General features: G+C 45.8%; 51 protein-coding genes, 1 tRNA gene and 3 rRNA genes (1 of these 55 running past the window's edge). 49 read left to right on the plus strand and 6 right to left on the minus strand.

The window, feature by feature from the left end; all coding sequences use genetic code 11:
• Positions 1-166: 166 nt before the first annotated feature.
• On the minus strand, positions 167-1468 hold the full coding sequence (locus OCV59_RS00005) for an IS4 family transposase (RefSeq protein WP_262583964.1): 1302 nt from the start codon (positions 1466-1468) through the stop codon (positions 167-169).
• A gap of 190 nt (positions 1469-1658) precedes the next feature.
• Here OCV59_RS00005 and OCV59_RS00010 point away from each other — a divergent pair, with 190 nt between their 5' ends.
• The 19 genes from OCV59_RS00010 (at position 1659) to rrf (ending at position 21836) form a co-directional block, all read left to right on the plus strand.
• Positions 1659-2189 carry a cation:proton antiporter gene (locus OCV59_RS00010; RefSeq protein ID WP_262583965.1) on the plus strand — a complete coding sequence of 177 codons (531 nt, stop codon included), beginning with the start codon at positions 1659-1661 and terminating at the stop codon, positions 2187-2189.
• Between the two features lie 12 nt (positions 2190-2201).
• Positions 2202-3119 carry a glycyl-radical enzyme activating protein gene (locus OCV59_RS00015; protein WP_147592281.1) on the plus strand — a complete coding sequence of 306 codons (918 nt, stop codon included), beginning with the start codon at positions 2202-2204 and terminating at the stop codon, positions 3117-3119.
• 275 nt (positions 3120-3394) lie between these two features.
• Complete coding sequence (locus OCV59_RS00020) at positions 3395-4717, plus strand: aspartate aminotransferase family protein (protein WP_147592282.1); 1323 nt, start codon at positions 3395-3397, stop codon at positions 4715-4717.
• Between the two features lie 108 nt (positions 4718-4825).
• On the plus strand, positions 4826-6283 hold the full coding sequence (locus OCV59_RS00025; RefSeq protein WP_147592283.1) for an amino acid permease: 1458 nt from the start codon (positions 4826-4828) through the stop codon (positions 6281-6283).
• Positions 6284-6302: 19 nt separating this feature from the next.
• Positions 6303-7547 carry a metal-dependent hydrolase family protein gene (locus tag OCV59_RS00030; protein ID WP_147592284.1) on the plus strand — a complete coding sequence of 415 codons (1245 nt, stop codon included), beginning with the start codon at positions 6303-6305 and terminating at the stop codon, positions 7545-7547.
• A 150-nt stretch (positions 7548-7697) separates the two neighbouring features.
• Positions 7698-8291, plus strand: coding sequence for a response regulator transcription factor (locus OCV59_RS00035; RefSeq protein WP_262583966.1), 594 nt, complete (start codon positions 7698-7700; stop codon positions 8289-8291).
• Positions 8288-9340 (plus strand): sensor histidine kinase, encoded by a 1053-nt coding sequence (locus OCV59_RS00040; protein WP_147592286.1) that lies wholly within the window; start codon positions 8288-8290, stop codon positions 9338-9340. The genes OCV59_RS00035 and OCV59_RS00040 overlap by 4 nt, the downstream gene beginning before the upstream one ends.
• 420 nt (positions 9341-9760) lie before the next feature.
• Positions 9761-10675: a lipoate--protein ligase family protein gene (locus OCV59_RS00045; protein WP_147592287.1), complete on the plus strand. Its 915-nt coding sequence runs from the start codon at positions 9761-9763 to the stop codon at positions 10673-10675.
• 10 nt (positions 10676-10685) lie between these two features.
• Positions 10686-12032, plus strand: coding sequence for an MATE family efflux transporter (locus OCV59_RS00050; protein WP_262583968.1), 1347 nt, complete (start codon positions 10686-10688; stop codon positions 12030-12032).
• Between the two features lie 124 nt (positions 12033-12156).
• Positions 12157-13389, plus strand: a complete 1233-nt coding sequence (locus OCV59_RS00055) for an ATP-binding protein (RefSeq protein ID WP_147592288.1) — start codon at positions 12157-12159, stop codon at positions 13387-13389.
• Positions 13390-13752: 363 nt separating this feature from the next.
• Complete coding sequence (locus OCV59_RS00060; RefSeq protein WP_147592289.1) at positions 13753-14202, plus strand: 8-oxo-dGTP diphosphatase; 450 nt, start codon at positions 13753-13755, stop codon at positions 14200-14202.
• A 162-nt stretch (positions 14203-14364) separates the two neighbouring features.
• The gene (locus OCV59_RS00065) at positions 14365-15006 is read left to right on the plus strand and encodes an ABC transporter ATP-binding protein (protein ID WP_147592290.1); all 642 of its coding nucleotides are present in this window, start codon (positions 14365-14367) and stop codon (positions 15004-15006) included.
• 143 nt (positions 15007-15149) lie between these two features.
• Positions 15150-15515, plus strand: a complete 366-nt coding sequence (locus tag OCV59_RS00070) for a YccF domain-containing protein (RefSeq protein ID WP_147592291.1) — start codon at positions 15150-15152, stop codon at positions 15513-15515.
• 62 nt (positions 15516-15577) lie between these two features.
• Complete coding sequence (locus OCV59_RS00075) at positions 15578-16360, plus strand: PhzF family phenazine biosynthesis protein (RefSeq protein ID WP_147592292.1); 783 nt, start codon at positions 15578-15580, stop codon at positions 16358-16360.
• Positions 16361-16391: 31 nt separating this feature from the next.
• Complete coding sequence (locus OCV59_RS00080) at positions 16392-16577, plus strand: hypothetical protein (protein ID WP_147592293.1); 186 nt, start codon at positions 16392-16394, stop codon at positions 16575-16577.
• Positions 16578-16879: 302 nt separating this feature from the next.
• A 16S ribosomal RNA gene (locus OCV59_RS00085) occupies positions 16880-18394 on the plus strand.
• A 39-nt stretch (positions 18395-18433) separates the two neighbouring features.
• Positions 18434-18509, plus strand: a tRNA-Ala gene (locus OCV59_RS00090).
• 251 nt (positions 18510-18760) lie between these two features.
• Positions 18761-21653: ribosomal RNA gene (locus OCV59_RS00095) — 23S ribosomal RNA — on the plus strand.
• A gap of 66 nt (positions 21654-21719) precedes the next feature.
• Positions 21720-21836: ribosomal RNA gene (gene rrf, locus OCV59_RS00100) — 5S ribosomal RNA — on the plus strand.
• Together the 16S, 23S and 5S rRNA genes with 1 tRNA gene alongside form the textbook arrangement of a ribosomal RNA operon.
• A 249-nt stretch (positions 21837-22085) precedes the next feature.
• On the opposite strand, the gene OCV59_RS00105 is transcribed toward rrf, so the two are convergent.
• Complete coding sequence (locus OCV59_RS00105) at positions 22086-22976, minus strand: 3-hydroxyacyl-CoA dehydrogenase family protein (protein ID WP_147592294.1); 891 nt, start codon at positions 22974-22976, stop codon at positions 22086-22088.
• A 363-nt stretch (positions 22977-23339) separates the two neighbouring features.
• On the opposite strand from OCV59_RS00105, the gene OCV59_RS00110 reads away from it, so the two are divergent.
• The 9 genes from OCV59_RS00110 (at position 23340) to OCV59_RS00150 (ending at position 30872) form a co-directional block, all read left to right on the plus strand.
• On the plus strand, positions 23340-24023 hold the full coding sequence (locus OCV59_RS00110; RefSeq protein WP_147592295.1) for a response regulator transcription factor: 684 nt from the start codon (positions 23340-23342) through the stop codon (positions 24021-24023).
• A gap of 21 nt (positions 24024-24044) precedes the next feature.
• Positions 24045-25976, plus strand: a complete 1932-nt coding sequence (locus tag OCV59_RS00115) for a sensor histidine kinase (RefSeq protein ID WP_147592296.1) — start codon at positions 24045-24047, stop codon at positions 25974-25976.
• Positions 25977-26035: 59 nt separating this feature from the next.
• Positions 26036-26539 carry a hypothetical protein gene (locus tag OCV59_RS00120; RefSeq protein WP_147592297.1) on the plus strand — a complete coding sequence of 168 codons (504 nt, stop codon included), beginning with the start codon at positions 26036-26038 and terminating at the stop codon, positions 26537-26539.
• A 25-nt stretch (positions 26540-26564) separates the two neighbouring features.
• Positions 26565-26759: a helix-turn-helix transcriptional regulator gene (locus tag OCV59_RS00125; RefSeq protein WP_147592298.1), complete on the plus strand. Its 195-nt coding sequence runs from the start codon at positions 26565-26567 to the stop codon at positions 26757-26759.
• A gap of 287 nt (positions 26760-27046) precedes the next feature.
• Positions 27047-27613 carry a hypothetical protein gene (locus OCV59_RS00130; protein WP_147592299.1) on the plus strand — a complete coding sequence of 189 codons (567 nt, stop codon included), beginning with the start codon at positions 27047-27049 and terminating at the stop codon, positions 27611-27613.
• Positions 27610-28254 (plus strand): dTMP kinase, encoded by a 645-nt coding sequence (gene tmk / locus OCV59_RS00135; RefSeq protein ID WP_147592300.1) that lies wholly within the window; start codon positions 27610-27612, stop codon positions 28252-28254. The genes OCV59_RS00130 and tmk overlap by 4 nt, the downstream gene beginning before the upstream one ends.
• A gap of 1 nt (position 28255) precedes the next feature.
• Positions 28256-29068 (plus strand): hypothetical protein, encoded by an 813-nt coding sequence (locus OCV59_RS00140; protein WP_147592301.1) that lies wholly within the window; start codon positions 28256-28258, stop codon positions 29066-29068.
• A gap of 3 nt (positions 29069-29071) precedes the next feature.
• Positions 29072-30133: a PSP1 domain-containing protein gene (gene ricT / locus OCV59_RS00145; protein ID WP_147592302.1), complete on the plus strand. Its 1062-nt coding sequence runs from the start codon at positions 29072-29074 to the stop codon at positions 30131-30133.
• 10 nt (positions 30134-30143) lie between these two features.
• Positions 30144-30872 (plus strand): tRNA1(Val) (adenine(37)-N6)-methyltransferase, encoded by a 729-nt coding sequence (locus OCV59_RS00150; protein WP_147592303.1) that lies wholly within the window; start codon positions 30144-30146, stop codon positions 30870-30872.
• Positions 30873-30923: 51 nt separating this feature from the next.
• Here the strand turns inward: OCV59_RS00150 and OCV59_RS00155 are convergent, their stop codons facing one another.
• Both OCV59_RS00155 and OCV59_RS00160 read right to left on the minus strand, forming a co-directional pair.
• Positions 30924-31451 carry a spore maturation protein gene (locus OCV59_RS00155; RefSeq protein WP_147592304.1) on the minus strand — a complete coding sequence of 176 codons (528 nt, stop codon included), beginning with the start codon at positions 31449-31451 and terminating at the stop codon, positions 30924-30926.
• Positions 31444-32025, minus strand: a complete 582-nt coding sequence (locus OCV59_RS00160; protein WP_147592305.1) for a nucleoside recognition domain-containing protein — start codon at positions 32023-32025, stop codon at positions 31444-31446. The genes OCV59_RS00155 and OCV59_RS00160 overlap by 8 nt, the downstream gene beginning before the upstream one ends.
• Positions 32026-32192: 167 nt before the next feature.
• Here OCV59_RS00160 and OCV59_RS00165 point away from each other — a divergent pair, with 167 nt between their 5' ends.
• The 7 genes from OCV59_RS00165 (at position 32193) to OCV59_RS00195 (ending at position 37814) form a co-directional block, all read left to right on the plus strand.
• Positions 32193-32516 carry a hypothetical protein gene (locus OCV59_RS00165; protein WP_147592306.1) on the plus strand — a complete coding sequence of 108 codons (324 nt, stop codon included), beginning with the start codon at positions 32193-32195 and terminating at the stop codon, positions 32514-32516.
• Positions 32517-32588: 72 nt separating this feature from the next.
• Positions 32589-32831 carry an AbrB/MazE/SpoVT family DNA-binding domain-containing protein gene (locus OCV59_RS00170; protein WP_147592307.1) on the plus strand — a complete coding sequence of 81 codons (243 nt, stop codon included), beginning with the start codon at positions 32589-32591 and terminating at the stop codon, positions 32829-32831.
• A gap of 225 nt (positions 32832-33056) precedes the next feature.
• The gene (gene murA, locus OCV59_RS00175; RefSeq protein ID WP_262583970.1) at positions 33057-34328 is read left to right on the plus strand and encodes a UDP-N-acetylglucosamine 1-carboxyvinyltransferase; all 1272 of its coding nucleotides are present in this window, start codon (positions 33057-33059) and stop codon (positions 34326-34328) included.
• Positions 34329-34495: 167 nt separating this feature from the next.
• On the plus strand, positions 34496-35032 hold the full coding sequence (rbr, locus tag OCV59_RS00180; protein WP_147592309.1) for a rubrerythrin: 537 nt from the start codon (positions 34496-34498) through the stop codon (positions 35030-35032).
• A gap of 254 nt (positions 35033-35286) precedes the next feature.
• Positions 35287-35505 carry a FeoA family protein gene (locus OCV59_RS00185; RefSeq protein WP_147592310.1) on the plus strand — a complete coding sequence of 73 codons (219 nt, stop codon included), beginning with the start codon at positions 35287-35289 and terminating at the stop codon, positions 35503-35505.
• A gap of 108 nt (positions 35506-35613) precedes the next feature.
• The gene (feoB, locus tag OCV59_RS00190) at positions 35614-37632 is read left to right on the plus strand and encodes a ferrous iron transporter B (protein ID WP_147592311.1); all 2019 of its coding nucleotides are present in this window, start codon (positions 35614-35616) and stop codon (positions 37630-37632) included.
• The gene (locus OCV59_RS00195) at positions 37632-37814 is read left to right on the plus strand and encodes a FeoB-associated Cys-rich membrane protein (protein WP_147592312.1); all 183 of its coding nucleotides are present in this window, start codon (positions 37632-37634) and stop codon (positions 37812-37814) included. Before feoB ends, OCV59_RS00195 begins: the two co-directional genes overlap by 1 nt.
• An 87-nt stretch (positions 37815-37901) precedes the next feature.
• Here the strand turns inward: OCV59_RS00195 and spoIID are convergent, their stop codons facing one another.
• A complete protein-coding gene (gene spoIID / locus OCV59_RS00200; RefSeq protein ID WP_147592313.1) occupies positions 37902-38984 on the minus strand; it encodes a stage II sporulation protein D in 1083 nt (360 codons plus the stop codon).
• 165 nt (positions 38985-39149) lie between these two features.
• Between spoIID and OCV59_RS00205 the strand changes: the two genes are divergently transcribed.
• From OCV59_RS00205 to metA, 5 genes are read left to right on the plus strand one after another with little or no spacing between them, the layout of a single operon-like run.
• On the plus strand, positions 39150-39719 hold the full coding sequence (locus OCV59_RS00205; protein WP_147592314.1) for an NAD(P)H-dependent oxidoreductase: 570 nt from the start codon (positions 39150-39152) through the stop codon (positions 39717-39719).
• 32 nt (positions 39720-39751) lie between these two features.
• Complete coding sequence (locus OCV59_RS00210; RefSeq protein WP_147592523.1) at positions 39752-40594, plus strand: fumarate hydratase; 843 nt, start codon at positions 39752-39754, stop codon at positions 40592-40594.
• A gap of 41 nt (positions 40595-40635) precedes the next feature.
• The gene (locus tag OCV59_RS00215; protein ID WP_262583972.1) at positions 40636-41247 is read left to right on the plus strand and encodes a Fe-S-containing hydro-lyase; all 612 of its coding nucleotides are present in this window, start codon (positions 40636-40638) and stop codon (positions 41245-41247) included.
• Positions 41248-41296: 49 nt separating this feature from the next.
• Positions 41297-42565, plus strand: a complete 1269-nt coding sequence (locus OCV59_RS00220) for an O-acetylhomoserine aminocarboxypropyltransferase/cysteine synthase family protein (protein WP_262583974.1) — start codon at positions 41297-41299, stop codon at positions 42563-42565.
• Positions 42566-42605: 40 nt separating this feature from the next.
• On the plus strand, positions 42606-43532 hold the full coding sequence (gene metA, locus OCV59_RS00225; protein ID WP_147592317.1) for a homoserine O-acetyltransferase MetA: 927 nt from the start codon (positions 42606-42608) through the stop codon (positions 43530-43532).
• Between the two features lie 158 nt (positions 43533-43690).
• Here metA and OCV59_RS00230 read toward each other — a convergent pair whose 3' ends face one another.
• A complete protein-coding gene (locus OCV59_RS00230) occupies positions 43691-44473 on the minus strand; it encodes a helix-turn-helix transcriptional regulator (RefSeq protein ID WP_147592318.1) in 783 nt (260 codons plus the stop codon).
• A 280-nt stretch (positions 44474-44753) separates the two neighbouring features.
• On the opposite strand from OCV59_RS00230, the gene OCV59_RS00235 reads away from it, so the two are divergent.
• The 9 genes from OCV59_RS00235 to OCV59_RS00275 all read left to right on the plus strand — a co-directional run.
• A complete protein-coding gene (locus tag OCV59_RS00235) occupies positions 44754-45020 on the plus strand; it encodes a hypothetical protein (protein WP_147592319.1) in 267 nt (88 codons plus the stop codon).
• The gene (locus tag OCV59_RS00240) at positions 45017-46498 is read left to right on the plus strand and encodes a sodium:solute symporter family protein (RefSeq protein WP_147592320.1); all 1482 of its coding nucleotides are present in this window, start codon (positions 45017-45019) and stop codon (positions 46496-46498) included. The genes OCV59_RS00235 and OCV59_RS00240 overlap by 4 nt, the downstream gene beginning before the upstream one ends.
• A 95-nt stretch (positions 46499-46593) precedes the next feature.
• Positions 46594-48126 (plus strand): amidohydrolase, encoded by a 1533-nt coding sequence (locus OCV59_RS00245; RefSeq protein ID WP_147592321.1) that lies wholly within the window; start codon positions 46594-46596, stop codon positions 48124-48126.
• A gap of 97 nt (positions 48127-48223) precedes the next feature.
• Positions 48224-50272, plus strand: a complete 2049-nt coding sequence (locus tag OCV59_RS00250) for a hydantoinase/oxoprolinase family protein (protein WP_147592322.1) — start codon at positions 48224-48226, stop codon at positions 50270-50272.
• A complete protein-coding gene (locus tag OCV59_RS00255) occupies positions 50272-51984 on the plus strand; it encodes a hydantoinase B/oxoprolinase family protein (protein ID WP_147592323.1) in 1713 nt (570 codons plus the stop codon). Before OCV59_RS00250 ends, OCV59_RS00255 begins: the two co-directional genes overlap by 1 nt.
• A 503-nt stretch (positions 51985-52487) precedes the next feature.
• Complete coding sequence (locus OCV59_RS00260) at positions 52488-54434, plus strand: fructose-1,6-bisphosphatase (protein WP_147592324.1); 1947 nt, start codon at positions 52488-52490, stop codon at positions 54432-54434.
• 231 nt (positions 54435-54665) lie between these two features.
• Positions 54666-55808, plus strand: a complete 1143-nt coding sequence (locus OCV59_RS00265) for an acyl-CoA dehydrogenase (protein WP_147592325.1) — start codon at positions 54666-54668, stop codon at positions 55806-55808.
• Between the two features lie 20 nt (positions 55809-55828).
• On the plus strand, positions 55829-56626 hold the full coding sequence (etfB, locus tag OCV59_RS00270) for an electron transfer flavoprotein subunit beta (RefSeq protein WP_147592326.1): 798 nt from the start codon (positions 55829-55831) through the stop codon (positions 56624-56626).
• A gap of 15 nt (positions 56627-56641) precedes the next feature.
• Positions 56642-57671, plus strand: the 5' portion of a protein-coding gene (locus tag OCV59_RS00275) for an electron transfer flavoprotein subunit alpha/FixB family protein (RefSeq protein ID WP_147592327.1). Its footprint extends 80 nt past the window's final position; 1030 of the gene's 1110 nt are visible here — the first part of the coding sequence; it begins with the start codon at positions 56642-56644; its stop codon lies beyond the right edge, outside the window.

Here is a 57671-nt window from a genome sequence, read left to right on the forward strand (position 1 = left end):
TGTCATTAAGTTAAGCGACATTGGACCGGGCGTTTCTTAAAACAACAAGACAGAGTATATCTCAAAAAGGTATGCTCTGTTGTTTTCGTTCATAAATTGAATTTTGAGCATCACAAATAATTCGCCAGAAAATTACTGCCTGATTCTATTTGTATTCATTTACTTTTTATGCTAATCTGTAATTGAAGCCTATGCCTACTGCTGTTGCGGCTTTTCTTTGGTAGGAGCGGCCGCGTCTTACGGGTAAGACAAATTGCAGTATAAGTGCTTCAATATCTGGCGGCGAGATATCCGCCGCCAGTCTGAAGAAATACATACAAATTTTTAACGCCTGCGTATAATTGATTTGTACCGGGTGTTTTCTTTTTTTCTGCTCCGGCTGAAGACCTGCAGCGATGTACATACTAAAATTGTACATAATTAATTGCGCATAAATTTCCTGCATAATGCATTCAAGTTTCTTAGAGTGTACAGCCTCCAGTCCCAATACATGTTTTTCCCAGCGATAAGATGTTTCAATTCCCCAACGCAGCCGGTAAATTTCCTTCAGCATCTCTACAGGCATATCTTCTGCAGTAAGACTGGTGGCTAATGCGTAATATTTATCTGGAGCAACTCGAAATCTTACAAATCGTATTGTCAGCTCGTAATCAGGGGCATTTAAATCCGTTATGTAATCGAACCTTGTCTTTTGGGAAAGCAGTTTGTAAGTTTTTCGATTAATCAATGCGGGACCGGTAGAGTGTCTGGTAAGAATCACCCGTCTTTCAACATCAAATTCATCTTCATCAGGCAATTCTATGCCGGAAAGCATTCCATTGCTTTCTCTGTCCTTAATTCGAATCACATAGTCAAACAGTCGTTCCTCAGCATGAGCAAACAGATTGTAATTTTCATATCCTCGGTCTGCAACAAGAATAACAGGGTTCTTATCTGAAATCCTTTCTATCATTTCAACAGCAGCACCCGGTTCACCTGCTTTGGTTTCAGGATTAATTTCCGCATCAACATAATATTTGCTGCACAAATCGTACAAGGTATTAAGATGCAGTGCATTGTAATGGTCTTTGGGATGGCATGCGGCTTCATCCCGCGCATTGTAGGGAAATATTGCCTTTGATCCATCTGCCGCTAAAAGCTGATAACCATGGAACAGCTTTGGCTTTGGTGCTGCAGACGCATGGAATGCCCGAAACAAATATTGAAATGCCTCTGGAAGAATTTTTGTTCTCTGTTGAACAAATGCAGGGGTTGTTGGAAAATTTTCATAAGAGAAGAAGCGAAATATCTCCGACGAGATTGTGCTGCTTCCCAAAGAAAGAATAAACTTCAGCATAGTTGGGAAATCAAATACTCGTTTTCTTGAAAAGTCTCTTCCAGGTCTTTTTACAAAAGTCTCGATATGGTTGGACATCTCATCAATCGTTGAAATTAACGCATTCTTAACAAAATCAGGGTGTTCGTTCATTTTGCTTACCTCCTTCATCTAAGAGGCTGCGCCGCATATGAGCCCGATTTTGTCAAGTGTATTTCAGAAAAAAGTGTAAAAAAAAACAACAGAGCATACCTTTTTGAGATATACTCTGTCTTGTTGTTTTAAGAAACGCCCGGTCCAATGTCGCTTAACTTAATGACATTGGAAAGAAACGACTTCCATTTTGTTATTGATTGTTTCTGTTTTATTCACGGCGGCAATCGCGGAAAAAGCAGGAGTCCATTCTTTATTCGCGGTATTCTTGCTTGGGATCGCCATTGGAAATTGTATGCGATTTACCAATGCCGGAACCATCCGGCATATCCATTGGCTGGCAATGGAATTTTTCGCGCCTCTTTATTTTATTTCAATAGGCTTAAAGACAAATTTTCTGCAAGCCTTTGACTTGTCCCTGACAGCGGGAATCTTAGCGATCGCCTGTGTTGGCAAAATCGCGGGCGCCGGTTTAGGCGCGGCTGCCGGAGGCATGAAGTGGAGAGCGGCGGTGTGTGTGGGTTTTGGACTAAATTCAAGAGGCGCGATTGGAATTATGATTTCGCAAGCCGCGTGGCAGCTTAATATTATAGATGAAAAAGTTTTTGTGGCATTGATCGCGATGTCGATCATCACTTCTTTAATAAGCGGACCGGCGATGAAAAAGATATTGGAAGGAAAGACTGTGGCTCTGACGAAAACAGCAGAAGAACCACTATAGAAGGAGAGAATTATGGTACAAATTAATCATGAAAAGGGAATGGTTTTTAACATTCAAAAGTACTCCATCCACGACGGAAGGGGGATCAGAACTCTCGTATTTATGAAAGGCTGTCCGCTTCGCTGCAGATGGTGCAGCAATCCGGAATCGCAAACCTTTTTCGAAGAGATCATGTTTATTAAAAATAAATGTATCGGCTGCGGCAAGTGTGTAAAGGTATGCCCTCAGAAAGCAACTGACGCCAAGACCTTTGAAATAGACAGAAACATTTGTACTGCCTGCGGAAACTGCGCGGAAGTCTGTTACGCGAATGCCAAGAAGAAAGTCGGCACCGGCTATTCGGTCGGCGAAATTATGGAAGTAATAGAAAAAGATCGCGTGTTTTATCGGAAATCCCAGGGAGGGGTAACGATAGGCGGCGGAGAACCGATTGCCCAGCCTCAATTTGTATTGAATCTATTGAAAGAATGCAAACGATTAAATATACATACCGCGATCGAGACCTGCGGGTATGGGGAGTGGAAAAAAGTAAAAGAGATTTTCGAAACGGTCGATCAAATTCTGTATGACCTGAAACATATGGATGAGCAGGAGCACTTGAAATTAATAGGGGTATCCAACCGTTTGATTCTCAGCAACGCGGAGAAAATCGCGCGGATGGACAAAGAGATCCTGTTTCGGATACCGGTAATTCCCGGATATAACAGCAATGATGAAAATATTATAGAATCAGGCAAGTTTATAAAAAGCCTGATGAAATTTAATGAGCAGATTCAAGTGGAACTGCTGCCGTACCATAATTTAGGAGCGGACAAATATACATCGCTGGGAAGAACGTATCAATTGGACGACTTAAAGTCTCCCGAAACAGAGAAGAAAGAGCATTGGAATGATATTTTAGAGTCCTGCGGCTGCAGCGTAGTAAGATAGCGCCGGGGAATTTAAAAAAATGCTTCTGACATATTTTACATATTTACAAAAATAAACGCTTTTGGAATGCAAGTTTCCAGGCGTTTATTTTTGTGCGGCAAGCAGGATGCAAGAACAATAAAAATAAAAATACAACTTTTGTAGCATGCGCAGCCTGGGAAAATACACATAAATCAGAATATTGTTCGAAAAGGGATTGTTTGTATAATGATAGTAGAATTTTAAAAGAATTCTAAACAATCATCTAAGCCACAAAAAAAGAAAGTGAGGTAAAAATGGAAAAGTATTTACAAGAGTATTGTGACAGGAATCCAACTTCAAAAAAGCTGTTTGAGCGGGCGCAAAAGGTATTTCCTTTTGGCGTGACAAGCAACATCCGCGCTTATAAACCGTTTCCGATGTTCGCGGAAAGAGCGAATGGATCGAAAGTGTGGGATGTCGACGGCCATGAACTGATTGACTGTCAGCTTGCGTTCTGCCCAATGATGGTTGGATACAATCATCCGGTACTGACAAAGGCGTTAAAAGATGAATTGGATCGGGGAGGCACGCACTGGGCGATTCCTCATGTGAAAGAGATAGAAGCCGCGGAAGCAATCAGAGATAGATATCCATTCGCGGAAACCGTTCGTTTTTCTTGTTCAGGTACTGAAGCAACTATGCACGCGGTAAGAATCGCGAGAGCATATACGGGAAAAGACAAAATTATCAAATTAGAAGGCGGATATCATGGAGCGCATGACAGCCTGCTTTGGAGCATTTATCCTGATGTTGGAAAGATCGGTCCGGCTTACGCTCCGACTCCGGTGCCGGTATCAACGGGTATTCCAAGCAATATGAAAGAAAATATTATTACGGTTCCATACAATAATATCGAAGCGCTGGAATACGCAATCAAGAAGAATCAGGGAGAAATCGCCGGATTTATTCTTGAGCCGGCAATGGCGAATATTTCCGTTGTGCTTCCTGAAGATAATTATCTGCAGAAAGTAAGAGAAATTACAAAGAGAGAAAATATTGTACTTATTTTTGATGAAGTAATCACAGGATGCAAAGTGGGATACGGCGGCGGAGCGGAATACTTCGGCGTTGAGCCTGATATGGTAACTCTTTCTAAAGCAATCGGAGGGGGGTTCCCCGTATCAGCAGTAGGCGGCAAAAAAGAGATCATGGCAGAGATCGAAAAAGGCTGCTATCATGCGGGAAACTTTGGAGGAAATCCATTAGGAATGACAGCTCTGGTTACTACTATGAGGGATATTCTGACAAGAGAGGCTACGGACGCGTTAATTAAAAAGAGCGAAGCCGCTTTTGAGGAAATGGATTCAATCCTGAAAAAATCGGGTATACCGCATTACTTCCAGCATATCGGAAGCATCGCGGGCCTGCTGTTTACGGATGAGAAAGTACATGACTATCGTTCAATGGCTTCTCAGGATTATGACATGTGGCATAAATTCTATATTACGATGCTGAATAAAGGCGTTATCATGATTGGCGCGGAACCTACAGAAGACATCAGCTTCTCTGTTCAGCATACGGATGAAGATTTTGAAAAGGTGCTGAAAGCGTTTAAAGAAACCATAGACACATTCTAACGCAATACTCTGAATATGAAGCGCTTAATCGAATAGGCGGCTAAGCGCTTCGACTTATCTTTGCAGTCTCAGAGCTTTTTCGATATTAAAGAAAGGAGTTACGTTAAGATGTCAAATAAAAATACTAACGAATTAAAACGTGGTTTGACAAATCGCCATATGAATATGCTTGCGATAGGCGGTTCCATTGGAACAGGGTTATTTGTTGGTTTAGGAGGTGCGCTTTCCGCATCAGGGCCTGGATCTACAGCTGTTTCATATGCTTTGATGGGAGTTGTTACATATTTTGTAATGACAAGTTTGGGTGAAATGTCAACCTATATGCCAACATCAGGTGCTTTCTCTACTTATACTGATAAGTTTGTAGAACCAGCATTTGGTTTTTCTATTGGATGGGTCTATTGGTATATGGGGGCATTATGCATCGCTGATGAACTTGTAGCAGGGGTGTTGATTGTCCAGTATTGGTTCCCTAACGTCAATCAACCATTACTTTGCCTTGGATTTATACTTCTGATTTTGGTACTAAACTTGTTTACGGCAAAGCTTTTTGGAGAAGCTGAATTTTGGTTTGCACTGCTTAAGGTTGTAGCGATTGTTGCCTTCTTAGTCACAGGTCTTTTATTGATACTTGGAGTTGTAGGCGGAGAACCTTCTCCTGGATTCAAGAATTGGACTGTGGGGGATGCTCCTTTTGTTGGGGGTGTATCATCATTTATGAGCGCAATGATAATCGCTTCATTCGCATATAGAGGTGTGGAATACTTGGGCGTAGCTGCAGGAGAATGTTTGAACCCACAGGAAGTTATGCCTAAGACAATAAAAACTGTTTTCTGGCGTATCCTGATTTTTTATATAGGAACTATCATTGTGATCGGATTCCTTATTCCTTATGATGATCCTTCCTTGTTGAAATCTGGAATTACTAATATTGCAGCTAGCCCATTTACGATGATATTTGAAAAAACTGGATTTGGTGGAGCGGCAACAGTAATGAATATTGTTATTTTAACATCGATTCTCTCTGCATGTAATGCACTTACATATACATCCTCGAGAGTGCTTTACTCTATGGCAAAAGTCAATAATGCACCTAAAATTTTTGCTAAAACAAGTAAAAATGGGATACCTGTTGCGGCATTGATTGTGCTGATGGCGATTGCGGCATTATGTTTCCTCGCATCGACAATCGGTGCAAGCACATTATATATGATGCTTTTGAATGGTGTTTCAATATGCGGATGTCTTGCATGGATGGCCATTAGTTTCTCACATTTTAGATTCAGAAGGGCCTATGTTGCACAAGGCAGAGATCTTGCAGAATTGGGGTATAAGGCTAAGTTCTTTCCAGTGGGCGATATTATTTCATTGTTAGTAGTCGGGGGAAGTATCATAGGTTTGTTTATAACAAGTGGGTCAACGCATACTGTATTCAGCTTCTTAATGGAGGCTTCTGGAATTATTTTGTTCTTGATCTTGTATTTGGGTTATAAGATCAAAAATAAATCGAAATTTAGAAAACTGACGGAAGTGGATTTAAGTACAGATGACATAAAGCTTGATTAGGGCTGAAAGGAGAAATGAAATGGTTACGAAGGGAACAACGATTATTAAAAATGCAAAAGTTCTGGATGTAGAAACCGGAAAGTATAATCCACATTGTGACATCATTGTAGAAGACGGAATTATATCAAAGGTCACACCGAAAGCTTCGGAAAATGAGACCAATGCAGAAATCATCGATGTAAAAGGTGCAGCAGTAGTCCCGGGATTTATTGACTGTCATGTGCATGTCACCAGTATTTTTGCCGATTTAGGAGAGCTTACCAGGACAGCCCCATCTTATGTGACTTTGAGAACAATAGGACTGATGGAAAAAACGCTTCAACGGGGATTTACCACAGTACGTGATGCAGGTGGAGCTGATTATGGGCTTGCTGAGGCAGTTGAAGAAGGGTTAATTGCAGGGCCAAGGCTTATACATGGAAGCAAAATTTTGTCACCAACCGGTGGACATGGTGATTTCAGACCAAAAGCTGTTTTTGAATATGACAATTTCTATTTTCAACCAGGTGCTGGTACGATCGTAGACGGTGTAACTGAAGTACGAAAAGCATGTCGTCACGAAATCCGTCAAGGGGCTCGGCACATTAAATTCTGCGGATGTGGGGGATGTATGTCTCCAAATGATACTCCGGAGATGGATCAGTTTTCTAGTGAAGAAATTGCTGCTATGGTGGAAGAAGCTAATATGGCTAACATTTATTGTTGCGGTCATCTTTATTCAGCAAGATCGATCAACAGAGCGCTTCGGCTTGGCGTAAGATCGATTGAGCACGGTAACTATATAGATGATGAGGGTGTGGAACTGATGTTAGAAAAGAATGCTTTTATTGTTCCCACTAACATGACAGATATCATGATAATAGAAATGGGCAAGGAATTAGGCATTCCGGATTACGTAATAGAAAAGGAAAAACGAGTAGTTGATGCAGGGTATACGGCGATGGAGAAGGCCTATAAACATAATCTTCAAATGGCGTTCGGTACAGATTTAATCGGAGCGGATATGCAGGAATATCAGAATCGTGAGTTTACAGTGCGAAGCCAGTTCATGCCTGCTATTGATATCATTCGTTCTGCAACTACAGTAGCAGCAAAGCTTATTCGTATGGAAGAACAAATTGGCCAAGTTAAAGAAGGATTTGAAGCAGATTTGCTGGTTATTGAAGGCGATCCTTTAGAGGATATTTCAATTTTAGAGAAGCCGGAAGAGAGTTTGCAGGTTATCATGAAGGGAGGTAAACTTTATAAAAATACGTATGCATAAAAGAAATTTAGCATTTGAAAAAAAGATTATGTTGAAACGGAATTCCGGTTTGCTAGAATCCAAATAACAAAAGAAGGTTCATGATAAAAACATAAAACGGGATACCGCGCGAACAAGTGAGTATAACTGTGTTCGCGCGGTATTCTTTTTTTGCGCCGCGGAAAAAGCGGAGCAGGCTGGGCGCGGCGGCAGTCTTATGACTTGGTTGTTCTGGATGTGAATTTGCCGGACGGGGACGGCTACCAGGTCTGCGGGGAAATCAAAGAAATTCAGGAGACGGCGGTTATTTTTCTGACTGCCAATGATATGGAAAGCGACATGCTTCGGGGATACGAAGTGGGCGCGGATGATTATGTGACAAAGCCCTTTTCCATTGCCGTGTTTCAGAAAAAAATAGAGGCCATGCTAAATCGCTTTGGAAAGCAAAGCGCCGGGGACGGGTACCGGGACGGCTGGCTGGAAGTGGATTTTTCCGAGCTGCGCCTTTCGGCAGGGGGAAGGCTGGTATTTCTGTCTCCCAAAGAGTGGAAATTGCTGCGTATTTTCTTGAAAAACAAAGGACAGCTTTTGACGCGGCGGCATTTGCTGGAAAAGCTGTGGGATAATGAAGGGGATTTTATCGATGATCATACTCTGACGACAACCCTGAGCGGTTTGCGCAAAAAGATAGAGACGAAAGAGCATGCCTACATTCAGACCGTTTATGGTATGGGGTACATGTGGGTTAGTGAGGGAGAAGTATGAAAGAGGAAAATTATGGGGATTTGTCAGTGCGCAGGCTGGCAAAACAGATTTACGGAATGGAAATCTGCGCGCTTCTTTTGTTGATGGCCGGCGTTTTTATCGTTACAGGGCGGGGAGAAAATGTCCTGCTGTGCCTTGCGACCGCGGGACTTTTGCTTCCCTGGAACCTGGTGCTGATGGGCGTTTTGCAGAAAAAACTGTCTTATTTCACAAACGCCCTTTGCCGGACAATGGATCAGATGGTGGAAGGGAAAGAAATCGCGGTCGAGGATTTCTTCACAGAGGAGGAAACGCTGCTGGCGCGGATGCTTCACAAAATGAGCCGCCTGTATGATATGACGCGCCATCAGAAAGAGCGTGCGGAACGGGAGCGGGAAACTTTACAGCAGATAATTTCGGATATTTCCCACCAGACAAGAACGCCGATCACCAATCTAAAGATGCTCAATGAAACGCTGCGGGAAACAAAACTGCGGGACAGCGACAGGCAGGAATTCCTGCGGGCCGCCGGCAGCCAGATCAACAAACTGGACTTCCTCTTTTTAGCTATGGTGAAAATGTCCAGGCTGGAAACCGGCATGATTACTCTGCGGAAAAAGGACGCGCCCCTTTATCAAACGCTGGCGGAAGCCATTGGCGGCGTGATTCAGCAGGCAGGGAAAAAAGAAATTCAAGTTTCCGCGCGCTGCGACGAAGACCTTTCGCTCCCCCATGACCCCAAATGGACGGCGGAAGCGCTTTTTAATATTCTCGACAACGTGGTCAAGTATACGCCGCGGGGAGGGCGCGTGCGGGTGGAAACAGACAGCTGGGAATTCTATGTGAAAATCGACATCACGGATACGGGCCGCGGCATTTCGGAGCGAAATCAGGCCGCGGTGTTTAAACGGTTTTACCGGGAAGAAGGCGTGGGCGATCTGCCAGGGGCCGGAATCGGCCTTTACCTGACCCGGGAAATCATCAGCAGACAGGGCGGCTATGTCCAGGTCGCCTCAAAGCCGGGACAGGGAAGCGTGTTCTCCGTATTTTTGCCAAAACACCGGAGCTGAGATTTGCCCGGCGGTGGCCAAGCGGGACATGCGCGCGGGCAAGGAGGATGAGCGGGCTGCTTTTTTGCGGGCCAGGAGCCGGAAAGGGGATTTTGGTCCGCAGGAGAGCGGAAAGAGAAAAGATCGTATAAAAGTTCTTGGCTTGAGAGAGGCAAATTCCAGAAAATCGGGGAAATTCGCGGAAAACGGGAATTTCGGCGATGTCCGGGCCGCAAGTTTTATACGATCTTTTTGAAAAAGGAAGACCTGCGGACGGAATGGTGGGATGGGGAGGTTTGGCGGGGCGTTCCGGTCTAGCTGAGCGTTGGGGAACCCGCGCAGGAAGCCGTTCGATATTCGATTGTTTCAAAAGAAATCTGTGATATAATAAGCGGAAAGGCATCTGTGTCTGTAATAACATTTACGAGGAAGGAAAATCCGATGATTTACATTGAAAATAACAGTAACGACCCTGCATATAATCTGGCATTTGAAGAGTATATATTTACAAAGACCGATTATGATGAACCGATCTTGCTGCTGTGGCAAAACGGCCCTTCGGTGATTGTAGGAAAATTCCAGAACACGCTGGAGGAAATCAATTATGATTACATTCGGCAAAAAGGCATCAAAGTCGTGAGACGAAACACCGGCGGAGGCGCGGTTTATCATGACCTTGGCAATTTGAATTATTCCTTTATCATCCCTAACGCGGAGTCCAAAGTGGATTTTAAAACATTTACAACGCCCATTGTCAAGGCGCTTCGCTCTTATGGAATCGACGCTGAACAGACCGGGCGCAACGATATTCTGGCGGGCGGAAAAAAGTTTTCCGGCAACGCGCAGCAGATCAGCGGAGGCAGGCTGCTCCATCATGGGACGCTGATGTTCGATGTGCATATGGAGGCTGTGGCGGACGCGTTGAAAGTGAAGCCGGGAAAATTCAAGTCAAAGGCTACCAAATCCGTGCGCAGCCGGGTAACGAATCTGAAGCCGCTTTTTTTAGAGGGCAGAGACGGATGCGATATGACGGTACAGGAATTCAAGGAGCTGCTGCTGGAATGGTTTGAGTGGGAATACGGACTCAGGCACGTGGGACTGACAGAAGCGCAGAAGAGCGAAATCGACTCCTTAAGGGAAGAAAAGTTCGCTTCTGATGCCTGGAATTTCGGCCGCTCACCGAAAGCGGATATTGTCAGAGGCGATTTTTTTGCCTGCGGGCAGGTGGAATTTCATTTCGCGATTGAAAAAGGTTCTGCGGGAATCGGATCTCCGGAGTTATCTGGGGAATGTAACGGCCGAAGAACTGGCGGAGGTAATCGTGTAAACAATCGGACTGTCAATGAATGGGGGTAGAGAAAGGGGAATGAGCAGAGTAACAAATATGACTGTGGGAAATCCGGAGAAGCTGATGATCCGTTTCGCGGTTCCGTTGCTGCTGGCCAATTTGGGGCAGCAGTTTTACATGATCGTAGACGCGATGATTGTCGGCCGCGGTGTGGGAGTAGAAGCGCTGGCCGCTGTGGGAGCCACGGACTGGGCTTACTGGCTGGCCCTTTGGATTGTTCTGGCGCTGACTCAGGGATTCGCCATCCCCATTTCCCAGTACTTTGGCGAAGGCAATCACAAGATGATTCAGAAATCAGTCGCCACGTCCGTACGGCTCAGTCTGATCATCGGAGCGCCGCTGACCATCATATGCCTGCTGATTGCCCGTCCGATTCTGCGGATTTTAAAGACGCCGGGGGCTATTTTCGAAATGGCTTCCTGTTATCTGATGATCATGTTTGGCGGAATCCTGATCGTGATGGCTTTCAATATGGCTTCGGCCATTTTAAGAAGCCTGGGCGACGGAAAGACGCCTTTGATCGCCATCGCGATCGCCGCGGTTACCAATATCGCGCTGGATCTGCTGTTTGTATTTGTTTTTCACTGGGGCGTGGCGGGAGCTGCCATAGCTACAATAAGTGCTCAGCTGCTGGCATTCGTGTACTGTTTTCTGGTCCTGAGAAAAATGGACTTAATGGAAATCAAAAAAGAAGACTGGAAAAGCGACCGGAATATTATTCGCAATCAATGCGCTCTGGGAGTGCCCCTTGCTTTGCAGCATGTGCTGATCGCGGTGGGAGGGATGATTCTTCAGTCAGCGATTAATCAGCAGGGCCTTGTATTTGTGGCAGGATTCACCGCGACAAATAAAGTCTATGGGCTTTTGGAAAGCTCCGCTATTTCCATCGGATACGCCGTTACTACATATATGGCCCAAAACTATGGCGCCGGGCTCCATGAGCGGATCCGCCTCGGACTTAAGAGCGCTGTCAAATTCGCGGCGCTGCTGTCTGTGATCATATCATGCGCTATGATTTTGGGCGGGAAATTCATATTGAGACTGTTTGTGGATCAGCAGAACCCCAGCGCGCCGGAGGTTCTGGAGATCGCTTACCACTATCTGTTTATCATGAGCTGTTTGCTGTGCATTTTGTATCTGCTGTATGTATTCCGCAATACCCTGCAGGGAATGGGAAACGCATCCGTGCCTTTTCTGTCAGGCATCATGGAGTTTTGCGCCAGAGTATCGGTAGCGCTGTTTTTTTCCAGATTAATCGGCAGAGAGGCCATCTTTTTCGCCGAACCCTTCGCCTGGCTGGCGGCCGCGGTCGTCCTGGCAGTCATTTGTTTGAAAAAAGTAAAGGAACTGGATGCGGAGAGATAAGAGGAATGTGAATGCGCTTTCGCTGTCGTTTTCGATTTTTGTGCGTATATTGGGCTGAAAATCCGGGAAAAATGTGTGAAAACACGATTGAATAACCTGGAAAAACAGCGAAGACCGCAAACCTCTGGTTCTGTGCGGAGCTCGCCAGGTGGGCAAGACCTGGCTTATGCGGGAGTTTGGCAAAAATTATTATCACAGCTTCGTTTATTTTAATTTTGATGAAGAAGACCAACTGAAATCTATTTTTGAAACAAACAAAGATCCGAAACGCATTATCGAGATTCTTTCTTTGATCGCCGGAGAAAAGATTCTTCCGGAGGAGACCTTGATTATTTTCGATGAAATCCAGGAGTGCCCGGAGGCGCTGAATACGCTGAAATATTTCAAAGAAAAGGCGGACAGCTATCATGTTATCGCAGCCGGAAGCCTGCTTGGAACGCTGCTTGCGAAACCGAAGTCTTATCCGGTGGGAATGGTGAATCTTCTTAATCTGTACCCGCTGACTTTCGACGAATTTATCGCGGCAGCGGATCCGTTCCTTTTTGCCTATTACGAGAGCATTCAAAAAGAACAGCAGATCGAAGAAATTTTTCACACCAGGTTGCTGGAAGCCTATAATAGTTACCTGATTATCGGGGGAATGCCGGAATGCGTCGCCTCCTGGGTCAAATATAAAGATCCGGCCAAAGTTTCGCGGATTCAGCGGGAACTCGTTGAAATTTATGAAAACGATTTTTCCAAGCATAATGGAAAAGTAAACAGCAGACGGATTCTGATGGTGTTCCGCAGTATTGTATCGCAGCTCGCCAAGTCGAATGAAAAATTTATGTATGGCGCGGTCCGTCAGGGAGGAAGAGCGCGCGACTTTGAGGAGGCGATTGAGTGGCTCGTATCGGCGGGAATGCTCAATCGGGTTTACAATGTTTCCAAAACAGAGCATCCCCTTTCCGCATTTGACAAGCTGGATCAGTTCAAGCTTTTTCTTTTCGATACAGGGTTGCTCAAATATATGGCGGGAATTGACAACAGCGCCATTCTTTTAAAATCCGACTACCAGTTTAAAGGACCTCTTACTGAAAATTATGTATTGCAGCAGCTCCACGGACAGTTTGACCCGGCGCCCCGCTACTTTTCGGACAAAAACGGTGAAATCGACTTTGTGCTGCAGTACGGCACGGAGATCATCCCCATTGAGGCAAAAGGCGGAGAAGACAAGTCCGCGGCGTCTTTCAAACGATATATCACGGAGCGTACGCCGGAATACGCGATTCGCTTTTCCAAACGCGGATACCGAAAAGATGGATCTATAACCAATATGCCGCTGTATCTCGCGGCAAAAGCAAAAGAACTGCTGTGATAGGGCAGTTCTTTTGTATATAAATCCGGCGGTCTTTAATAGGCTCTGTCCAGACCATTGATTCAACTGATAGTTTTGAGTTCAATGATCCGCAGAGGAGGAAAAAAGGAAAAGATCGTATAAAAGATCTTCGTTAGAGAGGAGGGATTTTCGGGAAAACGGGGGAATTTACGGAAGAGGGGGATTTTGGTCATCTCCAGCCCACAAGTTTTATACGATCTTTCTCAAAAGAGGGAGGTTGCGGACGAAAGCAGTTTTATATCAAATTCCCCAAAAGCCTGGTTTCTCCGCGCGCTTCCCTCCCCTCTTGTAAAAGAGTCAATGTTCCTTTATGATAGAAGACAGGAAAAGGAGGCGGGAAGAATGGCAAGGACGGAAAGGGCGGAGCTGACGGTGCTCTGTTTGGTGTATCAGGGCAGCAGGCTACTTTTGCAGAACCGGAAGAAAGAGGATTGGAAAGGATATACGCTGCCGGGCGGTCATGTGGAGCCGGGGAAATCCATTGTGGAGACTGTGATTCGCGAGATGAAGGAGGGGACTGGGCTGACGATCCGGGAACCCAGGCTGTGCGGCGTGAAACAGTTTCCGATTGAAGACGGACGGTATCTGGTGTTCCTGTTCAAGGCCGATCAATTTGAGGGCAGGCTCATTTCCTCTGGCGAAGGCGAGATGGAGTGGGTGGAAAGAAAAGACCTGCCTCGTTATCGGACGGTAGCTGATTTTGAGGAATTGCTGCGGGTTATGGAAAAAGAGGAACTTACGGAATTTCAATACAAAATCGAAGATGGGGCGTGGAATGTAGAAATTCATTGATAAAGATAGTATGTTGAGAAGCGGAGCCCGCACTTTGCTTTATGAAGAAAAGGTCCTTAAATCAGGAGAATTGAGGGATCTTTTTTCTTGCCTTTTGGAGGTTTGGCGGATATTTGGCGGTTATGATAAGTAAGGACAAAGCAAAAGAAAGGAATGACAGGTATGGAGATTTTAAGAGTAACCGATTTGAAGAAATATTACGGAAGCGGGCCGAATCTTACAAAGGCGCTGGACGGGGTAAGCCTGTCCATCCGGCAGGGGGAATTCGCGGCTGTGGTCGGGAGTTCCGGCTCCGGAAAATCGACGCTTTTAAATATGATGGGCGGGCTGGATACCCCGACGGAGGGAAGCGTTATCGTAGGCGGAAAAGAGCTTTCCTGCATGAAAGATGAGCAGCTGACGATTTTCCGGCGGAGAAATATTGGTTTTGTTTTTCAGAATTACAATTTTATTCCCATTTTAAATGTGCGGGACAATATTGTGATGCCAGTGGGACTGGATGGCGGCAAGGCGGACAGCGGGTATCTGGATTCGATTGTGGAAATGCTGGGACTGACCGATAAGTTGAATTCCCTTCCCGGCAATCTGTCCGGCGGACAGCAGCAGAGGGTGGCTATCGCCAGGGCGCTGATTTCCAAACCCGCGATTGTTTTAGCCGATGAACCGACCGGATCTTTAGATCGGCAAAATGCCAAACTTGTTATAGATATTTTGAAAATTTTAAATCACTACGGAAAAACGATTGTTTTGGTAACCCATGATGAAGAGCTCAAGAGAGTGGGAGATCGAGTGATTGAATTGTAAAAAAGCAAGTTTGATATGTTTATTTTCACAGGAATAAAAATTTGATTTCTACACAAATTTCTATAAATTTCTACAAGGAAGAACAAGATACAAAAAAATTTTGTATAATTTGGACACTGAATACTACATAGGAGGAGAAAATCATGAAAACATTAGGAAATATTCTCTGGTTCATATTCGGAGGTATTCTTGGAGGTCTATCCTGGATCATTGCGGGATGTTTGTGGTGTGTTACGATCATAGGTATTCCTGTGGGCATGCAGTGCTTCAAATTCGCATCGCTGGCCTTCTGGCCGTTCGGCAAAGAGGTCATATACGGCAACGGAGTATTTTCATTTCTGGTCAATCTTATATGGATACTTTTCTTTGGATGGGAGATGGCTCTGGGAAATCTGATCCTGGGATGCCTGTGGTGTATCACGATTGTCGGGATACCTTTTGGCAGACAGTTCTTTAAAATGGCAAGACTGTCATTTATGCCGTTTGGAGCGAGTGTGATCGTGCAATAGAAGGTATTAAAAATCGTCACGGCAAGTTTTAAAAGAAAGAAAACCATCAGGAGGAAAACAAAATGAAACAGTACATCGTTGACTCTTTTACAAATGAACCGTTTGCAGGAAATCCAGCTGCCGTTTGCGTTATGGACAGCTGGCCTTCCGAAGGGTCCATGATGAAACTGGCTATGGAAAACAACCTTTCGGAAACAGCTTTTATAGTGAAAGAGGAAAAAGAATATCATCTTCGATGGTTCACACCGGGAACGGAGGTGGAATTGTGCGGACACGCTACATTGGCGTCGGCATATGTCATATTGAACTTTTATGAACAGGACAAAACCGAAGTGACATTCAGCACGCTTAGTGGAAAACTGATAGTAAAACAGAACGAAAACCTGTACGAAATGGACTTTCCGACCTATGAGCTGAAAGAAGTACCGGTCACTGACGATATGGAGAAGGCGTTCGGCGCCCGTCCGATAAAAGCGGTACTGGGTCTGGACCTGATATGTGTATTCGAATCGGAAGAAACGGTAAGAAAGATGGATCCGGATCAGGAGCTCCTGTCTGGTCTGGAGGGAAGGATACAAAATGCGACAGCACCGGGTGCAGATACAGATTGTGTATCACGCAGTTTCTGTCCGAAACTCAGTATTACAGAAGACCCTGTTTGCGGATCCGCGCATTGCCAGATCGCAGCATACTGGTCGAATGAACTCGGTAAGAAAGAAATCGTGGCTTATCAGGCTTCGAAACGCGGAGGATATCTGTATTGCAGATTGCAGGAACATGGCAGGATCAGGATAAGCGGAGAAGCGACACTGATCGCTGTTTCAGAAATAGCGGCAGCGCTGTGAGATATTTATGTAAAGGTCAGCAGGTAAGGGTATGCAGGGGGTATATGAGGTAAGCAGGGGGGAGTATAAAAGAGGAAAAGGGAGAGGAAGAAAAAAAGAAGGAGAAAAAACAAAAAAGCGGTTGACAGGGAGGGGTAAGTTTGGTAATATAGACAAGCTGTCGCAGGGAGCAGAGCTCCCGAGGCTGGAGACGAAAAAAGATGAAAAAAGTAGTTGACAAACGAAGCGACATGCGATATACTAAAAAAGCTCGCCAAGAGCGAGCGAGATCGAAAGATCGAGAACATTGAAAACTTCATAGTGTAGAAATTTAAGTCGAAAAAACAGCAATAAGCTGAAAGATTTAAAAGAGAAACTATACACAACCAGAGAATGGTAAAAGTAAAGTTTCCGGCAATTTCTAAAAGACAATGATTCGGATAAGAAAGAATCGAGTAGCGAAAAGCAAAAGCTAAGCGTTAAAGAGTTAGAAATTCAAACGATTTAAACTCTTCTGTAGAGGAAGAGATTAGATACCATTTAATTAAGAGTTTGATCCTGGCTCAGGATGAACGCTGGCGGCGTGCCTAACACATGCAAGTCGAGCGAGAAGCTCATCACAGATGCTTCGGTTGAAGTGATGAGTGGAAAGCGGCGGACGGGTGAGTAACGCGTAGGCAACCTGCCCTTTGCAGAGGGATAGCCTCGGGAAACCGGGATTAAAACCTCATGACACCTCTTAAAGACATCTTTGAGAGGTCAAAGATTTATCGGCAGAGGATGGGCCTGCGTCTGATTAGCTAGTTGGTGGGGTAACGGCCTACCAAGGCGACGATCAGTAGCCGACCTGAGAGGGTGATCGGCCACATTGGAACTGAGACACGGTCCAAACTCCTACGGGAGGCAGCAGTGGGGAATATTGCACAATGGGGGAAACCCTGATGCAGCAACGCCGCGTGAAGGAAGAAGGCCTTTGGGTCGTAAACTTCTGTTCTAAGGGAAGATAATGACGGTACCTTAGGAGCAAGTCCCGGCTAACTACGTGCCAGCAGCCGCGGTAATACGTAGGGGGCAAGCGTTATCCGGAATTATTGGGCGTAAAGAGTACGTAGGTGGTTACCTAAGCACGAGGTATAAGGCAATGGCTTAACCATTGTTCGCCTTGTGAACTGGGCTACTTGAGTGCAGGAGAGGAAAGCGGAATTCCTAGTGTAGCGGTGAAATGCGTAGATATTAGGAGGAACACCAGTGGCGAAGGCGGCTTTCTGGACTGTAACTGACACTGAGGTACGAAAGCGTGGGGAGCAAACAGGATTAGATACCCTGGTAGTCCACGCCGTAAACGATGAGCACTAGGTGTCGGGGTCGCAAGACTTCGGTGCCGCAGTTAACGCAATAAGTGCTCCGCCTGGGGAGTACGTTCGCAAGAATGAAACTCAAAGGAATTGACGGGGACCCGCACAAGCAGCGGAGCATGTGGTTTAATTCGAAGCAACGCGAAGAACCTTACCAGGACTTGACATCCCTCTGACAGCCTTTTAATCGAGGTTTTCTACGGACAGAGGAGACAGGTGGTGCATGGTTGTCGTCAGCTCGTGTCGTGAGATGTTGGGTTAAGTCCCGCAACGAGCGCAACCCTTGTCATTAGTTGCCAGCAGTAAGATGGGCACTCTAGTGAGACTGCCGGGGATAACTCGGAGGAAGGTGGGGATGACGTCAAATCATCATGCCCCTTATGTTCTGGGCTACACACGTGCTACAATGGCCGGTACAGAGAGAAAGCGAGACTGCGAAGTGGAGCGAAACTCAAAAGCCGGTCCCAGTTCGGATTGCAGGCTGCAACTCGCCTGCATGAAGTCGGAGTTGCTAGTAATCGCAGATCAGAATGCTGCGGTGAATGCGTTCCCGGGTCTTGTACACACCGCCCGTCACACCATGGAAGTTGGGGGCGCCCGAAGTTGGCAGATAAATATGTTACCTAAGGCGAAATCAATGACTGGGGTGAAGTCGTAACAAGGTAGCCGTATCGGAAGGTGCGGCTGGATCACCTCCTTTCTAAGGAGACGAAAGTTTCTGCACTATGAGTTTNTTTATGGGGAATTAGCTCAGCTGGGAGAGCACCTGCCTTGCACGCAGGGGGTCAAGGGTTCGAATCCCTTATTCTCCACCAGAATCTCGAAGGAGAGATTTAAGAGCACATTGAAAACTGAATAAAATTTGTGTAAAGCAAAAAAATCGAAAACGAATCGAGTATTAGAAGTTAGAAACGGAAAAGTTTAGAACGGACTAAGCAAGTTTTTCTAAAGCTTGTAAGGGTAATACTGCGATTCACCGAGAAACCAGAAAAGAGTAAAAACACTAGAGTAAATTAACAGATAGTGAAGAGAAAGACCTGGTAACGCTATACCAGGCGAACTTGAAGGTCAAGTAGAAAAGAGCATAAGGCGGATGCCTTGGCACTGGGAGCCGAAGAAGGACGTGACAAGCTGCGAAAAGCTGCGGGGAGGAGCAAATATCCGCTGATCCGCAGATATCCGAATGGGGGAACCCGCCTGTAGTAATATACAGGCATCCTCAGATGAAAAAGATAGTCTGAGAGAAGGAAACGGGGTGAACTGAAACATCTAAGTAGCTCCAGGAGAAGAAAGAAACATCGATTTCCTAAGTAGCGGCGAGCGAACGGGAAAGAGGCCAAACCGAAGGACTTGTTCTTCGGGGTTGCGGACCACCAGAAGGTATTGAGGAAGATAGTCGAATGGTTTTGGAAAAGCCAAGCGAAGAGGGTGAAACTCCCGTAGACGAAATCGGAAACAAGCCAGGTGGCACCAGAGTAGTACCGGACACGTGAAACCCGGTATGAAGCCGGAGGGCCCACCCTCCAAGCCTAAATACTACCCAGTGACCGATAGCGAATAGTACCGTGAGGGAAAGGTGAAAAGGACCCCGGGAGGGGAGTGAAATAGAACCTGAAACCTTATGCTTACAAGCAATGGGAGCGGAAGTGACCATGTACTTTTTGTAGAACGGGCCAACGAGTTATGGTATGTAGCGAGGTTAAGGTGCTGGAGCACTGAAGCCGAAGTGAAAGCGAGCCTTAATAGGGCGAAAGTTACATGCTGTAGACCCGAAACCGGGTGACCTATCCATGTGCAGGTTGAAGCGAGAGTAAAATCTCGTGGAGGACCGAACCCGTATACGTTGAAAAGTGTTGGGATGACGTGTGGATAGCGGTGAAATTCCAATCGAACTCGGAGATAGCTGGTTCTCCTCGAAATAGCTTTAGGGCTAGCCTCAGGGAGAGATACACGGAGGTAGAGCACTGAATGTTCTAGGGGCCTTCACCGGTTACCGAAAACTATCAAACTCCGAATGCCGTGCAATCATACCTGGGAGTCAGACTATGAGAGATAAGTTCCATGGTCGAAAGGGAAAGAGCCCAGACCTACAGCTAAGGTCCCAAAATGTAAGTTAAGTGGAAAAGGATGTGGAGCTGCATAAACAGCTAGGATGTTGGCTTAGAAGCAGCCACTCATTTAAAGAGTGCGTAACAGCTCACTAGTCGAGTGGCTCTGCGCCGAAGATAAACGGGGCTGAAACTTACTACCGAAGCTTAGGATACCGCAAGGTATGGTAGAGGAGCATTCATTACGGGCAGAAGCCGGATCGTAAGGTTTGGTGGACTGTAATGAAGAGAGAATGTTGGCATGAGTAGCGAAAGGCAGGTGAGAATCCTGCCCACCGAAAATCTAAGGTTTCCTGAGGAAGGTTCGTCCACTCAGGGTTAGTCGGGGCCTAAGCCAAGGACGAGAGTCGTAGGCGATGGACAACTGGTTGAGATTCCAGTACCACCGAAAGTCGTATGAGCGAAGTGGGGACACAGAAGGATAAGCAGAGCACGCCGCTGGTAGAGCGTGTCCAAGCAGTGAGGCTGATATGCAGGCAAATCCGCATATCGAAAGGCTGGGCTGTTACGGGGAGGGAAAAGAAGTACCGGAAGCTGCTGATTTCACACTGTCAAGAAAAGCCGCTAGCGAGACCGTAGGTGCCCGTACCGCAAACCGACACAGGTAGATGAGGAGAGAATCCTAAGGTGAGCGAGAGAACTATTGTTAAGGAACTCGGCAAAATGACCCCGTAACTTCGGGAGAAGGGGTGCCATCGAAAGATGGCCGCAGTGAAAAGGCCCAGGCGACTGTTTAGCAAAAACACAGGTCTCTGCTAAAGCGAAAGCTGAAGTATAGGGGCTGACGCCTGCCCGGTGCTGGAAGGTTAAGGGGACTGCTTAGAGCAATCGAAGGCATGAACTTAAGCCCCAGTAAACGGCGGCCGTAACTATAACGGTCCTAAGGTAGCGAAATTCCTTGTCAGGTAAGTTCTGACCCGCACGAAAGGCGTAACGATCTGGGCGCTGTCTCAACAATAGACTCGGTGAAATTGTAGTACCGGTAAAGATGCCGGTTACCCGCAGCAGGACGGAAAGACCCCGTGGAGCTTTACTGCAGCTTGATATTGGATTTCGGCATTGCATGTACAGGATAGGTGGGAGACTAAGAGGCAAGTACGCCAGTATTTGCGGAGTCACCGTTGGGATACCACCCTTGTAATGTTGAGGTTCTAACCATGTAGCGTGAACCGGTACTGGGACAGTGTCTGGCGGGCAGTTTGACTGGGGCGGTCGCCTCCTAAAGAGTAACGGAGGCGCCCAAAGGTTCCCTCAGTGCGGACGGAAATCGCACGAAGAGTGTAAAGGCAGAAGGGAGCTTGACTGCGAGACAAACAGGTCGAGCAGGGACGAAAGTCGGGCTTAGTGATCCGGTGGTACCGAGTGGAAGGGCCATCGCTCAACGGATAAAAGCTACCCCGGGGATAACAGGCTGATACCCCCCAAGAGTCCACATCGACGGGGGTGTTTGGCACCTCGATGTCGGCTCGTCTCATCCTGGGGCTGAAGTAGGTCCCAAGGGTTGGGCTGTTCGCCCATTAAAGAGGTACGCGAGCTGGGTTCAGAACGTCGTGAGACAGTTCGGTCCCTATCCGCTGTGGGCGTTGGAGATTTGAGTGGAGCTGTTCTTAGTACGAGAGGACCGGGATGGACATACCTCTGGTGCACCAGTTGTACTGCCAAGTGCATAGCTGGGTAGCCACGTATGGACGGGATAAGTGCTGAAAGCATCTAAGTACGAAGCCCCCCACAAGAAGAGATCTCCTCCAGAGATGGTAAGACCCGTGAGAGACTATCACGTAGATAGGCCTTGGGTGTAAGTGCAGTAATGTATTGAGCTGAAAGGTACTAATAGGTCGAAGACTTGACCAAGGTTTCAAGGAAGGAAAAGGCGATACACAAAGGTTATTCAGTTTTGAGTGTGCGAAGCACGCTTGATGCGGTGATGATAGCGAGGAGGATACACCTGTTCCCATACCGAACACAGAAGTTAAGCTCCTTAGCGCTGATGATACTTGGCGGGAGACCGCCTGGGAAAGTAGGACGTTGCCGTTTTGGTTAAAAAAGAAGTTCACGAAAGTGAGCTTCTTTTTTTAGCGCAGCGTACCAAAAGGGACAGCGGAGCCGAAGCAGGAGGAAGGAGGAAGGAACGTAGTGAGTGTTGTATGGGAACTTCCGCCAAATCGTAGTTTAGAATAGGTCTCAAAAGTAGAGATGTTTTACTGTAAAACAAAAGCACCGGACAGCATATAAGCTTTTCGGTGCTTTTGAATATATCAGTATACTGATGAGAGTATGATGAGTTTACCGGAGAAGGCACTCATTAGGAGTTTTACTGCCATCTTCATGATAAACATAGAATCCTGCGCCTGATTTCTTGCCGAGGAATCCGGAGTCGACCATTCTTTTAAGAGAAACGGCAGGTCTGTACTTAGGGTCACCGATTTCTTCGTGAAGTACTTCCATAACGGCAAGTTCAACGTCGATACCGATCATGTCCATAAGTTCCAGAGGACCCATTGGGTGATGGAGGCCGAGTTTAACGCCTCTGTCGATTTCTTCGATCGAACCGATTTTTCTTTCAACGAGGATACATGCCTCGTTGAGCATAGGTATTAGCATGCGGTTTACAATGAATCCGGGTTCATCGTGAGAAATGATGCATGACTTACCCATGAACTCGCCAAGCTCTCTTGCTTTTGCAAGAGTATCTTCACCTGTCTTATAGCCTGTAACGATTTCCATAAGCGGCATCTTTGGAACAGGTGAGAAGAAGTGCATTCCGACGAATCTTTCAGGTCTTGAGAAGACATGAGCCAGAGCAGTGATAGATATCGACGAAGTATTACTTGCGACGATCGCATCCTCGCGTGCATACTTTTCGAGCTCTTTCATGATGCTGACCTTGATGTCCTTGTTCTCAGCTACTGCCTCGATGATTACATCAGCTTCCTTGCAGTCTGAGATGTCAGTAGTTGTTGTGATGCGTGCGATAGCATCTTTGGCTTCCTGTTCGCTTAGCTTGCCTTTTGCGACAGATTTCTGAAGGCTGGAACTGATTCCGTTAAGGCTTTTTTCGAGCTGCTTTTCAGAAATATCATAAGCAGTGACATAAAGTCCTTTGCTGGCAGCATTTTCTACAATACCTGAGCCCATGAAACCGGCTCCGACAACAAATACTTTGCTAATATTCATTTTTCGTTAGTCCCCTTTCTGTGATCTTGAATTGTGCGGGTAAACGGTCGTAAGAGCTGTGGACAGTACCCTTCGACCTTTATAATAACTTCAACATACGGATTGTACTCTATTAAAAACAGTTTTGCAATAGGGAATGGATTAGACCTAAAATTCAAAATAATTCAAACTCAGGTATTTTTCTGATCACATTGCAGTAAGCGCACTGCAGGCTCTTTTCATATACCGTTTTTATGTTGCCGGCACACAATTTTTTATGCAGTTTTCATCATTTTTATATTGATCATTAAGGAAATCTTAAAGTGTTTAAGTATTTTTTCTAAATGAATTTCATGGCATAATAATGAAGGAGGTTGATAGAAGATGTACAACATATTGATATGTGATGATGAAAAAGATATTGTTTCGGCGCTGAAAATATATCTTTCGGGAAATGACTATAATCTGTACGAGGCATATAACGGCAGAGAGGCTATTAAGCTCATAGGTGAGAATGACATCCATCTTGTTCTTCTGGACATAATGATGCCTGAAATGGACGGGATACAGGTGCTTACAGAGATGAGGAAGACTTGCAATATCCCTGTCATTTTCCTTACAGCAAAAAGTGAAGATACAGACAAGATACTTGGTCTGAATATAGGTGCGGATGATTATATCACCAAGCCGTTCAATCCTGTAGAGCTGCTGGCAAGAGTAAAGTCTCAGCTGAGACGGTATATGGAGCTTGGAGCAGCACCGGAGAAAAACGACATACTCAAGGCGGGCGATATAGAGATGGATGACGATGCAAAGGCCGTGTATTTCATGGGAAATCTGGTAAGACTGACCCCGAAGGAATACGGTATCCTCAAACTGCTGATGGAAGGCAGGGGCAAGGTTTTTTCTCCAAAGGAAATATACAGAAACGTATGGCATGAGGATGCATTCGGAACCGACGGCACGGTAGCTGTACATATAAGACATCTTCGTGAAAAACTTGAAATAGATCCGGAGAAACCCAGACATATAAAAGTGGTGTGGGGACAGGGGTATAAAATAGAATAAAGTCGGAAACGGGAGGCATAGATGAAAAGATTCAGTGAAAGCTTTGCAGCTAAATTAGTATTGTATTTGATCCTGCTGTTTTGTGTGACAGCATCTGCGATGGCAGGAGTGTGCGTTGCTGTAAATGTAGGGCATAACTGGTATTCCCTGAGCAGTAAGGATGTCAAAAAGGAAATATATGAAAGCACCGCCGAGAATGCGGGAGATTCCCTGATCCAGATGTATTATGAGAACCTGGATTATGACGGCAATGTCGAGTCGTATTTTGATACTTTGACTCTTATAGACGGAGAAGGTTCGTCGACGCAGTTCGGTTACGGTATCTACGTGGCAGAAAGCACGTCCGATACGGAATGGAGAACAGTCAAAGAAGTCAATGCAGGCCTTAAAGAGGATGAAAGTACATATGTGTATAATTACCATAATGACAGCGGACTGAAGATAGATATATTTCTCGGGGATCTTGACGGCGGTGATATTCCGGGAAGTGTAAAGGGCACGTATGATTTCTATAAAAATGTATATGACAGCAGAGGTGCTGCGGCAGCAGTGACGGCGATAGGGATCTTCTGCTCCATAGTGTTTATGGTGATCCTGGTATGTATTACAGGAATCGACAGGGAAAAGGAGTCGCTGATAAAGAAGCTGCCTGTGGATCTTCTGGTGACGATAAGTCTTATCATATTCGCGGGAGCTGTTCAATGGATGTACGACATCAGGCTGTCGGGATACAACTATCTGGAGCTGCTGTTTTCTGTAGGCGTCATGGCGCTGATACTGGCAGTGATCGCTTCTGCGGTGATACTGGTCTTTACAGTACAGGTAAAAGCCGGTACGTGGGTCAGGAGCACGATCATATATAAAGTTGCAGTGCTGATGATCAGGCTGCTGAAGGTAATGTGCAGGTTTTTCATAAATGCCTTCAGAGATGTCAGCCTCGTATGGAAGACCGGCATAGCGGTGGCGACAGGTCTGTTCATAAACCTGATCCTGATGATCATGGCGATAAACAGTTACGGAGCAGGTGGAGGAGTGATGTTCCTGTGGTTCCTGGGAGCTGCATTGACAGCTTCAATGATAATATATATATCAGCGTGTCTGAAACGACTGCTGCTGGGAGGAAGCCATATAGCGGAAGGCGATCTCGACTACAGGATAGATACCAAGGGAATGTTTCTTGATCTGAAAAAACATGCGGACGATCTCAACGACATACGCAGCGGGATCTCAAAAGCTGTCGAGGAAAAGCTCAGGAGCGAGAGATTCAAGACTGAGCTGATAACGAATGTTTCGCACGATATAAAAACCCCTATCACTTCGATAATCAACTATGTGGACTTTTTGAAAAAAGAAGACATACAGAATGAAAAGGCAAAGGAGTATATAGAGGTCCTAGACAGACAGTCGCAGCGTATGAAGAAGCTCACGGAGGATCTGGTCGAGGCATCAAAAGCAGCGACAGGCAATGTAAAGATCGAGCTCGAGCCGTGCGATGCGCAGGTCATGATGATGCAGGTAACGGGCGAGTATCAGGAAAGGGCTGAGCGTGAGGATCTGGAGATAATTTCATCCATGCCGTCTGACAATATCAGGATAATGGCAGACGGGCAGAGCCTGTGGAGAGTGTTCAACAATCTGTTCAGCAACATATGCAAGTATTCTCAGCCGGGTACACGTGTATATCAGATCCTCGAGGAAAAAGACGGGAAGGCGGTGATCACTTACAAGAACATATCAAAATATGAGCTCAATATTTCGAGCGAAGAGCTGACGGAGCGCTTTGTAAGAGGAGACAGTTCGAGACATACTGAAGGAAGCGGCCTGGGTCTTTCCATAGCCAGAAACCTGATAGAACTGCAGGGAGGACGTTTCAATATATTCATTGACGGCGATCTCTTCAAGGTGGTGATCGAATTCGACATACTTGAATCATATATAAATGATAAAATGTAAAATATACTTGACATAAAGTATGTAATAGTATATATTGATCTCGAAGGGAGATGATATATATGAACGCAGAGTATATTATAGGACTGATAGCAGGGATCGCAGCCGGGCTGATAATTTTCGCTGTTGCAGTGAGGTGCTGCAGGGACAAAGGACAGTACCGCTCTAAATACGATGAACGTCAGAAGATCGCGATGGGAAAAGCCTATCGAGAGGGGTTCTGGACGCTGCTGATCGCAGGTGTGATCGCGACACAGCTGACACGTATAGATGCTCTTCAGGAATATGCTGTGATGATATTTTCGATTGCAGGCTTCATAGGGCTGGAAGTATATGTAGTGGGATGCATAATGAGGGATGCCTATATGGGGCTGAACGACAAACCTAAGAGATGGCTGACAGTTCTGTCTGCCATTGCGGTATTCAACTGGGGGATAGCGCTGTTCAACACGCTTTCGGGTGCAGGTCTGGCTGCCGTATGGGCCAATATCATGGCAGGAGCGTTCGTGGTGATAGCACTGATAGCTTATGTCATAAGGCAGCAGATGATAAAGAACGAAGACTAAAAGGCTGAAAAGGGTGGTACATTATATGAAAAATCTGAAGCTCAAGGCTGCGAGGGCGGCAAAGGATCTTTCACAGCAGGCTCTTGCCGACATAGTCGGAGTTTCGAGGCAGACTGTGAACGCTATAGAAAAAGGGGACTATAATCCATCTATAAAGCTTTGCATCTCTATATGCAAGGCGCTTGACAGGACGCTTGACGAATTGTTCTGGGAAGAATGACATGCAAAGTCTCAGATATCGATGATGACCTCGTCTTTAGTGCAGCCGGCAGGGCTGCATGTGAAGGCGGGGTTTTGTCGTTGTATGCAAAATGGCAGGCTGATTGTATCATGTTTTTCTGTGTAAAGTCGCAGGCTTCGTTAAAATCGAAAATTATATATGCACTACCCGGTTTTGTGGTATAATGGACACACTGGTCAGAAAACGCTGCGGTGAGAGCCAGTGATACAGTAAAATTCAGCGGCGGAGCGATATTGAAGAAGCAAGATGATTAAGAGGTCGGATCTATGGGATTTTTAAAGTTTGTATTCGTGCTGCTTCTGGTTGTGCCTGTAGCGGTACTGATGCTTTACTTTGTGAGCAACCTTAGCGATAAGATGAAAATATCGATAAAAAATCAGAAGAATAACGACAGCTCTGCGGACAGGAAAGTGCAGGAAAGCGCATCTGCAGAGAAAAAAGCAAAGTCACGCGGCAGTTTTACACGCAGGAAAAAGAACGGAAGAGAAAAAAGCTCTGACGTGCAAAAACGGCCTGAAAAAGATGGTGGAAAAGGCAGCTCGCCTGAGCGAAGAGAGCGTGAGCATGACGTATACGGATCCTCAGGAACATCGGCGGGCAGAGATTATCTCAAGGATACGCCGTATTACCGCAAAAAACAGGAAATGAAAGCTGCTCAGGGCGGCAGAGCAGAACGCAGCAGTTTTTCAGGAGCTCCAGCATCACCGGGAAGACATGCGGAGAGTTATTCTGATCGCGGACACAATGAAGACAGCAGTCATAAAGGCATGAGCAAGAGGCAGAGAAGAAAAGCAAGAAAAAGTAAGAAGAAAGTCAGAGAATCACAGAAATGAGAAAAGGCTATTTTATATCTTTTGAAGGAGTGGACGGCTCCGGCAAATCGACGCAGATAAAGAAACTGTATGAGTTTTTTACAGCGAAAGGATACGAAGTCGTTCTTACCAGAGAGCCGGGAGGCACGGATATAGGAGAGAAGATAAGAGAGATAATACTGGACAAGTCCAATGTGGATATGGCGTATATGACGGAGGCTCTGCTGTATGCGGCATCGCGCGCGCAGCATGTCACCGAGGTCATAGCTCCGGCTGTTGAAGCGGGGAAGATCGTGATATGCGACAGATTCGTAGATTCGAGTATCGCATATCAGGGATGCGGCAGGCAGCTGGGAGATTGCGTGGAGATCATAAACAGGTGTGCCGTAAACGGATGTATGCCGGATATCACATTCCTGATGAAGGTCAGACCGGATGTGAGCAGCAGCCGCATGAAGGACCGTGAGCTCGACAGGATAGAGATGGAAAACATGGAATTTTACAAAAGGGTTTCCAAAGGGTATGAGAAGCTTGAAAAGGAATTTCCTGAAAGAATAATAGGAATAGATGCTGACGGCACGATAGAGGATATCGAAAGATTGATCCTGGTTCATATGGAAAATCTGATGAATACAGGGCAGCGGGAAGCCGGGACGGATTAAAATGCATTTTCAGAACTATGATGAGAACAAGAATTTAATAGACAGGCTGGACAATATAATAGAAAATGATATCGTATCACACGCATACATTTTTGAAGGCCCCGGATATGTAGACAAAAAATCGTTTGCAGACAGCTTTATAAAGGGCATACTATGTCCTGTCAACGATGGAGAGAACTGCGGCAGATGCGGCATATGCAGCAAGATCGATCACGGTAATCATGAGGATGTGATCGATATCGAGGCTTCAGGAAGCTCGATAAAGGATGCGGATATAGTCAGGATGCAGGAGAGCCTTAAAAGCAAGCCGTTTGGGGACAGGCATATCGTCGTGATAGAAAACAGCGATACGATGACTCTGCGAGCGCAGAACAGACTGCTGAAGACTCTGGAAGAGCCGCCGGGCAAAACGGTGATAATACTGCTGTCAGAAAATATGGAGAACCTGATACCGACGATACAGTCCAGATGCGTTAAATACAGGATAAACCATCCGGGGAACGACGGCTGCGGCTTTATGCTCGAGAAAGCAGAGAAGATAGCCGGGATGGCACTCGATCGTGAGCCTTTTTACAGGCTGAAGAAAGAAGTGGAGGATGTGCTCAAAGACAAAGAGGAGACAGCGGCGCTGCTCGACGGTCTTCAGATAACGTTCCGTAATATGATCGTGAACAGAAACAAAGGCATATCCCTTTATAAGGATGAGGATATAATAAGAAACATACATGCTGCCGAAACTGCCCGCAGACGGATAAAAGAGGGTGTTTCACCGGCATATGCGATAAAGGATTTACTGATAAAAATCGGAGGATAGATAATGGCGAAAGTAGTTGGAATAAAGTTTAAGGATGCGGGAAAGCTTTACTATTTCAGTCCGGGCGAATTTCATGTGGGTATAGGCGATAATGTCATCGTCGAGACTGCAAGGGGACTGGAATTCGGAAAAGTCACCATGGGTGAGACTGAAGTGAGCGATAAGGAGCTGGTCGCACCTCTGAAGAATATAATAAGGATAGCGACGGAAAAAGATAAAAAGAAACATAAGGAAAATATTGCGAAAAAAGAAGAAGCGCTCAGGATCTGTCAGGAAAAGGTCAATGCGCACAAGCTTGACATGAAGCTTATCGACGTGGAATACACGTTTGACAACAGCAAGGTGATATTTTACTTTACAGCTGACGGCAGAGTCGATTTCAGAGAGCTGGTAAAGGATCTGGCGGCTATTTTCAGGATGAGGATAGAGCTCAGGCAGATCGGAGTCAGAGACGAGGCAAAAATGCTCGGGGGCGTGGGAAACTGCGGGCGCGGTCTGTGCTGCAGCACATGGCTTTCTGATTTTGAGCCTGTCTCGATCAAGATGGCAAAGGTCCAGAACCTGTCGCTGAATCCGTCTAAGATATCGGGTATATGCGGCAGGCTGATGTGTTGCCTCAAGTTTGAGAATGAAGTGTACACACATCTTAAAAAAGGCATGCCGTCGACCGGTGAGAAGATAAAGACTCCTGACGGGGTAGCAGTCGTGACCGATGTGAACATACTCGAGAGTACAGTCAAGGCAAGGCTGGTGGTCGAAGAATGTACGAAGGCAAAGGAAAAGGACCAGAAAAACGGCAAAGACGCCAAGAACGGCAAGGACAAGGACGCTAAGGACGGCGGCAGAGGAAAATCTGCAAAGGGAGGCAAAGACAAGGCTGCGAAAGATAATAAAGACAAGCAGAATGAAAACGATAAAGAAGAAAAGCTGAGCACTGAGATCTACACTTATAAAAAGTCGGAAATAAAGCGCCTCGGCAGAAAAAACAGCAAAAAGAAGACTGATGATCTCGAGGATCTTGAAGAAGATGTGCTCAGAGAAATAAAAGAACTGATGAAAGACTGACGGAGACCGGATGGAAAGAATAGAAGACATCGGGTTCGGCGGACTGAAGCTGATACAGGAAAGCGAAAGCTTCTGTTACGGTATCGACGCAGTGATACTGGCAGACTTTGCATACCGCACGTGCAGCAGCTTCAGGACGGCAGTGGACCTGGGGACGGGCAACGGGATAATCCCGTTCATACTCAGCAGCAAAAATGAATCGGCGCATTTCATCGGAGTCGAGCTTCAGAAGGAAGCCGTAGAGCTGGCGAAGCGCAGCTGCAGCCTCAATGATCTCGGATCCAGGATCGAATTCGTGCAGTCGGACGTTGCGGAGCTTACGCCGAAAACCGTCGGGAATCGCGAGATAGATATCGTAACGTGCAATCCTCCGTATTTTCCTAAAGGCGGCGGGATACCGAGCAGCAGTTCGAGTAAATTCATCGCGAGACATGAGACGGTCGCTTCGGTAGATGATTTTGTAAAAGCCGCAGCGGTGCTTTTGAATGGAAAGGGGCACTTTTTCATGGTGCACAGGCCATCGCGTCTGGTGGATATATTCTGCAGCTGCCGCAGACACGTGCTGGAACCGAAAGATGTGCGCTTCGTGGTGCCGAGAGCCGGCGAACTGCCGAATATCGTGCTGATACACTGCACGGCGGGAGGCGGGAAAGAGCTGCACATGATGAAAGAGCTGTGCGTATACGGACCGGATGGAAAGTATAGCGATGAAATAATGAAGATATATGAAAGGATATGAGCCTGTACATAAGCATATGAGTCTGGAAGGCATCTGTGATTTCGGATGTTTTCAGATAAGCATGCATATATAGACTGAGGCGAAAATACCTGCGATATAACCTATGAGACCCGCTGTGAACGCGTGTCTCATTTTTTTCACAGATGTGACGCCGAAATAAAGCGCCAGCACGTAGAAAACCGTTTCGCAGCTGCCAACCATGACTGAAGCGGAGCGTCCGATGAACGAATCTGCACCGGCGCTTTCCATGATCTTTTCGGCGACTACGAGAGATCCGCTGCCGGACACAGGGCGCAGGAATATCAGGGATATCAGCTCTTTTGGTATCAAAAAGAATTCGCAGACCGGAGCGGCGGCCTTTTCTATGAATTCCATAGCTCCGGAAGATGTCAGCGTTTCTATGGCTATGAATATACCGATTATGAACGGGAGTATGTCAAAGCAGGTGCGTAGCCCTTCGCGGGCGCCTTCGATGAATACATCATAGACTGCAGTCTTTGTCCGTATGCCGTACACGAGTATCACTGTGATCAGGACCGGCAGGAATACTGTCGACATGATGCTGAGCACATCAGACATTTCGGTGTCTCCTTTCACACAGCTTGCAGGTGATCACGGAGACCGCCATAGAAATGAGTCCTGCTATGATCGAAGGCAGTATGATATCCTCGGGATGAGCGGAGCCCAGATCGCTGCGTACCTTGATTACTGTGATCGGGACGAGCTGGATCATCGACATCGACAGTGACATGAACATGCACATCTCGTTGCTGGCGTAAAGCGGAGTCGGGTTTTCCTCGTCCAGAAGCTCCATTGCCTTCAGGGAAAATACAGTTGCGCTGTTGCCCGCTCCGAAGATATTGGCCATGAAACTCATTATCATCATGCCCATAGTGCGGTCGTTTTTCTCATTTGGAAAAAGGAACGACATGACAGGGCTGACCGCGTCTGAGATCTTCTTTATCAGGCCGGATTCCTCGGCTATTTTCATAAGTCCGCTCCACACTGCCATTATTCCTGCCAGAGATATTATGAAATGCACAGCGTCAGTGCATCCCGACATCAGGCTGTCGGTAAATTCGGATGTTTTCCCGTTTGCGACGGAAAAGCATACCCCTGCGACGAGCATCGCTCCCCATATATAATTCATCATGATCTATCACCTCTACATAAAAATATTCACACGGGCAGAAAGTATGTTCAAAGGATGTCTGCTACCTGATAAAATTTTTGTGTGATGACAGATTGAAAATGTATGAAAAAGTACTTGAAGCATTTTCCATTTTATGTGATAATATAGGAAGTATGGGAGGATTGCCTATGAGTGTAACAATTGATTTGAAGATGCTATTGCTTATAATCGTGTGCATTGCCGTCGTAGTGCTGGTTATATATGTGGTGCGTTTTTTAAAGAGCCTTATGGTGACGCTGGAACATACGAACGAGGTGCTGAAGGATGTTGAAGTGATCACTGATATAGCGGCCAAGCGCAGCGAAGATGTCGACGGCATCATAAGTGATGTTGCGGACACCGTTTCGGATATAACTGAAACGATAAACGGTAAGCAGAATATAATATCAACAGCAGCTGCGATCGCAAAAGCGGTGATTTCTGTCAGGAATACCGCAGAGAAGGATAAATAGCAGCAGAGTACAGTAATACACTTTAATATATAGACGTTTAGAACGGTCTGGGTATTGAAAGGAGTTTTAACCATGAAAGCAACAGGTATAGTAAGAAAAGTCGATGAACTGGGAAGAATTGTTTTACCTATAGAACTTAGAAGAACGCTGAACATAAACATCAAGGATCCGCTTGAGATATATGTCGACGGTGAATCCATCATGCTGAAGAAATATCAGCCTGCATGCGTGTTCTGCGGAAGTTCGGACGGGATAAAGCAGATCAAAGGAAAAAATGTGTGCAGTAAATGTATCAAAGAGTTACAGGAACTGTAGCCGCAGCTTAATAAAGGCGCAAAAGAGGAACAATTTAATTGTCCTTTTTTTGCGTTAAAACAAATCCATATGGCAACAATAAAAGAAAGGAAGAGGTTTTGTTAGTACGTTTTGCTCCCCTTATGTGTAAAACCTGCAGACCTCTTCCTTAATCATGTGTAAACCTTGAAATGTTGCTGTAAACAAAGTATAATATTTTCATATATGAATTTATGGAGGAAAAAAGTGGCAAAATTCCTGGTTCAGAAAAGTGGTCCGCTGCAGGGAGAAGTGACCATAAGCGGTGCGAAGAATGCTGTACTGCCGATAATGGCAGCGACACTTTTAACGGAAGAAAAATGTGTGATAAAAGATGTGCCTGCGCTTAGAGACGTTGACGTCATGTGTCAGCTGCTTGAGAGCATGGGTGCTTCTGTAGATAAAAAGCTTGATCAGAATACAGTTGAAATAGAAGCCAGAGGGCAGATATCATATGAGGCGCCGTTCGATCTCGTAAAGATGATGCGGGCGTCTATTCTGGTGCTCGGAGCTCTGCTGCTGAGGACCGGAAGAGCAGTGATACATCTGCCGGGAGGCTGCGCTATAGGAAAAAGGCCGGTGGAGCTCCATCTGAAAGGGCTCAAGGCTCTCGGAGTCAAGATAAACGAGGAACAGCTCAACCGTGGCATCGTTGATGCAAGTGCGGAGAAGATGACAGGCAGCACTATATATCTCGATTTCCCGAGCGTAGGTGCGACAGAGGTGATCATGATGGCTGCAGCGCTGGCGGAAGGAACGACGGTTATAGAAAACGCAGCGCAGGAGCCTGAGATCGTAGATCTTGCCAATTTCCTAAACAAGATGGGAGCAAGAATAAAAGGTGCAGGAACCGATACCATAAAGATCGATGGCGTCGATCACCTGAAAGGCGTATCGCATCATGTGATACCGGACAGGATAGAAGCCGGAACATTTATGGTAGGAGCAGCGATGACAAGAGGCAATGTTCTTGTGAAGAATGTGGTTCCGGATCATCTCAAGGCGGTCATCGCCAAGCTCAGAGAATGCGGAGTGTATATAGAGCAGACGGAGGAAGGCGTTCGTGTGAGAGGCGATATGGGAGAGCTCATCTCTACCGATATCAAGACTCTGCCATATCCTGGATTCCCTACCGACATGCAGTCGCCGTTCATGGCTCTGCTGACAGTGGCACAGGGGCCGAGCGTCGTGATAGAAACAGTTTTTGAGAACAGGTTCATGCACGTAGGCGAGTTCAACCGCATGGGAGCGAACATAAAGATCGACGGGAACTGCTCGATGATCCCGGGAGGCAAAGCTCTCAAGGGAGCTCAGGTCGTAGCTACAGACCTCAGAGCAGGGGCAGCAGTAGTACTGACTGGTCTCGTTGCGGAAGGAACTACTGAAGTTTCGCAGATATATCACGTGGATCGTGGATACGAGAAGTTCGTGGAAAAGCTCAGAAGTCTCGGTGCGAACATAATGAGAGTAGAGGACTGAGGCGGAGCTGTTTTACAGATCTGGAATACCGGTATAATAGATGAAAGAAATATATATGATATATGAGGCATAAAAAACGGGCAGCGCGGCTGCCCGTTTTTTATGTATCAACAGCAGTCCTTTTGCAGATAATAATGTCAAATGCAGATGACAGGAGGATATTTTATATGAAAGAACTCAAGGGCAGCAGGACATATGACAATCTGATGATGGCTTTTGCAGGAGAGACCCAGGCGAGAACGAAATACAGCATCTTTGCATCAAAAGCAAAAGAAGAAGGATACCACCAGATAGGAAGGATCTTCGAGGAAACAGCGGATAATGAAAAAGAGCATGCGGAGATATGGTTCAGGCATCTGGCGAGCCTGGGCAATACAGCTGAAAACCTGGTGTCAGCAGCAGAGGGCGAGCATTATGAATGGAGCAGCATGTATGCCGATATGGCGAAGACTGCACGCGAGGAAGGCTTTACGGAGATCGCAAAACAGATGGAGCAGATCGCAGATATAGAAAAGCATCATGAGGATCGTTACAATAAGCTGCTGGAAAACATCAGGAACGGAGAGGTCTTCAGACGAAGCGAGGAGAGGATCTGGATATGCGGCAACTGCGGACATCAGGTGACGGCTGCGGAAGCGCCGGAGATATGTCCGGTGTGCCATCACCAGCAGGGGTATTTCAGCATAAAGGCAGAGAACTACTAGGACATGGGCAGCATGACCGGCGTCAGCTTGTAAGTCCTGAGAAGCGGAAAAAATGCCGGATTTTCATGAAAATTCTGTAAGAAGAGAGAGCTGCAGACCTTTGCAAAATCAATTGTAAAAAGGCACAAAATAAGTCCAGAATTATGGCGAAAAGTTGTTGACAAAATGTCGTACAAGTGGTAAGTTATAGCTAACAAAGTTAGGTCTTATTAACCGACTTAGTAAACTGATCAGACAGATAAAAGGAGCTTACCATGAATTTAAATGACGCTGCAGCTGGCAGAAATTATATTGTTGAAGACATCCAGACAGATGACGAAGAACTCAAATCATTCCTGTTTTCGCTCGGGTGCTACAGCGGAGAGCCGATCACGGTTATCGCACACCTCAAGGGAGGCTGCACCGTATCGATAAAAGATGGAAGATACAATATAGATAAAGGAATAGCCAGTGCTGTTTTGATTAAAGAATAGTGATTTGAATCACTATTTTTTATGGGTATTAGTTAGCTCTGGTTAACTGAGTTAGTGTTGATTAAATTACAATAAGATTACTATATTTTAAAAAATAGGAGGGAATTTATGAGAATTGCTTTTGCCGGCAATCCGAACAGTGGTAAAACTACAATGTACAATGCCCTGACCGGAGAAAATGAACGTGTTGGTAACTGGGCCGGAGTTACCATCGGAAAGAAGGAAAGTCCTATCAAAAAGGAATTTTACGATTTCCAGGAGGAACTCATCGCAGTAGACCTTCCGGGTGCATATTCGATGTCACCGTTCACACCGGAAGAAGGTATCACAAGCGGATACGTAAGAGATGAGAATCCGGATGCGATAATCAACATCGTAGATGCTACAAATCTCAGCAGAAGCCTGTTCTTCACTACACAGCTTCTCGAACTTGGGATCCCGGTTATCGTTGCGCTCAACAAGAGTGATATCAATGAAAAGCAGAATACCAAGATCGATACAGAGCTTCTTTCGAAGAAACTGAACTGTCCTATAATCAAGACGGTTTCGACATCAGCTGAAAAGACTGGTCTTAAAGAAGCGGTAGACGCAGCTGTAGAGCTTTGCGGCAACGGTCAGAAAGCGCCTTATCTGCAGGCTGACATAGATCTGCACAACAAGGAGGCTGTAGAAAGAGAAGACAGAAAGCGTTTCGACTTCGTAAACAAGATCGTAAAAGAAGTAGAGACTCGTGAAGTACATACTAATGAAAAGAACTCACAGGACAAGATCGACGCTGTTGTTACGAACAAGGTGGCAGGTATCATCATATTTGCAGCAGTTATGTATGCAGTGTTCTGGATCTCACAGTCAGCGCTGGGACCACTCATCGCAGACTGGATCGTAGGATGGATCGAAACGTTCCAGGAATACGTAGCAGGACTGCTGGAGAACAGCTCGCCGCTGCTCCAGGCTATACTGGCTGACGGTATCGTCGGCGGTGTAGGTGCCGTAGTAGGCTTCCTGCCGCTGGTAATGGTAATGTACTTCCTGATCGCACTTCTGGAAGACTGCGGTTACATGGCGCGTGTCAGCGTTGTAATGGACCCGATCTTCAAGAGAGTAGGTCTTTCCGGTAAATCCATCATTCCGATCATCATCGGTACAGGATGCGGAATCCCGGGAATCATGGCAAGCCGTACTATCCGTGACGACAGAGAGAGAAGAGCGACAGCAATGCTGACTACGTTCATCCCTTGCGGAGCAAAGATCCCTGTTATCGCACTGTTTGCAGGTGCATTCTTTGCAGGATCATCATGGGTTTCACCGCTCATGTACTTCGTAGGTATACTGCTCATCTTCCTGGGCGCACTGCTCATCAAGGCGGTTACAGGCTATAAGTACAGAAAATCATTCTTCATCATGGAGCTTCCTGCATACAAGATCCCTAGCCTTAAGAGAGCATGCTTCTCGATGCTGGAACGTGCAAAAGCTTACATAATCAAAGCAGCAACTATCATCCTGGTTTGCAACTGCGTAGTTCAGCTCATGCAGACATTCAACTGGCACTTCCAGGTAGTGGAAGAAGGTGCGGCAGACACATCGATCCTCGCATCGATCGCAACGCCTTTCGCAGTACTCCTCATTCCGCTCGGATTCGGAGTATGGCAGCTGGCAGCAGCAGCGATCACAGGATTTATCGCAAAGGAAAACGTTGTAGGTACACTGGCTGTAGTTTACTCACTGACCAGATTCATCGACACTGATGAACTCGCTATGACAGGCGGAGCAAACGAAGTTGCTCTCACTATGGGACTTACTACAGTTTCAGCACTGGCTTATCTGATGTTCAACCTTTACACACCTCCTTGCTTCGCAGCGATCGGTGCTATGAACTCAGAAATGAAGAGCGCAAAATGGCTGTGGAGTGCTATTGGATTACAGCTTGCAACAGGATATACCGTAGCATTCCTGGTATACCAGTTCGGAACATTATTCACAACAGGAGCTCTCGGGGAAGCATTCATCCCTGGCCTTATCGCAATTCTGTGCATGGCAGCTATCATATTTGTGATCGCGCGCAAGGCAAGACAGAACTTCGACAGAGAGTACTCCTTACATGCTAAGGGAACGGGGGCGTCAGCATAATGACAAATATTATCGTCGGATTGATAATCTTAATTATTGTAGGTGCAGCAGTAGCTTACCTGGTAAGGGCAAAGAGAAAAGGCGTGAAATGCGTCGGCTGCCCGGATTCAGGATGCTGTTCTTCTTCAAAGAAGAAAGAGGAAACATCAGGCTGTGGCTGTGGGTGCCACGGCGGTAAATAGAACCTATTACTAAATGAACTAAATGACACGTAAACAAACGCTATGTGAGAAGCTGTAAAGTGAAGATCACATAGCGTTTTTTCTGTATCAGAATACCTGTGTGCCGCTGTAATAATGCGAGAGGATCTCTTTGTAGCCGTATCCGTTTTCTGCCATGCCGTCTGCGCCGTACTGACTCATGCCGACTCCGTGGCCGGATCCGTTCGAGGTGAATGTGACGGTGTTTTCAGATATGTCTACTGTGAAATTTGCTGAGGGAAGATCGAGAGCTTCTCTGACTTCGCGGCCGGTAAGCGTACCGCTGCCGAACTGCATCGATGCGACACGATTGCCGCTGCTCCGGTCCAGTATCTTTATACTGTCTGCAGTTATATTGCCGAAGTCGGTGCCGGGATAGCTGCTCTTTACTGCGGATGCGAGCTCGCTCACTGTAAAGGCATGCTTTTCTTCTCTGTGAGTGGCTTTCTCTTCGTAAGGGCTGTCTACACTTGTCAGATACGGGACTGCTGCCGCGAAAACGTCTTCGGAGTTTTCCGTCTTTCCTCCGCTCGACGAGTGGAAAAGCGCCTGCTCGACGAGCTCACCGTTGTAATAGAGCAGCTGACCTTTAGTTTCATCGGTAGCGCGGCAGATCTTTTTCCAGTCATCTTTCATCCAGTCGCTGCCCTTGAGCTGTTCGAGCTCCGAAGGACTGCGGTATACCTGGCAATGCGTGGAGTCGCAAAGCGGCGCAGCCGGGTGTGCCTGAGGGTTGCCTTCCGAAGCTGCGCTGAGGACCCGGGCAAGCGAATAAGTGCGCGCAGCGACGGCCTGTGCCTTGAGCGCCTCTATATGAAAGGTAGACGGCATTTCGCCGGAAACCACGCCCTTTACATAGTCTTCAAAATCGATAGTTTCAGCAGTTCCTGAGGCGGTCCGGTATATCGTGATATCGGAAGGTACTTCCTTGAGCTCGAATCCGGCTTCCGGCAGCAGGACCTTTTCCTTTTCGGGTTTTTCCGGTGTGAACATGACGACTGCCCATGGCAGAACGATCATCAGGAGGCATACTGCAGCTGTTATGATCAGGACAGGGCGAACGAACGGCAGCCTTAAAAGGTTCGCAGCCATATCGAGCGCGGCTTTCAGATTCTTTGACGTTTTACGGCGATGTCTGAATTTTTGTCTCATTGTACAAACTCCTAAAAATTTATTTGTACAAGTTTATGATAAAACTTCGAAACTATGACCATGATAGTGTATAATAAAGTACCGGACTGATGAAAACCGGCATGCTGTGCAGCGTGTAAACGGCGCTGATGATGCTGTGCCGGAAGTGATAAACGAGGTGACAAAATGAAAAAGATCTTATTTGTGAATGCCTGTGTAAGGCCTGAATCGCGTACGATGATACTGGCGAGACATCTTTTGTCCAAGCTTGAAGGGAATGTCGAAGAGCTGGATCTGGGAGCTGAGGATATAAAGAACCTCGATCTGGAAAGGCTGCAGGAGCGCGATCGCCTGGCAGGTGCAGGTGATTTTTCGGATGACATGTTCAAATATGCCAGACAGTTCAGAGATGCTGACGTCATGGTCATGGCTGCGCCGTACTGGGATCTTTCGTTCCCTGCGATGGTGAAGACTTATATAGAGGCGATATCGGTGAACGGGCTCACGTTCCACTATACCGAAGAGGGGATACCTGAGGGACTCGGCAATGTGAAAAAAGTGATATATGTCACTACTGCAGGCGGCCCGATAGGAGACAGCAATTTCGGGTTCGACTATGTGGATGCCGTGTGCAGAGGGCTGTACAGCGTAAATGATGTGGTATGCCACAAGGCTGAGATGCTCGACGTAGTCGGAATGGACGTGGACGGCATACTGGCAGAGACGAAAGCGGAGATAGATCGTATCTACGGCTGAGAAGACATGCAGAAAATCAGGGAGTGTGAATGATGAGAGAAATAGATGTAAAGATCATTGAGGACAAGATAGCGGAGCTTTGCATAGAGGCAAACCATTACCTGGGGGACGATCTGAAGAGCTGTATAAGCCGTAAACTCGATGAGGAAAGCTGGCCTGTCGCAAAGGACATACTTTCCAGCATCGAGGAAAACATAGCGATAGCTGAAGAAGGCGTATTCCCTCTGTGCCAGGATACGGGTATGGCATGCGTGTTCCTGGAGATAGGGCAGGATGTGCACCTGACAGGCGGGGATCTGACGGATGCTGTAAATGAAGGCGTGCGCAGGGGATATGCCGAAGGGTTTCTGAGAAAGTCGATAGTAGAGGATCCTCTGAGACGTAAAAACACTGGGGACAATACTCCTGCGTATATAAATACCGAGATCGTGCCGGGTGACAAAGTGAAGATAACAGTCGCACCGAAAGGATTCGGATCGGAGAATATGAGCCGGATAAAAATGCTGCCGCCGTCAGCGGGCGAGGACGGAGTGAAGGACTTTGTCGTTGAGACCTGCAGTGAAGCGGGAGCCAATCCGTGCCCTCCTATAGTCGTTGGAGTCGGCATCGGCGGAACGTTCGACAAGGCTGCACTGATGGCCAAAAAAGCGCTGCTTGTGCCTGTCGACAGGGAAAATGATGATGAATATTATCGTGACATGGAACGTGAGCTGCTGGAGCGTATAAACTGTCTGGGGATAGGCCCTCAGGGCTTCGGCGGAAAGACGACTGCGCTTTCCGTAAAGATCATAACGGCGCCTACGCATATCGCAGGGCTGCCGGTGGCAGTCAACGTGAACTGCCATGTGAGCAGGCACAAGGAAGCCGTGATCTAGGAAAAGCTGCAGAAGCCGGACGGAGCAGCCGGCTGCGCACTTTGCATAAAAGACAGCAGAACGAAAATCTATGTAATGAAAGGATCCATACGATGGAATACAGACTTGCAGAACCTTTTACAAAAGAAAAAGTCAGAGAATACAGGGCGGGTGATCGCGTACTTGTCACAGGAACTGTGTACACAGCGAGAGATGCGGCTCACAAGCGCATCGTGGAAATGCTCGAACGCGGCGAAAAACCGCCTTTTGAGATAGAAAATTCAATGGTATACTACGTGGGGCCGACGCCTGCAAAACCGGGGCATCCCATAGGATCGGCAGGCCCTACGACGAGCTACAGGATGGATGCATACGCGCCGACGCTGCTCGATCTGGGGCAGCTTGCCATGATAGGCAAAGGGCAGAGATCCGAAGCGGTGATGGATGCGGTGGTCCGCAACGGTGCTGTGTATTTTGCGGCGATAGGAGGAGCGGCTGCGCTGATGGCAAAGCAGATAAGATCGGCAGAAGTGATAGCCTTTGACGATCTGGGCGCTGAAGCCGTGAGAAAGCTGTATGTCGAGGATATGCCGCTGACTGTAGTGCTCGACAGCCACGGGGGCAATTTGTACAGGGAAGGACAGGCAGAATATTTGAATTCTGTATTAAAATAGTGTAGAATCATAAAAGCTGAATATTTACTAGGAGAAAGGAAACATAACAATGGGAATAGGAACTAAATGTGTGCAGGACGGATACAGACCCGGAAACGGGGAACCGAGACAGATCCCTATCATACAGAGCACGACGTTCAAATATAATACGAGCCAGGACATGGGAAAGCTGTTCGATCTCGAGGCACCGGGCTACTTTTACACTAGGCTGCAGAATCCGACGAATGACTATGTGGCAGCCAAGATAGCGTCTCTCGAGGGAGGAACGGCTGCGATGCTGACGTCATCAGGCCAGGCGGCCAATTTCTACGCTGTGTTCAATATCGCATCATGCGGAGATCATGTCGTTGCATCATCAGCGATCTATGGCGGTACATATAATCTGTTCGCGGTGACGATGAAGAGGATGGGCGTTGAGTTCACATTCGTTTCACCTCATGCGACGAAAGAAGAGCTGGATGCCGCTTTCAGACCGAACACTAAGGCTGTTTTCGGCGAGACTATCGCGAACCCTGCGCTGGTCGTTCTCGATATAGAAAAATTCGCAGATGCTGCACACAGGCATGGTGTGCCGCTCATAATCGACAATACTTTCCCGACGCCGGTACACTGCAGACCGTTTGAGTTCGGTGCAGATATCGTAACTCACTCGACTACGAAATACATGGATGGACATGGCGCGGGAGTCGGCGGATGCATAGTGGATTCGGGGAAATTCGACTGGACGAAGTATCCGGACAAGTTCCCGGGATTATGCGAGCCTGACGACAGCTATCATGGAGTTACATATACGGAGAGATTCGGCCTCGAGGGCGCGTTCATAACGAAAGCTACGGCTCAGCTGATGAGGGACTTCGGGTCGATACAGTCGCCGCAGAATGCTTATCTCCTCAATCTGGGGCTGGAAAGCCTGCACGTGAGGATAAAGCGACATGCTGAGAATGGTCTGGCGGTCGCACAGTATCTCAAGAATCATGAGAAGATCGCATGGGTAAAATACTGCGGTCTTGAAGGTGATGATGACTATGAACTCGCGAAGAAATATCTGCCTGACGGTTCATGCGGAGTAGTGAGCTTTGGTGTAAAGGGCGGCAGAGCTGCTGCTGAGGACTTCATGCAGAAGCTCAAGGTCGCTGCTATAGAGACTCATGTTGCTGATGCTAGGACATGCTGTCTGCATCCGGCAAGCTCGACGCACAGACAGATGACGGATGAGGAACTTGCAGATGCAGGTGTCAGCCCTGATCTGGTGAGACTTTCATGCGGTATCGAGGATGCAGAGGATCTGATCGCCGATATAGAGCAGGCTTTGAAATAGAACAGGAAGGCTGAGATAGTGAAAGGGGAGAGATAAACCAATGCCACTGATAATACCTAACGAGCTGCCTGCAGCGGAGGCGCTGCAGAGCGAGAATATATTCACGATGGACAGAGGTCGTGCGGTGACGCAGGATATCAGACCTCTCAAGATCGTAATAGTGAATCTGATGCCTACGAAGATAGCGACGGAGACCCAGCTCGCGCGAGTGCTTTCAAACAGCCCGCTGCAGGTGGAGATGACGCTGGTGACGATGGATTCGCATGAGTCCACGCATATATCGCAGGAGCATATGGATTCGTTCTACAAGACGATCGATGAAATCAAGGATGATTATTTTGACGGAATGATACTCACGGGAGCTCCGGTGGAACAGATGCCGTATGAGCAGGTCGACTACTGGAAGGAGCTGTGCGAGATCTTTGAATTTGCGAAGACTCACGTATACAGCAGCATGTTCATCTGCTGGGGGGCACAGGCGAGCCTGTACTATCACTACGGAATAGACAAGCATCTGCTTGATAAGAAGGTGTTCGGAGTGTTCGAGCATAAAGTCGTAAGACCGCATAATCCGCTGATGAGAGGATTTGACGAGGTGTTTTACGCGCCGCATTCCAGACATACGGAGGTGCTGAGAGAGGATATCGAAAAGCATCCTGAACTCAGGATACTGGCTGATTCGCCGGAAGTCGGGCCTCATATCATATCGACGGAAAACGGCCGTCAGATATTCGTGCTCGGTCACCAGGAATACGACAAGGGCACTCTGGCGGGAGAGTATTTCAGAGATGTGGACAAAGGGCTCAAGATCGATGTGCCTAAGAATTATTTCAGGAATGACGATCCGGAAGAGGATATCCTGTTCAGATGGAGGAGTCACGCCAGCCTGCTTTTCAGCAACTGGCTCAATTATTACGTTTACCAGGATACGCCTTATGATCTCGGCGAACTCAGGAATAAAGGCTGAGAGCGCAACGGGTTCGGGAGTTTTGAGGCTGAAAGCCGGATATATAATAAAGCGTAAAAAATGGGGAATACCGTAAAAAGTATTCCCTGTTTTGCTATTTATCGCCTAAATGGTCCGATCCTTGGCATCTGCGGAAGGAATGACGGTCGCAGATAATGCTATTCGTGCAGATTAAAGAGTTTTATGAGTTTTAATCTGTCCGTTTCATGCGTTTTTTCAAGGATGTGTGTTATGTGTTTTTTTACGGTAGATATCTCGATAGATAATATATTGCTTATCTCTTGATTGTTACTGCCGTTTTTTATCAATCTTGCAATTTCGATTTCTTTGGGCGTGAGCTGATAGGTTTTTTTTAGAAAAAATGAAAAGCTATCAGTTTCGTTCTGCTGATTTGAATGGAAAGCTTCAAGAACAAGGCGCCCCTCTATATGTGGCATCAGCCGGTTGAGCATATACAGTTCTTTATCAGAAAAATCTCCGGATACAGTATCTCTGTAAAAGAAGAGAATGTGTGGGGGTATTGCTTCGTTTATTATATAACAGTCCATACAGTAAATGAGATTTCTTGGCTCAAGAAAAAGGGTATAGAATTTGGATTTGTCACGAAATTGCGAACTGACAATATCAGATTCTCTGCAAACGACTGATTCTTTTGATCCCAGAAGCCATTTTGTATAGTCGTATTTGCCATATATATTGTCATACATGTACTTGTGTTCGTCCATAAATTCGTTGCAGAAATCGCCTACCATTATATAATTTTCGATCACAGCCTCGTGGTAGTCTGCAAATTCCTTGTAGTAACAGAACCCCGCAAGATTAAATGGTATGATTTCTTTTATCAGCTTCAGCACATTTTCTTTAAAAGTGTTGTCGTTTACGGGAAGCCATAATTGCTCTATTATTTTAACAAATTTATTCCATTCTGTATGGTTCAGCATGATTATGAACCTCCTTTAGGTAGTACATGTCTACAACCAAAAGCTAATAGCCAGTTAAAAAATACTACGAAGGGTGGTTGTCGTTTGTTGGACTAATACTATCATATGAGTATATACGATTTCAAGAACATTCAATATATTATGATATATTTTGCAGAGTATCAAAGGTGTAAAGCTAAATGGGGAAATGTCTGCAGGAATGGAAGGGGGTGAAATCAGTTTTAGAAAGCCGTTTTGTCTAAAAATGAACTGTCTGATAAGCAGAAGAAAGGAGAGTATTATGTCGAAAAAAAGAGTAAAGCTATATATAGTTATGGCAATATATTTTTCCATATGGGTATTGTTCATAACTTTTCCGCCGTTTCTTGACGTGATTGATGTAATAGACCCGCATATTATTGGACTGCCATGCTCACAGTTCTGTATTTTACTTGCACCGGTAATGATATGTATAGGTCTGATCACCTTTTTCGTTATCGAAGGAAAATTCGAAAATGAGGAAAGGGCAAATTTTGAAGAAGACAGTGGGGAAGGAGGTGAAAAATGATGCCAGATGCAGTTATAACGATTTCCATAATGATAGGGTATTTCGTGCTAAATGCATGTATCATTAAAGTTTCCACTCAAAAACAGATTGATTTAGAGACATATGCTGTAGGGAACAGATCTTTCGGGGTTTTCCTCAATGCCTTTTCTGTTGTAGGTGCATGGTATGTAGGAGCTGTATATGTCGGATGGGTCGCTACCTCTGCCGACACAGGTGTGTTTGCACAGTACATTATCATATATTCCACAGTAGCATGCATAATACAGTATTACGAGGCAAGACCGGTATGGATATGGGGTAAGGAATATGGACTGGAAACAGAAGGTGATTATATCGCCAAAAGATATGGCAGTCAGAAATTCAGATGGATATTCATGACTATACTGTTTATTTTCTATGCGCCTTGGCTGATTGTTGAAATAAAAGCATTAGGATATATGGTACATGCAGCCACATATTATACTGTAGGTTTCGAAGCGGCTATTATAATCGGTGCAGGCTTTGTAACAGCATATACCTTTTTCGGTGGAGCAAGAGGGACCGCCGTTGGAGGGCTGGTACAAGGTATAACTATGGGAGTGGTAGGTGTCCTGTTCATATACTGGCTGATATATAAGGCTTATGGAGGCATTTTTGATTTGTATGCACTTGTTGAGGAATTCAAGCCGCAGTTACTGTCGATCAGAGCGAACGGTGCCCCATTCTGGACATCTGTAATCATCACATGTGGTGTCGGCGGTTTTGTTCTTCCGGGAATGTTCTACAGGCTATATATGACGGACAGTCCGAGAACTACTAAAAAAGCAGTACTGTTTGCTCCTTTACTGGGAATCCTGATGGGCTTTCTGGTAATGGCTCTGGGACTGGGTGCGAGTTTCAATGAAGGTTTTCCGGAAGACTCTCAACAGACAAGTTTCTGGATGGCCGAAAAGTTTGGCGGACCTGTAGGACTGGGAATATTAGGTGTACTGGGTCTTGCTGCAAGCATGAGTTCTATCGCTGTTTTTATGAATTGCTTTGCGGTAGTGATCTCGAAAGATATCGTTGCGCCTCTCTTTCCTAAAATGGGTAGAGATAAACTGTTTAAAATCGCAAGGCTGTCAACGATAGGTGTAGGTGTTGTTGCGATGATCATTTCGATGTTTGAAGTAGCACAGCTTATGTACTTCGTAATTGCAATCTATGATTGCTGTGTTCAGGCTTTTCCTCTTGTGTTCATTGGCTTGTTCTGGAAAAAGGCAAACCTGCAGGGAGCCATCTCAGGCTTTGCAATCGGTTCTTTCTGGGCTGTGATAGGTATATTTTATCCGCAGGCGATTGCATGGGCAGGAGGCTGGACCGGTGGCTTTATAGGTCTCGTATGCAATACACTTGCTGTGGTAATATGCGGGCTCATATTTGGCAAACAGAGCCATGTAGACGAGATGTTTGAGGTCCTTAAAAATTATAAAGAGCCACGAAGCAGAAAAGCTATATAGAACATAGCATAGCAGAGGCAGGTGATTGTTCAGTGCGTTCATAACTCTTTTTACAGATGATTTTATGAACGCCTGATTTTAGAAAGGAGAGCAGCATGAAATATGATTTGATAATAAAAAATGCAAATATTATTTCTATGAATCCGGAACTCAGTAAGTATAACTGGCTGGCTGTTAAAGAAGGAAAAATAAACGATATAGGCACGGGTGATTTCAATGGCGAAGCGGACAGGATTTTAGATGCTGATGGTGCAACAGTTCTCCCGGGACTTACAGACTGCCATGTGCATGTTTTAAATGCAGGCATAAATTTAAACGGGGTGGATCTGCAGAATTGCCGTAATATAAATGAAGTACTGGAGGTATTAAGGGAAAAATGTTCTGGTGAAGAAGGAAATGGCTGGATATACGGGGTGAATTATGTCCCGCAGAATATAGAAGAAGGCCGCTATCCGGACAGATGGGAACTGGATCAAATATGCAATGGGCATAAAGTGGTTATTTTTGCCGCAACTCTTCATGGCTGTGCGACAAATTCTGCAGGAATAGAGATTGCAGACGTGCCGGACGATTACCCTGGAGTTGAGAAAAAAGATGGGGGTATAAGTGGAGTGTATTTGTCGGATGAATCTTCTTTTCTTGCAACTGCTAATATTCTGGGATCGCTGACAGATGATGAACTTTGGAAAGTCATAGAGGATTGTGCGGATTATGCGGCATCAAAAGGAGCAACTACTATACATGGTCTTTTCGGACAGTTCGTAAAAGATGATAGAGATCTTGATCTTATTCTTGAGAGAAGTGACAGACTTAAGACAGACATGGTTGTGTTCTATCAGACATGGGATGTGCAGAAAGCCATAGATAAGGGACTGCCTAGAGTAGGCGGATGTCTGACTTTAGATGGAGCGCTTTTTGAATATACAATGGCAAATTTTGAACCTTTTGTTACAGCTCCGGCACTCAGAGGAGTTCTGTATCATACTGATGAAGAAGTATACAGAGTTATTTCAGAAGCGCATAAAGCCGGAATGCAGTGTACGCTGCATGCAGTAGGAGAGCGTGCGATAGATCAGCTGATATGGACGTATCATAGAGTGATAAATGAACAGGGAAAGAAAGATCTGAGGCATAGAATAGAACATTTCTGCCTTCCTACAGATGAGCAGATTAAAATGGCGGCAGATCTGGATCTTATTATTTCGATGCAGCCGGGCTTTACATACACATGGGACAAAAAAGATGGCGGAGAGTTTGCAATGATTCTCGGACGGGAACGCGCTGACAGATGGGATCCTTTCAATAGAATAATAGACGCAGGGATAACTATCTGCGGAGGTTCGGATTGCCCTGTCACAGCAATAGAACCGCTTGTCGATATAGCTGCCTGTGTCAACGGTGATAATCCGATAAGGAACATTTCGGTAACAGATGCGCTGAGAATGTATACGACAAATGCAGCTTATGCAGCAGCAGCGGAAGATATCAAAGGAAGTCTTGAAATAGGAAAGCTTGCAGATATCGTTGTAATAGACAGAGATCCGTATGATTACCCTGACAGCAGAGAACTTTACGATATGAAAGTTTTATATACGATAAAAAATGGTGAAGTGATTTTTGAGGCTTGATTTTATAATTTCAATAATTACTTTCGAAACTTTGATGGATTTATTTTTGCCAATCTGTCGGTGATAGGCTGTTATTTGTTAATAAGGAGGATAAGATATGACATATAAAGTAGGAATAGACATAGGAGGGACCTTTACCGATCTGTTTGCATATGAAACAGAAACAGGCGAATCTCTTTGCATCAGCACACCATCGACACCGGAGAATTATGCCAATGGTGTTATGGATGTAATAGAGAAAGCCGGAATAAGGCATGAAGATATTACTCTTATCGTGCATGGAACAACTGTGGCAACCAATGCAATGATAATGAAAGCATATGCAGATACTGCGTTCGTCACTACTGATGGAATGCGGGATCTTGTGGAAATCGGCAGGTTTCACCGGAAAATTCTGTATGACCCATATCAGAAAAAGCCTGAGCCTATAGTGCCGAGGTGCAATAGGTTTACAGTAAGAGAGAGGATCGATAAAGACGGGGGTATTCTGATACCTCTTGACGAAAAGCAGGTACGTCAGGTTGCAGAAAAAATCAGAGAAAAAGACATAAAGACCGTATGCGTAGGATATATGAACTCATATGTGAATAAAGAGCATGAACACAGGACTGCAGAGATCTTAAAAGAGGAACTTCCGGAAACATATATAGTATCATCAGCAGACATACTGCCTGATATCGGTGCACTCGGCAGATTTACAACAGGAATAATAAATGCTGCACTTTATCATCTTGTAAGCCGGTATATAGAAAACCTGGAAGATCGTTTAAGGGCAAAAGGATTTGGTGGAAAACTGCTGCTGGTACAGTCTAACGGAGGAGCGATAACGTCAGAACTTGTAAGAACGAAACCGGAAACACTTCTTATGTCAGGTCCTGCAGGAGGTGTTGTAGGTGCGCTCTCTATAGCGAAAGTTTCAGGACATGAAGATATCATCACTTTTGATATGGGAGGAACGAGCACAGATATTTCAATAATAGAAAATGGTAAACCGTTTATGACTTCAGACTTTGAAGTAGACTGGGACATGCCTGTACCTATACCTCTAATTGAGATAACATCAATCGGAGCCGGCGGCGGAAGTATAGCATGGGTGGATTCAGGCGGAGTTCTGAAAGTCGGTCCCAAAAGTGCGGGTGCATATCCGGGCCCCGTATGCTACGGGCTTGGCGGGACCGAACCAACGGTATGTGATGCAAATCTGGTGCTGGGATATCTGGATGAAGAGGAATTCCTTGCCGGAGATATGCGGCTTGATATCGAAGCGGCAAAAGCAAGTATAGAGGAGCTGGGAAAAAAGATCGGGCTTGGAATGCTGGAAACTGCGAAAGGGATCCTTGAAATAGTAAACCAGAATATGTCGAATGCTGTAAAAGAGATAACGATAGGAAAAGGAAGAGATCCGAGAGATTTTGTGCTTTCGGCATTCGGAGGAGCAGGATCGATGCATGCGGCAGCATGTGCGGAAAAAGTCGGAATTCCTGTGGTTATAGTGCCTCCGGAACCGGGCAATCTTTGTGCATACGGCGATATCAATATGGATCTTCATAACGAAGTGGAGCGTTTTTTCTACAGCAGTCTGTATAAACTTGACATAAACGATATAAACACGGCATTTGCAGATATGGACGCAGAAGGTACGGCACTGTTGCTTTCACAGGATGTTCCGATCAAAGAAAAAGTCATAAAGCATATTATTTCCATGAGGTACAAAGGTCAGAGCTACGAACTGGAAATAGAGTGTGAAGCTGATCTCATTACTGAAGAAACAGTAGAAAAGCTTGAAAAGGATTTTCATGCCGCACACAAGAAAATATACTTTGTAAATGACCCTGGAAGCGAGGTGGAGATCACGAAATTAAGGACAACGGTTATAGGCGTTATTGCAGAAGAAATAAATATACAGGATGCATATATATCAGACTCTGATGCTGACATAAAGCTTGTAAAGGCATACTTTGATGATGCTGAAACATCGACGCCTGTATATCAGAGGGATTTTACAGGAAGCGATATCACTATTTGTGGTCCTGCGATAATAAGAGAAAAAAAATCTTCGACGATAATACCGCCGGGCAAGATATGCAGAGTGGATGAAAGTACCAGGAGCCTGATAATTGAAGCAGAGCAGGAAGGAGGCATATAATGAAAAGAAAACTGGATCCTATTACATTCGAAGTAGTGAGAAGCACTTTTGATTATATAACCAAGATGATGTCGCAGACGCTGCAGAAGATCTCTTTTTCACCTATTATGTACGACCAGGTGGATTTCTCAAATGCGTTGTTTGATGACAAGGCAAATCTGATAGGGCAGACTACAAATGTTCCCGTGCATCTTGCAGCCATGCATCACTGTGTGAATGCTGCAGTAGAAGCTTTTGAAAACGATTTCAATGAGGGAGATGTGGTCATCCTGAATGATCCATATCGGGGAGGTACTCACAATATGGATGTAACGTTTGTTACACCGCTGTTCTGGGAGGGGAGACTTATAGCGTATGCCTGCAGCAGAGGGCACTGGCAGGATATGGGAGGAAAAGCAGCATCTTCAGAATCTCCGACAGCAGTTCATATAGCAGAAGAAGGGTTACGTCTTCCGCCTACGAAAATATTTGTAAACAGAGAGCCTGTAACGTGGCTTATAGATATCATAAGAAACAATACACGCGCGCCGTATTTTATAGACGGGGATATAAGAGCACATATGGGAGCGCTTAATACAGCGGAGAAATATTTTTTCGAGCTTGTGGGAAAATACGGCGAAGAGACAGTAAGAGCCTGTATGAAAGAAGCTCTTGATTATACGGAACGCAGGACAAGAGCAGCCATTGCCAACCTGCCGAACGGAGTATACACAGCGGATGATTATATAGATGCTGACGGTGTAAATAACGAAGCTATTTATGTCAAGGCAACTGTGACTATAGAGGATGAAGATATTACTGTCGACCTGACGGGGAGCAGCCCTACGGTAGATGGTCCTGTGAATTATCCTCTGGCGGGAACATGCTCCGGAGTGTATTTCGGATTGAAGTTTTTCCTTGATCCTGATGCTCCTCCGAACGCAGGTATGTACAGACCTATAAATATTGTAGTGCCTGAAAATACAGTATTCAATCCAAGATGGCCTGCACCGGTATATTATGGAAATCTGATAACAAGCGAAAAGGTCGCAGATTTGATATGGATGTGTCTCGAAGAGGCTATACCGGAAAAGATAGTAGGAATGCCTTATGCGGATTGCAATCCTATATCATGGGGGATCGTAGATGCTCGTCAGGGTGTTTCAGACACATTTGGAGAACTGCCTCCTGGCGGCTGGGGAGGAACTCCGTTTGGAGATGGTATGAATGCGACATACAGCAGGCATGGGAATTGCATGGATTTTACTCCCGAACAGATGGAGCTTTTGTATCCGGTGATATGCACAGAAAGAGAATTCAGAACTGATTCTGCAGGGGCAGGAAAATACAGAGGAGGACTGGGGCTCAAAGTAAGCTGGAAATTGCTGCAGAATGCTACCATGAATGTAGGCATGGGCAGAAGCAGATTTGGACCTCCGGGTGTATGTGGAGGCAAGGACGGAAAACCGAGTTCGGTGATACTGAATATGGGCACAGAAAAAGAGAAAGTTATTGGAGGATATACGAAAGATCACCAATATCTGATGACGATGTTCGATAATTATCCAATGAAAGCAGGCGACACAGTAACTATGATCACCCAGGGGGGAGGAGGTTACGGAGAACCAAAGGAAAGAGATATAGAGATGATAAAAAAGGATCTGGAAAACGAGGTGATATCGGAAGCAGCTGTGAAGGATGATTATGGCTGTGATAAATTAGTAGCTGTATGATCACGTCTTTGACACCTGATTGACGAAAAAGCCTGCTGTCCATTGGTATTACTGGGATAGCAAGCTTTTACCCGTTCATCGGAGGGTGATTTCTTCAAAGGAAATAATAGCCGGATAAGATGGCAGGCTGAGACGCCTGCTGCCTGTCCGGCGTTTTTTTATTCTGAAATACTGTCTGAGATAGTTACAGATATTCACAGGGCGGGCATGGCAGTTAAGCAGGACAGCCTTTAATGTGTCAGTTTATTCGGGGCAAGGAAGCAGAGAAACACGACAGAAAATTTGATATTCAGTGAAATCAGAAGGATAGAGGAAAATAATTCAAGGAGATAATTCGATGGGCCTGATCGCGTCGGCGGGTGTAAAAGTGGCGAAAAAGGCACTGCATTACAGAGTCAGTGTTTCGTTCGTGATGAGCATACAGCCGGATGCATTAACATGTTTCAAAACTCCTCATTATGTTGTATAATAACAGAGAATGAATTAAATGAGGAGGATGTGTCATGATTGACCAGCATTTGCTTAGGCATCTGTCTAAGAAATATCCAAATGTAAAAGCGGCAACGGAGGAGATCGTCAACCTGAATGCGATACTTTCGCTGCCTAAAGGAACAGAGTATTTTTTAAGTGACCTGCACGGCGAACATGAAGCTTTTATACACATGCTGAAAAGTGCGTCAGGTGTCATAAGGTCCAAGATAGAAGAGATTTTCGGACCTGATCTCACACGAGACGAGAGAGATGAACTCGCGGCTCTCATATATAACGCTGAAGCGGAGATAAAGCGAAGAAAAAAGAGCGAGGAAGATTTCGACAAGTGGTGTAAGATTTCTATTTTCAGACTGGTCATGGTCTGTAAATCCGTTACGAACAAATATACAAGATCAAAGATAAGAAAAAGGCTGCCGAAAGAATATGCCTATATACTGGACGAACTGCTGCACACCGCAGACGAAGCCAACAAGGGAAATTATTACGGTCAGATCATAGCGACGATCGTCGACTGCGGCATAGCTGAGGACTTTATAATAGCATTCACAGATGTCATTAGCTCCCTTGCGGTGGACAGGCTGCATATCATCGGAGATATATGGGACAGAGGTTCGCATCCGGACGCGATAATGGATTTCCTGATGGAGTATCACGATGTGGATTTTCAGTGGGGAAATCACGATATCGTATGGATGGGCGCAGCTACAGGAAACTGGGCGTGCATGACAAATGTTCTCAGGATGAATATCAGTTACAATAATTTCGACATGCTTGAAATCGGCTACGGCATCAACCTGAGACCGCTGGCGTCGATGGCTCAGAAGATATACGGAGATGATCCGTGTGAATTCTTCATGCCGAAGAAGCTCGAGGAGAACAAGTTCGACCCGATAGACGATCTGCTCGCTGCGAAGATGAACAAGGCGATCTCCATCTGCCAGTTCAAGGTGGAGGGGCAGAGGATAATGGCACATCCGGAATACGGCCTGGAAAACCGTCTGCTGCTCGATAAGATCGATTATGAAAAGGGCACTGTCCAGCTCAGAGACGGGGTTTTCCCTCTCAGAGACACGAACTTCCCTACTATAGATCCGGATGATCCGTACAGGCTTACAGAAGACGAGGTCAATGTGCTCAACGCGCTCGAGGCGTCTTTTGTCCAGAGTGAAAAGCTGCAGGCTCACATAAAGTTCATGTACAGCCACGGTGCGCTTTACACTATAGTGAACGGAAACCTGATGTTCCACGGCTGCATACCTATGGATGAAGACGGTAATTTTGAAAACTGTACTGTAAACGGCGTGACGGCATCCGGCAAAGCGTATATGGACTTCCTGGATTCGGAGCTCAGAAAGGCTTATTTCAGTCCTGACGAGTCCGGAGAGACAGGCAGGTCCGGAGATCTTATGTGGTATCTGTGGCTCGGCAAGAAGTCGCCGCTTTTCGGTAAAGATCAGATGACGACTTTTGAAAGATGCTTCGTCGCAGACAAGAAGACGCATAAAGAGCATACGGTGCCGTATTACAAACTCATAAACAGAAAAGACATATGTGAAAAGATTCTCATGGAATTCGGTCTCGACCCGAAGAATTCGATAATACTCAACGGACATGTACCTGTTAAGATCAAAGATGGTGAAAGTCCTGTCAAAGGCGGAGGCAAACTGATAGTCATCGACGGCGGTATGTCAAAAGCTTATCAGAAACAGACCGGTATAGCAGGGTATACTTTCATATTCAATTCGAGATTCATGGCGCTCGCGGAGCACAAGCCGTACAGTCCTCTTCAGCCGGATGGTACACAGGAGTTCCATTCGCCTGTTATCAGAACTGTCAAGACCCTTGAAAAGAGAATGCTCGTAAAGGATACGGACCTCGGCAAGGAGCTCCAGCAGGAGGTAGACGAGCTCAAAGAGCTTGTAAAGGCCTACAGGACGGGACGTCTGAAAGAGAAGTAAAATAAATAGAATTGTGTGGCATTAATCATAAACTTGTCATAAATGCCGTACAAATACAGGCAAAATTTATAATTGAAATAAATATGAATAATTTGCTTAAAAACAACTTGAAATACCCACTAAAAAATGTTTTAATGGGTAATGTAGATTGTTACAAACATAACGACTTGCTGTGATAAACACAGCAAGGATATGATTAAAAACGTTATTAGTAATTAAGGAGGCATGTACATGAACTTTCAACTAACGAAGGAGCAAGAATTCGTAAGAAAAATGGTAAGAGAGTTTGCCGTAACAGAGGTTGAACCTTTAGCTGCGGATATCGACAAGGAACACAGATTCCCTGTTGAGACTGTAGAAAAAATGGCAAAATACGGTCTTTTAGGCGTACCATTCCCAACAGAAGTTGGCGGAGCAGGCGGAGATCACATCTCATATGCGATCACTGTTGAAGAGCTTTCAAGAGTATGCGCATCAACTGGCGTTATCTGCTCAGCTCACACTTCACTCTGCTGCTGGCCTATCTTCAAGTATGGTAAACCAGAGCAGAAGGCAAAGTATCTCCCGGATCTTCTTTCAGGAAAGAAACTCGGAGCATTTGGTTTAACTGAGCCAAACGCAGGAACTGACGCATCAGGTCAGCAGACAAGAGCAGAAGACATGGGCGACTACTGGCTTCTCAACGGAGCTAAGGTGTTCATTACAAACGGCGGATATGCAGAAGTATTCGTAGTTATGGCAATGACTGATAAATCAAAGGGAAATCACGGAATCAGCGCATTCATCGTTGAGAAGGGTGACGAAGGTTTCTCAATCGGTAAGACAGAAGACAAGATGGGTATCTGCGCATCTTCAACTACTGAGCTTATCTTCCAGAACTGCAAGATTCCTAAGGACAGACTTCTTGGCCAGTTAGGAAAAGGCTTCAAAGTTGCAATGTCAACACTGGACGGCGGACGTATCGGTATCGCTTCACAGGCTCTTGGTATCGCACAGGGAGCTCTTGATGTAACTGTTGAATACATGAAGGCAAGAAAGCAGTTCGGCAAGAAATTATCACAGATGCAGGCACTTCAGTTCACAGTAGCTGAGCTGGCAACTGAAATCGAAGCTGCAAGACTTCTCGTATACAAAGCTGCAGACATGAAGGACAAAGGCCTTGCTTATGGTCCTAACGCTGCAATGGCTAAGTTATTTGCTGCAGAAACTGCAATGCACGTAACTACTAAGTGCGTACAGCTGCACGGCGGATACGGATATACTAAGGATTATCCGGTAGAAAGAATGATGAGAGACGCTAAGATCACTGAGATCTATGAAGGTACTTCAGAAGTTCAGAAGATGGTTATCGCCGCATCAGTTCTGGGTAAATAATATATTAGGAGGGAAAAAACATGGCTTTTAAAGTATTAGTATGCGCAAAACAAGTTCCTGATACAAATGAAATCAGAATCAACCCTGAAACAGGAACATTGATCAGAGATGGTGTACCTAGTATCCTCAATCCGGATGACGCCAATGCTCTGGAAGAAGCGTTAAAGATTAAAGATAAATTTGATGATGTTCACGTTACAGTAATCACCATGGGACCTCCGCAGGCTGAAGCTATGCTGTTCGAATGCATCGCTATGGGCGCAGACGAAGGTATCCTCGTAAGTGACAGAGCTGTAGGTGGTTCAGATACATGGGCTACTTCAAATGCAATCACTGCTGCTATCAAAAAGTACGGTGAATTTGACATGATCTTTGCAGGACGTCAGGCTATCGACGGAGACACTGCACAGGTTGGTCCTCAGATCGCAGAAAAATTAGATCTTCCACAGGTTACATATGTTCAGAAGTTCGAAATCAGCGATGACAGAAAGAAAGTAACTGTAGAAAGACAGCTGGAAGACGGATACGAAGTTATCGAAATCGCACTTCCTTGCATGCTGACTGCAATCAAAGAATTAAATACACCTAGATATATGTCGATTTCAGGCATCTTCAATCCTGAAAAAGATATCAAGGTTTGGAATGCTGCAGACATCGAAGTTGACCTTACAACTGTAGGTCTCAAGGCATCCCCTACAAACGTATTCCGTTCATTCACACCGAAACCAAAGGGCAAAGGCGTTATGCTTGACGGAGATTCTGAAAAGGATCTGGCAAAGAACCTGCTTATCAATCTTAAGAAGAAGCACGTTATCTAAGGAGGGAGAAAGAACATGTCAACAAATTTTGCGGATTATAAAAATATCTGGGTATATGCAGAACAGCGTGATGGCAAGTTGATGAACGTGGCACTCGAACTTATCGGCGAAGGTCACAAGTTATCAAGAGACATCAGCGCTGACACAAAAGTTTGTGCTCTGATCGTTGGTAACAACGTTGGACATCTGGCACAGGAATGCTTCGAATACGGTGCTGACCAGGTTTACCTTATCGAAGATCCATTACTCGAAAACTTCACAACTGATGGATATACAAAAGTTATTTCAGACGCTATCGTTGAATACAAGCCTGAAATCGTAATGTACGGTGCTACACACATCGGAAGAGACTTAGCACCAAGAGTAGCAGCAAGAATGGATACTGGTCTTACTGCAGACTGTACTCACCTTGACGTAAAAGTTGCAAACTACATCAAGTTCGCAGAAGAAAACACTACTCTGAACACTTCAACTTTAGACCCTGCAGATCCTGACACTGGATTAAAGATGACAAGACCTGCATTCGGCGGTAACTTAATGGCTACTATTATCTGCCCTAGAACTAGACCGCAGATGTCAACAGTAAGACCTGGAGTTATGCAGAAGATGGAAAGAATGGAAGGTGCTACTGGCGAAGTTATCAACGTTAAGCCTGTTATCACTGAAGCTGACATCAGAACTAAGATTGTTGAAATCGTTAAATCAGCTAAGGAATTAGTTTCATTAACTGATGCTGACATCATCTGCTCAGGCGGAAGAGGTCTCGGCGATGCTTCAGGTTTCGAACTGATCAAGCAGTTCGCTGACAAAGTTGGCGGAGTTGTTGGTTCATCAAGAGCAGCTGTAGATGCTGGATGGATCGATCACTCACACCAGGTTGGACAGACTGGTACTACTGTAAAGCCTAAAATCTACTTTGCATGCGGTATCTCAGGAGCTATCCAGCACCTGGCAGGAATGCAGACATCAGACATCATCGTTGCTATCAACAAGGATCCTGATGCTCCTATCTTCGAAGTTGCTGACTACGGTATCGTAGGCGACC

This window comes from Brotomerdimonas butyrica (assembly GCF_025567305.1).
GTDB lineage: Bacteria > Bacillota > Clostridia > Peptostreptococcales > Anaerovoracaceae > Lentihominibacter > Lentihominibacter butyricus.

What these genes read in the sequence shown, in the direction of transcription:
- OCV59_RS00130 (WP_147592299.1), top strand. Translation starts at nt 27,047, where the DNA reads ATGGGATTTTTAAAGTTTGTATTCGTGCTGCTTCTGGTTGTGCCTGTA.
- OCV59_RS00150 (WP_147592303.1), top strand. Translation starts at nt 30,144, where the DNA reads ATGGAAAGAATAGAAGACATCGGGTTCGGCGGACTGAAGCTGATACAG.
- metA (WP_147592317.1), top strand. Translation starts at nt 42,606, where the DNA reads ATGCCACTGATAATACCTAACGAGCTGCCTGCAGCGGAGGCGCTGCAG.
- OCV59_RS00040 (WP_147592286.1), top strand. Translation starts at nt 8,288, where the DNA reads ATGAAAGAGGAAAATTATGGGGATTTGTCAGTGCGCAGGCTGGCAAAA.
- OCV59_RS00220 (WP_262583974.1), top strand. Translation starts at nt 41,297, where the DNA reads ATGGGAATAGGAACTAAATGTGTGCAGGACGGATACAGACCCGGAAAC.
- OCV59_RS00195 (WP_147592312.1), top strand. Translation starts at nt 37,632, where the DNA reads ATGACAAATATTATCGTCGGATTGATAATCTTAATTATTGTAGGTGCA.
- tmk (WP_147592300.1), top strand. Translation starts at nt 27,610, where the DNA reads ATGAGAAAAGGCTATTTTATATCTTTTGAAGGAGTGGACGGCTCCGGC.
- OCV59_RS00120 (WP_147592297.1), top strand. Translation starts at nt 26,036, where the DNA reads ATGAACGCAGAGTATATTATAGGACTGATAGCAGGGATCGCAGCCGGG.
- OCV59_RS00255 (WP_147592323.1), top strand. Translation starts at nt 50,272, where the DNA reads ATGAAAAGAAAACTGGATCCTATTACATTCGAAGTAGTGAGAAGCACT.
- OCV59_RS00160 (WP_147592305.1), bottom strand. Translation starts at nt 32,025, where the DNA reads ATGATGAATTATATATGGGGAGCGATGCTCGTCGCAGGGGTATGCTTT.
- OCV59_RS00025 (WP_147592283.1), top strand. Translation starts at nt 4,826, where the DNA reads ATGTCAAATAAAAATACTAACGAATTAAAACGTGGTTTGACAAATCGC.
- feoB (WP_147592311.1), top strand. Translation starts at nt 35,614, where the DNA reads ATGAGAATTGCTTTTGCCGGCAATCCGAACAGTGGTAAAACTACAATG.
- OCV59_RS00140 (WP_147592301.1), top strand. Translation starts at nt 28,256, where the DNA reads ATGCATTTTCAGAACTATGATGAGAACAAGAATTTAATAGACAGGCTG.
- OCV59_RS00030 (WP_147592284.1), top strand. Translation starts at nt 6,303, where the DNA reads ATGGTTACGAAGGGAACAACGATTATTAAAAATGCAAAAGTTCTGGAT.
- OCV59_RS00050 (WP_262583968.1), top strand. Translation starts at nt 10,686, where the DNA reads ATGAGCAGAGTAACAAATATGACTGTGGGAAATCCGGAGAAGCTGATG.
- rbr (WP_147592309.1), top strand. Translation starts at nt 34,496, where the DNA reads ATGAAAGAACTCAAGGGCAGCAGGACATATGACAATCTGATGATGGCT.
- OCV59_RS00070 (WP_147592291.1), top strand. Translation starts at nt 15,150, where the DNA reads ATGAAAACATTAGGAAATATTCTCTGGTTCATATTCGGAGGTATTCTT.
- OCV59_RS00260 (WP_147592324.1), top strand. Translation starts at nt 52,488, where the DNA reads ATGATTGACCAGCATTTGCTTAGGCATCTGTCTAAGAAATATCCAAAT.
- OCV59_RS00230 (WP_147592318.1), bottom strand. Translation starts at nt 44,473, where the DNA reads ATGCTGAACCATACAGAATGGAATAAATTTGTTAAAATAATAGAGCAA.
- OCV59_RS00210 (WP_147592523.1), top strand. Translation starts at nt 39,752, where the DNA reads ATGAGAGAAATAGATGTAAAGATCATTGAGGACAAGATAGCGGAGCTT.
- ricT (WP_147592302.1), top strand. Translation starts at nt 29,072, where the DNA reads ATGGCGAAAGTAGTTGGAATAAAGTTTAAGGATGCGGGAAAGCTTTAC.
- OCV59_RS00045 (WP_147592287.1), top strand. Translation starts at nt 9,761, where the DNA reads ATGATTTACATTGAAAATAACAGTAACGACCCTGCATATAATCTGGCA.
- OCV59_RS00235 (WP_147592319.1), top strand. Translation starts at nt 44,754, where the DNA reads ATGTCGAAAAAAAGAGTAAAGCTATATATAGTTATGGCAATATATTTT.
- OCV59_RS00165 (WP_147592306.1), top strand. Translation starts at nt 32,193, where the DNA reads ATGAGTGTAACAATTGATTTGAAGATGCTATTGCTTATAATCGTGTGC.
- OCV59_RS00060 (WP_147592289.1), top strand. Translation starts at nt 13,753, where the DNA reads ATGGCAAGGACGGAAAGGGCGGAGCTGACGGTGCTCTGTTTGGTGTAT.
- spoIID (WP_147592313.1), bottom strand. Translation starts at nt 38,984, where the DNA reads ATGAGACAAAAATTCAGACATCGCCGTAAAACGTCAAAGAATCTGAAA.
- OCV59_RS00170 (WP_147592307.1), top strand. Translation starts at nt 32,589, where the DNA reads ATGAAAGCAACAGGTATAGTAAGAAAAGTCGATGAACTGGGAAGAATT.
- OCV59_RS00015 (WP_147592281.1), top strand. Translation starts at nt 2,202, where the DNA reads ATGGTACAAATTAATCATGAAAAGGGAATGGTTTTTAACATTCAAAAG.
- OCV59_RS00110 (WP_147592295.1), top strand. Translation starts at nt 23,340, where the DNA reads ATGTACAACATATTGATATGTGATGATGAAAAAGATATTGTTTCGGCG.
- OCV59_RS00105 (WP_147592294.1), bottom strand. Translation starts at nt 22,976, where the DNA reads ATGAATATTAGCAAAGTATTTGTTGTCGGAGCCGGTTTCATGGGCTCA.
- OCV59_RS00020 (WP_147592282.1), top strand. Translation starts at nt 3,395, where the DNA reads ATGGAAAAGTATTTACAAGAGTATTGTGACAGGAATCCAACTTCAAAA.
- OCV59_RS00115 (WP_147592296.1), top strand. Translation starts at nt 24,045, where the DNA reads ATGAAAAGATTCAGTGAAAGCTTTGCAGCTAAATTAGTATTGTATTTG.
- OCV59_RS00250 (WP_147592322.1), top strand. Translation starts at nt 48,224, where the DNA reads ATGACATATAAAGTAGGAATAGACATAGGAGGGACCTTTACCGATCTG.
- etfB (WP_147592326.1), top strand. Translation starts at nt 55,829, where the DNA reads ATGGCTTTTAAAGTATTAGTATGCGCAAAACAAGTTCCTGATACAAAT.
- OCV59_RS00080 (WP_147592293.1), top strand. Translation starts at nt 16,392, where the DNA reads ATGCAGGGGGTATATGAGGTAAGCAGGGGGGAGTATAAAAGAGGAAAA.
- OCV59_RS00265 (WP_147592325.1), top strand. Translation starts at nt 54,666, where the DNA reads ATGAACTTTCAACTAACGAAGGAGCAAGAATTCGTAAGAAAAATGGTA.
- OCV59_RS00185 (WP_147592310.1), top strand. Translation starts at nt 35,287, where the DNA reads ATGAATTTAAATGACGCTGCAGCTGGCAGAAATTATATTGTTGAAGAC.
- OCV59_RS00005 (WP_262583964.1), bottom strand. Translation starts at nt 1,468, where the DNA reads ATGAACGAACACCCTGATTTTGTTAAGAATGCGTTAATTTCAACGATT.
- OCV59_RS00065 (WP_147592290.1), top strand. Translation starts at nt 14,365, where the DNA reads ATGGAGATTTTAAGAGTAACCGATTTGAAGAAATATTACGGAAGCGGG.
- OCV59_RS00245 (WP_147592321.1), top strand. Translation starts at nt 46,594, where the DNA reads ATGAAATATGATTTGATAATAAAAAATGCAAATATTATTTCTATGAAT.
- OCV59_RS00205 (WP_147592314.1), top strand. Translation starts at nt 39,150, where the DNA reads ATGAAAAAGATCTTATTTGTGAATGCCTGTGTAAGGCCTGAATCGCGT.
- OCV59_RS00155 (WP_147592304.1), bottom strand. Translation starts at nt 31,451, where the DNA reads ATGTCTGATGTGCTCAGCATCATGTCGACAGTATTCCTGCCGGTCCTG.
- OCV59_RS00240 (WP_147592320.1), top strand. Translation starts at nt 45,017, where the DNA reads ATGATGCCAGATGCAGTTATAACGATTTCCATAATGATAGGGTATTTC.
- OCV59_RS00125 (WP_147592298.1), top strand. Translation starts at nt 26,565, where the DNA reads ATGAAAAATCTGAAGCTCAAGGCTGCGAGGGCGGCAAAGGATCTTTCA.
- OCV59_RS00075 (WP_147592292.1), top strand. Translation starts at nt 15,578, where the DNA reads ATGAAACAGTACATCGTTGACTCTTTTACAAATGAACCGTTTGCAGGA.